This window comes from Methylopila henanensis, assembly GCF_042681025.1.
In the GTDB taxonomy this organism is placed as follows: Bacteria; Pseudomonadota; Alphaproteobacteria; order Rhizobiales; family Methylopilaceae; genus Methylopila; species Methylopila henanensis.
Window position 1 is genome coordinate 286,326 of the sequence record NZ_JBHUER010000001.1, and the last position, 56,348, is coordinate 342,673.

At 70.5% G+C, this 56,348-nt stretch carries 50 protein-coding genes and 1 pseudogene (2 of these 51 cut by a window edge); 28 read left to right on the plus strand and 23 right to left on the minus strand.

Features of this window, described 5'->3' with window-relative positions; all coding sequences use genetic code 11:
* Positions 1-1,139, minus strand: the 5' portion of a protein-coding gene (gene gltX, locus ACFSCV_RS01390; RefSeq protein ID WP_378796266.1) for a glutamate--tRNA ligase. The gene continues 289 nt to the left of window position 1, outside the view; 1,139 of the gene's 1,428 nt are visible here — the first part of the coding sequence; the start codon lies at positions 1,137-1,139; its stop codon lies beyond the left edge, outside the window.
* A gap of 109 nt (positions 1,140-1,248) precedes the next feature.
* On the opposite strand from gltX, the gene ACFSCV_RS01395 reads away from it, so the two are divergent.
* Positions 1,249-3,579 (plus strand): ComEC/Rec2 family competence protein, encoded by a 2,331-nt coding sequence (locus tag ACFSCV_RS01395; protein ID WP_378796268.1) that lies wholly within the window; start codon positions 1,249-1,251, stop codon positions 3,577-3,579.
* Here the strand turns inward: ACFSCV_RS01395 and lexA are convergent.
* The 4 genes from lexA to ACFSCV_RS01415 all read right to left on the minus strand — a co-directional run bounded on the left by lexA (position 3,573) and on the right by ACFSCV_RS01415 (position 5,566).
* Positions 3,573-4,286: a transcriptional repressor LexA gene (gene lexA / locus ACFSCV_RS01400; protein ID WP_378796270.1), complete on the minus strand. Its 714-nt coding sequence runs from the start codon at positions 4,284-4,286 to the stop codon at positions 3,573-3,575. The genes ACFSCV_RS01395 and lexA overlap by 7 nt on opposite strands.
* A gap of 132 nt (positions 4,287-4,418) precedes the next feature.
* Entirely contained in the window at positions 4,419-4,943 is a 525-nt protein-coding gene (msrA, locus tag ACFSCV_RS01405) for a peptide-methionine (S)-S-oxide reductase MsrA (RefSeq protein ID WP_378796272.1), read from the minus strand.
* A 225-nt stretch (positions 4,944-5,168) separates the two neighbouring features.
* On the minus strand, positions 5,169-5,405 hold the full coding sequence (locus tag ACFSCV_RS01410; protein WP_378796274.1) for a hypothetical protein: 237 nt from the start codon (positions 5,403-5,405) through the stop codon (positions 5,169-5,171).
* On the minus strand, positions 5,402-5,566 hold the full coding sequence (locus ACFSCV_RS01415; RefSeq protein ID WP_378796276.1) for a hypothetical protein: 165 nt from the start codon (positions 5,564-5,566) through the stop codon (positions 5,402-5,404). Before ACFSCV_RS01415 ends, ACFSCV_RS01410 begins: the two co-directional genes overlap by 4 nt.
* Before the next feature lie 271 nt (positions 5,567-5,837).
* Between ACFSCV_RS01415 and ACFSCV_RS01420 the strand changes: the two genes are divergently transcribed.
* The 7 genes from ACFSCV_RS01420 (at position 5,838) to ACFSCV_RS01450 (ending at position 13,490) form a co-directional block, all read left to right on the plus strand.
* Complete coding sequence (locus tag ACFSCV_RS01420) at positions 5,838-6,440, plus strand: class I SAM-dependent methyltransferase (protein ID WP_378796278.1); 603 nt, start codon at positions 5,838-5,840, stop codon at positions 6,438-6,440.
* A 4-nt stretch (positions 6,441-6,444) separates the two neighbouring features.
* Positions 6,445-6,933, plus strand: coding sequence for a (2Fe-2S)-binding protein (locus ACFSCV_RS01425; RefSeq protein WP_378796280.1), 489 nt, complete (start codon positions 6,445-6,447; stop codon positions 6,931-6,933).
* Entirely contained in the window at positions 6,930-9,125 is a 2,196-nt protein-coding gene (locus ACFSCV_RS01430) for a xanthine dehydrogenase family protein molybdopterin-binding subunit (RefSeq protein ID WP_378796282.1), read from the plus strand. Before ACFSCV_RS01425 ends, ACFSCV_RS01430 begins: the two co-directional genes overlap by 4 nt.
* 17 nt (positions 9,126-9,142) lie before the next feature.
* The gene (locus ACFSCV_RS01435; RefSeq protein WP_378796284.1) at positions 9,143-10,057 is read left to right on the plus strand and encodes an oxidoreductase; all 915 of its coding nucleotides are present in this window, start codon (positions 9,143-9,145) and stop codon (positions 10,055-10,057) included.
* 128 nt (positions 10,058-10,185) lie between these two features.
* The gene (locus ACFSCV_RS01440; protein WP_378796286.1) at positions 10,186-10,935 is read left to right on the plus strand and encodes a response regulator; all 750 of its coding nucleotides are present in this window, start codon (positions 10,186-10,188) and stop codon (positions 10,933-10,935) included.
* Positions 10,932-12,353: a sensor histidine kinase gene (locus tag ACFSCV_RS01445; protein ID WP_378796288.1), complete on the plus strand. Its 1,422-nt coding sequence runs from the start codon at positions 10,932-10,934 to the stop codon at positions 12,351-12,353. The genes ACFSCV_RS01440 and ACFSCV_RS01445 overlap by 4 nt, the downstream gene beginning before the upstream one ends.
* A 54-nt stretch (positions 12,354-12,407) precedes the next feature.
* Complete coding sequence (locus ACFSCV_RS01450; protein ID WP_378796290.1) at positions 12,408-13,490, plus strand: NAD(P)H-dependent flavin oxidoreductase; 1,083 nt, start codon at positions 12,408-12,410, stop codon at positions 13,488-13,490.
* A gap of 367 nt (positions 13,491-13,857) precedes the next feature.
* Here ACFSCV_RS01450 and ACFSCV_RS01455 read toward each other — a convergent pair whose 3' ends face one another.
* Entirely contained in the window at positions 13,858-17,571 is a 3,714-nt protein-coding gene (locus tag ACFSCV_RS01455; RefSeq protein ID WP_378796292.1) for a vitamin B12-dependent ribonucleotide reductase, read from the minus strand.
* Positions 17,572-18,302: 731 nt separating this feature from the next.
* Here ACFSCV_RS01455 and ACFSCV_RS01460 point away from each other — a divergent pair.
* The 3 genes and pseudogenes from ACFSCV_RS01460 to ACFSCV_RS01470 form a co-directional block, all read left to right on the plus strand.
* On the plus strand, positions 18,303-19,145 hold the full coding sequence (locus ACFSCV_RS01460; protein WP_378796736.1) for an alpha/beta fold hydrolase: 843 nt from the start codon (positions 18,303-18,305) through the stop codon (positions 19,143-19,145).
* Between the two features lie 124 nt (positions 19,146-19,269).
* A complete protein-coding gene (locus ACFSCV_RS01465; protein WP_378796738.1) occupies positions 19,270-19,683 on the plus strand; it encodes an NADH:ubiquinone oxidoreductase subunit NDUFA12 in 414 nt (137 codons plus the stop codon).
* 232 nt (positions 19,684-19,915) lie between these two features.
* Positions 19,916-20,239: pseudogene (locus ACFSCV_RS01470) on the plus strand (DUF2155 domain-containing protein); the annotation flags it as partial.
* 150 nt (positions 20,240-20,389) lie between these two features.
* On the opposite strand, the gene ACFSCV_RS01475 reads toward ACFSCV_RS01470, so the two are convergent.
* The 8 genes from ACFSCV_RS01475 to ACFSCV_RS01510 form a co-directional block, all read right to left on the minus strand.
* The gene (locus ACFSCV_RS01475) at positions 20,390-21,148 is read right to left on the minus strand and encodes a proteasome-type protease (protein ID WP_378796294.1); all 759 of its coding nucleotides are present in this window, start codon (positions 21,146-21,148) and stop codon (positions 20,390-20,392) included.
* 127 nt (positions 21,149-21,275) lie between these two features.
* Positions 21,276-22,565, minus strand: a complete 1,290-nt coding sequence (locus tag ACFSCV_RS01480) for a hypothetical protein (RefSeq protein WP_378796296.1) — start codon at positions 22,563-22,565, stop codon at positions 21,276-21,278.
* The gene (locus ACFSCV_RS01485) at positions 22,559-23,395 is read right to left on the minus strand and encodes a tetratricopeptide repeat protein (protein ID WP_378796298.1); all 837 of its coding nucleotides are present in this window, start codon (positions 23,393-23,395) and stop codon (positions 22,559-22,561) included. The genes ACFSCV_RS01480 and ACFSCV_RS01485 overlap by 7 nt, the downstream gene beginning before the upstream one ends.
* Positions 23,392-24,321, minus strand: coding sequence for a VWA domain-containing protein (locus ACFSCV_RS01490; RefSeq protein ID WP_378796300.1), 930 nt, complete (start codon positions 24,319-24,321; stop codon positions 23,392-23,394). Before ACFSCV_RS01490 ends, ACFSCV_RS01485 begins: the two co-directional genes overlap by 4 nt.
* Entirely contained in the window at positions 24,318-25,277 is a 960-nt protein-coding gene (locus ACFSCV_RS01495; RefSeq protein WP_378796301.1) for a VWA domain-containing protein, read from the minus strand. Before ACFSCV_RS01495 ends, ACFSCV_RS01490 begins: the two co-directional genes overlap by 4 nt.
* 5 nt (positions 25,278-25,282) lie before the next feature.
* A complete protein-coding gene (locus tag ACFSCV_RS01500; RefSeq protein WP_378796303.1) occupies positions 25,283-25,735 on the minus strand; it encodes a DUF4381 family protein in 453 nt (150 codons plus the stop codon).
* The gene (locus tag ACFSCV_RS01505) at positions 25,722-26,621 is read right to left on the minus strand and encodes a DUF58 domain-containing protein (protein ID WP_378796305.1); all 900 of its coding nucleotides are present in this window, start codon (positions 26,619-26,621) and stop codon (positions 25,722-25,724) included. The genes ACFSCV_RS01500 and ACFSCV_RS01505 overlap by 14 nt, the downstream gene beginning before the upstream one ends.
* A gap of 11 nt (positions 26,622-26,632) precedes the next feature.
* Positions 26,633-27,631: an AAA family ATPase gene (locus ACFSCV_RS01510; protein ID WP_378796307.1), complete on the minus strand. Its 999-nt coding sequence runs from the start codon at positions 27,629-27,631 to the stop codon at positions 26,633-26,635.
* A gap of 242 nt (positions 27,632-27,873) precedes the next feature.
* Between ACFSCV_RS01510 and gnd the strand changes: the two genes are divergently transcribed.
* The gene (gene gnd / locus ACFSCV_RS01515; RefSeq protein WP_378796309.1) at positions 27,874-28,881 is read left to right on the plus strand and encodes a phosphogluconate dehydrogenase (NAD(+)-dependent, decarboxylating); all 1,008 of its coding nucleotides are present in this window, start codon (positions 27,874-27,876) and stop codon (positions 28,879-28,881) included.
* Positions 28,882-28,989: 108 nt separating this feature from the next.
* On the opposite strand, the gene ACFSCV_RS01520 is transcribed toward gnd, so the two are convergent.
* From ACFSCV_RS01520 to ACFSCV_RS01560, 9 genes are all read right to left on the minus strand, one after another.
* On the minus strand, positions 28,990-32,067 hold the full coding sequence (locus ACFSCV_RS01520; RefSeq protein WP_378796311.1) for an efflux RND transporter permease subunit: 3,078 nt from the start codon (positions 32,065-32,067) through the stop codon (positions 28,990-28,992).
* Positions 32,068-32,112: 45 nt separating this feature from the next.
* Positions 32,113-32,712 carry a hypothetical protein gene (locus ACFSCV_RS01525; RefSeq protein WP_378796313.1) on the minus strand — a complete coding sequence of 200 codons (600 nt, stop codon included), beginning with the start codon at positions 32,710-32,712 and terminating at the stop codon, positions 32,113-32,115.
* Positions 32,709-35,816, minus strand: coding sequence for an efflux RND transporter permease subunit (locus ACFSCV_RS01530; protein WP_378796315.1), 3,108 nt, complete (start codon positions 35,814-35,816; stop codon positions 32,709-32,711). The genes ACFSCV_RS01525 and ACFSCV_RS01530 overlap by 4 nt, the downstream gene beginning before the upstream one ends.
* A gap of 40 nt (positions 35,817-35,856) precedes the next feature.
* Complete coding sequence (locus ACFSCV_RS01535) at positions 35,857-37,101, minus strand: efflux RND transporter periplasmic adaptor subunit (protein ID WP_378796317.1); 1,245 nt, start codon at positions 37,099-37,101, stop codon at positions 35,857-35,859.
* Complete coding sequence (locus tag ACFSCV_RS01540) at positions 37,098-38,540, minus strand: efflux transporter outer membrane subunit (RefSeq protein WP_378796318.1); 1,443 nt, start codon at positions 38,538-38,540, stop codon at positions 37,098-37,100. Before ACFSCV_RS01540 ends, ACFSCV_RS01535 begins: the two co-directional genes overlap by 4 nt.
* A 166-nt stretch (positions 38,541-38,706) precedes the next feature.
* Positions 38,707-39,456, minus strand: a complete 750-nt coding sequence (locus ACFSCV_RS01545) for an HAD-IA family hydrolase (protein ID WP_378796320.1) — start codon at positions 39,454-39,456, stop codon at positions 38,707-38,709.
* Position 39,457: 1 nt separating this feature from the next.
* Entirely contained in the window at positions 39,458-40,126 is a 669-nt protein-coding gene (rpe, locus tag ACFSCV_RS01550) for a ribulose-phosphate 3-epimerase (RefSeq protein ID WP_378796322.1), read from the minus strand.
* An 86-nt stretch (positions 40,127-40,212) separates the two neighbouring features.
* A complete protein-coding gene (locus ACFSCV_RS01555) occupies positions 40,213-41,097 on the minus strand; it encodes a phosphoribulokinase (RefSeq protein WP_378796324.1) in 885 nt (294 codons plus the stop codon).
* Positions 41,098-41,117: 20 nt separating this feature from the next.
* A complete protein-coding gene (locus ACFSCV_RS01560) occupies positions 41,118-42,140 on the minus strand; it encodes a class 1 fructose-bisphosphatase (protein WP_378796326.1) in 1,023 nt (340 codons plus the stop codon).
* 150 nt (positions 42,141-42,290) lie between these two features.
* Here ACFSCV_RS01560 and ACFSCV_RS01565 point away from each other — a divergent pair, with 150 nt between their 5' ends.
* The 16 genes from ACFSCV_RS01565 to ACFSCV_RS01640 all read left to right on the plus strand — a co-directional run.
* Entirely contained in the window at positions 42,291-43,220 is a 930-nt protein-coding gene (locus tag ACFSCV_RS01565; protein ID WP_378796328.1) for a LysR family transcriptional regulator, read from the plus strand.
* Between the two features lie 74 nt (positions 43,221-43,294).
* The gene (locus tag ACFSCV_RS01570) at positions 43,295-43,651 is read left to right on the plus strand and encodes a response regulator (RefSeq protein WP_378796330.1); all 357 of its coding nucleotides are present in this window, start codon (positions 43,295-43,297) and stop codon (positions 43,649-43,651) included.
* Positions 43,652-43,815: 164 nt separating this feature from the next.
* Positions 43,816-45,648 (plus strand): potassium/proton antiporter, encoded by a 1,833-nt coding sequence (locus ACFSCV_RS01575; RefSeq protein WP_378796331.1) that lies wholly within the window; start codon positions 43,816-43,818, stop codon positions 45,646-45,648.
* Between the two features lie 36 nt (positions 45,649-45,684).
* Positions 45,685-45,996, plus strand: a complete 312-nt coding sequence (locus ACFSCV_RS01580) for an FtsB family cell division protein (RefSeq protein WP_271201431.1) — start codon at positions 45,685-45,687, stop codon at positions 45,994-45,996.
* A gap of 187 nt (positions 45,997-46,183) precedes the next feature.
* Positions 46,184-47,293: a pyruvate dehydrogenase (acetyl-transferring) E1 component subunit alpha gene (gene pdhA, locus ACFSCV_RS01585; RefSeq protein ID WP_378796334.1), complete on the plus strand. Its 1,110-nt coding sequence runs from the start codon at positions 46,184-46,186 to the stop codon at positions 47,291-47,293.
* Between the two features lie 65 nt (positions 47,294-47,358).
* The gene (locus ACFSCV_RS01590) at positions 47,359-48,804 is read left to right on the plus strand and encodes a pyruvate dehydrogenase complex E1 component subunit beta (RefSeq protein WP_378796336.1); all 1,446 of its coding nucleotides are present in this window, start codon (positions 47,359-47,361) and stop codon (positions 48,802-48,804) included.
* Positions 48,805-48,816: 12 nt separating this feature from the next.
* The gene (locus ACFSCV_RS01595) at positions 48,817-48,984 is read left to right on the plus strand and encodes a hypothetical protein (RefSeq protein ID WP_378796337.1); all 168 of its coding nucleotides are present in this window, start codon (positions 48,817-48,819) and stop codon (positions 48,982-48,984) included.
* A gap of 4 nt (positions 48,985-48,988) precedes the next feature.
* The gene (locus ACFSCV_RS01600; protein ID WP_378796339.1) at positions 48,989-49,195 is read left to right on the plus strand and encodes a hypothetical protein; all 207 of its coding nucleotides are present in this window, start codon (positions 48,989-48,991) and stop codon (positions 49,193-49,195) included.
* A gap of 4 nt (positions 49,196-49,199) precedes the next feature.
* Positions 49,200-50,537 carry a pyruvate dehydrogenase complex dihydrolipoamide acetyltransferase gene (locus tag ACFSCV_RS01605; RefSeq protein WP_378796341.1) on the plus strand — a complete coding sequence of 446 codons (1,338 nt, stop codon included), beginning with the start codon at positions 49,200-49,202 and terminating at the stop codon, positions 50,535-50,537.
* 2 nt (positions 50,538-50,539) lie between these two features.
* Entirely contained in the window at positions 50,540-50,920 is a 381-nt protein-coding gene (locus ACFSCV_RS01610) for a tautomerase family protein (RefSeq protein WP_378796343.1), read from the plus strand.
* A 17-nt stretch (positions 50,921-50,937) separates the two neighbouring features.
* On the plus strand, positions 50,938-52,377 hold the full coding sequence (gene lpdA, locus ACFSCV_RS01615) for a dihydrolipoyl dehydrogenase (protein WP_378796345.1): 1,440 nt from the start codon (positions 50,938-50,940) through the stop codon (positions 52,375-52,377).
* 84 nt (positions 52,378-52,461) lie between these two features.
* On the plus strand, positions 52,462-52,722 hold the full coding sequence (locus ACFSCV_RS01620; RefSeq protein ID WP_378796347.1) for a GlsB/YeaQ/YmgE family stress response membrane protein: 261 nt from the start codon (positions 52,462-52,464) through the stop codon (positions 52,720-52,722).
* Positions 52,723-52,886: 164 nt separating this feature from the next.
* The gene (lipA, locus tag ACFSCV_RS01625; RefSeq protein WP_378796349.1) at positions 52,887-53,873 is read left to right on the plus strand and encodes a lipoyl synthase; all 987 of its coding nucleotides are present in this window, start codon (positions 52,887-52,889) and stop codon (positions 53,871-53,873) included.
* 79 nt (positions 53,874-53,952) lie between these two features.
* Positions 53,953-54,924, plus strand: a complete 972-nt coding sequence (locus tag ACFSCV_RS01630) for an NAD(P)H-dependent flavin oxidoreductase (RefSeq protein WP_378796351.1) — start codon at positions 53,953-53,955, stop codon at positions 54,922-54,924.
* Between the two features lie 154 nt (positions 54,925-55,078).
* Complete coding sequence (locus ACFSCV_RS01635) at positions 55,079-55,714, plus strand: outer membrane protein (protein ID WP_378796353.1); 636 nt, start codon at positions 55,079-55,081, stop codon at positions 55,712-55,714.
* A 162-nt stretch (positions 55,715-55,876) separates the two neighbouring features.
* Positions 55,877-56,348, plus strand: the 5' portion of a protein-coding gene (locus ACFSCV_RS01640; RefSeq protein ID WP_378796355.1) for a class I SAM-dependent methyltransferase. The gene runs 203 nt beyond the window's last position; only the first 472 of its 675 coding nucleotides appear in the window; the start codon lies at positions 55,877-55,879; the stop codon falls past the right edge of the window.

Sequence of the window (56,348 nt, forward strand, 5' to 3'; positions counted from 1 at the left end):
CGCGAGTCGATCAGGAACCGGGCGCCGTCGATAAGCTCGACAAGGGTCTTCGCGCGCTCCTTCAGACCGGGGAGGGCGGTCGCGAGCGCCGGCCAGCGCCCGGTCTCGTCCAGCCGCCGCGCCGCTTCCGGGCCGCCCGGCAGATAGGGCAGCGAGGCCTTCAGGGTCGCCAGCAGCTCGTCGTCCGGCGTCGAACGCATGTAATGCCCGTTGAGGTTCGACAGCTTCGCCATGTCGAACCTCGCGGCCGACCGCCCGACGTCCCTGATGTCGAACCACTCGATCGCCTGCTCCGTCGAGAAGATCTCGTCGTCGCCGTGGCTCCAGCCGAGCCGGGCGAGGTAGTTCCGCAGCGCCGAGGGCAGGAAGCCGAGTTCGCGGTAGGCTTCGGCGCCGAGCGCGCCATGGCGCTTCGACAGCTTCGCGCCGTCGGGGCCATGAATCAGCGGGATGTGCGCCATCTTCGGCACGGCCCAGCCGAGCGCCTCGTAAATCTGGGTCTGCCGGGCGGCGTTGGTGAGGTGGTCGACGCCCCGGATCACATGGGTGACGCCCATGTCGTGGTCGTCGACGACGACCGCGAGCATGTAGGTCGGCGTTCCGTCCGAGCGCAGCAGCACGAGGTCGTCGAGGTCCTTGTTGGGGATGACGACGCGGCCCTGCACCAGATCGTCCACCACGGTCTCGCCTTCGGTCGGCGCCCTGAGGCGGATGGCGGAGGGACGGCCCGCGGGCGCGTCGCTCTCCGGCCGGTCGCGCCAGCGCCCGTCATAGCGGGGCGGGCGGCCTTCCGCCTGGGCGAGGCTGCGCATCTCCTCGAGCTCCTGCGCCGTGGCGTAGCAGCGGTAGGCGCGGCCCGCCGCCAGCATCTGCTCCACGGCCTCGCGGTGACGGGCGGCGCGGGCGAACTGGAAGATCGGCTCGCCGTCCCAGTCGAGGCCGAGCCAGGTCAGGCCGTCGAGGATTGCCGCGATCGCTTCCTCGGTGGAGCGCGCCCGGTCCGTGTCCTCGATGCGCAGCAGCATTTTGCCGCCGAGCGATTTCGCGAACAGCCAGTTGAACAGCGCGGTGCGGGCGCCGCCGATGTGCAGGAAGCCGGTGGGCGAGGGCGCGAAACGGGTGACGACGGTCTCGGTCACGGGCGGTCTCAAAACTGCTCAGGGGTGAAAAGCCTGCTTGCGACAAAGCCGCTTCGCGCGAAGGCGCGCCCGTGTAGCATGGGCCGCAAGCAGGGGAAACAGCGCGGCCATGGGCGGGCAGCCGGGCTACGACGGGCGGAAGCGGGGCGCGCGGGCGATCGCGCTGCCGGGCGCGCGCTCCGTCGGCGACAGCGGCACGCTTGGCCTCCTCCGGGCCGCCCGTGGCTGGTTCGCGGCCCATTTCGCCGAAGAGATCGAGCTCGGGCGGCCGGCGCTCTGGTTTCCGGTCGCCTTCGGCGTCGGCGTGATCGTCTATTTCGCCGCGGCGGAAGAGCCGCAGCTTTGGGCCGCGAGCCTGCTCGCAGGAGCGGCCGTCATGGGCGTGATCGCGGCGCGGCGGCGTTTCATCGCGCTCGGCGTCACGCTCGGGCTGGCGGCGGGCGCGCTCGGTTTTCTCGCCGCGAAGATCGCAGCCGTGCGGGCGGAGGCGCCGCAGCTCGCCCGCGCCCAGCGCGCCGAAGTCGTCGGCCGCGTCGTCCTGATCGAGCCCCGCGACCGCGGCATGCGGCGCGTGACCGTCGCGGTCGAGCGGCTCGGCGACCTCAAGGCCTCCGGGACGCCACGACGGGTGCGCGTGACGATCGGGCGGGAACCTTCGCTCGACGCCGGCGACCGCGTGTCGCTGACCGCGTTCTGGCGCGCCCCGCAGGGCCCGGTGCGGCCCGGAGGCTACGACTTCGCGCGCGTCGCGTTCTTCCAGGGCGTGGGCGCGACCGGCGCACAGCCGAAGGACGTCCGGCGCCTCGCTCCGGCGGTGGAGGAGACGGCGCTGGAGCGGGTCTCCGCCGCGGTCGAGCGCCTGCGCGCCCGCCTGACCGAACGGGTGGTCCAGGCCATCGGGGGCGGTCCCGAGGCCGCTGTCGCGGCGGCGCTGGTGACGGGCGTGCGCGGCCCCATCCAGCAGGACGTCGACGACGATCTACGCGCCGCCGGCCTCAGCCATATCCTCTCGATCTCGGGCCTTCACATGGCTCTGGTCGCGGGCGTGCTGTTCTGGCTGCTGCGCGCGGCGCTCGCGCTGTCGCAGACCGTCGCGCTCGGCTGGCCGGTGAAGCAGATCGCAGCCGTCGCGGCGCTCGGCGGGGCCGCGTTCTATCTCGCGCTCTCCGGCGCGGAGGTCGCGACCCAGCGCGCTTTCCTCATGGCGGCCGTCGTGTTCGCGGCCATCCTGATCGGCCGGCCGGCGCTGACGCCGCGGAACCTCGCGCTCGCGGCGCTCGCGGTGACGGCGCTGACGCCCGACGCGCTGCTCGGGCCGAGCTTCCAGATGTCGTTCGCCGCGGTCGCCGCGCTGATCGCGACCTTCGAGGCCTGGCCGCGCCGCCGCGAACGTCCCGAATCCACGACGCGGCTCGGCGCGGCGATCCGCTGGCTCGGGACGGCGGCGGCGGTCGCGCTTGTCACCACCCTCGTCGCGGGGCTCGCGACAGCGCCCTTCGCCGCCTACCACTTCCACCGCGTGACGCCCTATGCGCTCGCCGGCAACGCGCTCGCGACGCCGCTGATCAGCCTGATCGTGATGCCGAGCGTCGTCGGCGGGCTGCTGTTCGCGCCGCTCGGCCTCGACGGGCCGTGGTGGCGGCTGATGGGCCTCGGCCTCGACGGCGTGCTCGCGATCGCCCGCGCCGTCGCGTCCTGGCCCGGCGCGGAGCGCGCGACCGGCGCCTTCGGCGAGGCCTCGCTTCTCCTGTTCGCGCTCGGGATCTGCTGGCTCTGCCTGTGGCGGACGCCGCTGCGCTTTCTCGCCGTCGCGCCTATTCTCGCCGCGTTCGCGCTCGCGGCCTGGCCGACGCGGCCCGACGTGGTGATCGATCCGGCCGGGCGCTCCATGGCGGTGCGCGGGCCGGACGGAAAGCTCGCGCTCGTCGGCGCCGGGCGCAGCGGATTCGCCGCCAAGGTCTGGCTCGCGGCCGACGGCGAAGGGCCGCCAAGCCCGCCCTCAGGCGCCCGCCGGACCGCAGGAGCAGGCCGCTGCGACGCCTATGGCTGCGTCGCGCCGCTTGCGGACGGAGGCGTCGCCGCGCTGGTCTGGGACCCGCGCGCATTCGAGGAGGACTGCCGGCGCGCCACGCTGGTTGTGACGCGACTCGAGGCGCCGCCCGCCTGCTTCGACCGCGCCGCGGTCGTCGACCGCCGCGCGCTCGCCGCGACCGGCGCGCTCGAACTCAAGCGCGACGGCCCTCGCTTCCTAGGAACAGCCGCACGAACGCCCGGAGGCGACAGGCCGTGGTCGCCGGCCGGCTTCGAGCCCCCTCCCGACGTCGCTCTCCGACTGCAGTTCGCGCCGCGCCGCGCGCCGACCTCCGCTGAGTCAGACGCCGTCGATCCCACCGAAGTCCCGGAGGAGCCCGACGAGCAGGGGGCCGCAGACGATCAGTAGCGGCGGATCAGCCCAACAAGCCGGCCCTGGATCGCGACCCGGTCGGGACCGAAGATGCGCGTCTCGTAGGCCGGGTTCGCCGCTTCCAGAGCGATCGAAGCGCCGCGCTTGCGCAGTCGTTTCAGCGTCGCCTCCTCGTCGTCCACCAGCGCCACCACGATGTCGCCGGTGTCGGCCACGGTCTGCTTGCGGATGAGCACGAGGTCGCCGTCGAGAATGCCGGCCTCGATCATCGAATCGCCGCGCACTTCGAGGGCGAAATGCTCGCCGGCCGAAAGCATGTCGGGCGACACCGCGATGGTGTGGCTCTTCGCCTGGATGGCCTCGATCGGCACGCCCGCGGCGATCCGGCCCATGACCGGGATCGCCACCATGCGCTCGTCCTCGTCTTCCTCCGCTGCCGGAGGACGGGCCGGGCGGACCTTGCCGAGATTGCCCTCGATGACGCTGGGGGTGAAGCGGCCGGCGGGGCGCGACACCGGCGGCGCCGCGGCCTCGGGAAGCTTCAGCACCTCGAGGGCGCGCGCGCGGTTCGGCAGACGGCGGATGAAGCCGCGCTCCTCCAGCGCCATGATCAGGCGGTGGATGCCGGACTTGGACTTGAGGTCCAGCGCGTCCTTCATCTCGTCGAACGAGGGGGGAACGCCGGTCTCCTTCAGCCGCTCATGGATGAAGCGCAGCAACTCGTACTGCTTGCGGGTCAACATGTCCGGCTCCGCGACGTCAAAAACAAATCATGAACAGATATCTACCTGTTCTAGATGTGTTCCGCAAGGGTTAACGTCGCGTTTACGGCGACGGCGCTTCCGCGCCGCCGCGTCCCGCGCGGATGCGGCCGCTCAGCCGGCGCGGCGGACCTCCTCGCGCGCGGGCAGCCGCCAGTTCGGCCGGATGAAGTGGCAGGTGTAGCCGTTGGGATAGCGCTCGAGATAGTCCTGATGCTCGGGCTCCGCTTCCCAGAACGGGCCGGCCGGCGCGATCTCGGTCGCCACCTTGCCCGGCCACAGCCCCGAGGCGTTCACGTCGGCGATGGTCTCCTCGGCGATCCGCTTCTGGTCGTCGTCCAGGACGAAGATCGCGGAGCGATAGCTCAGGCCGACGTCGTTGCCCTGCCGGTTCAGGGTGGTCGGGTCGTGGATCTGGAAGAAGAACTCCAGCATGCGCCGGAAGCTCGTCACGGCCGGGTCGTAGACGATCTCGATCGCCTCGGCGTGGGTTCCATGATTGCGGTAGGTGGCGTTGGGGACGTCGCCGCCCGTGTAGCCGACGCGGGTCGAAACCACGCCCGGCTGCCTGCGGATCAGGTCCTGCATGCCCCAGAAGCATCCGCCCGCCAGAACCGCACGCTCGGTCGCAGTGGTCATCGCCGTCTCCTCAGGGTTCGATCGTGGCCCTGATATCGGGATGCGGCGCCGGATTTTCAAAAGCGGGAAAGCGGGGCCGCGTGAGCGCGACCGCGCCGCAAGGCGTGCGGCCACCGAAGGCGCCCGTGCTCCTGGTCGCCTTCGGTGGCCTTAGCGGTCGTCGGTGGGGACATGCCGCCGACCGCCAATCAGATCAGTGAATGGGGCTCCCTGATCCGATCTCGTCTATCTCCGGCCGGCGCAGACGCTCCCGGCGCGGCCCCGAGGGTCAGGCGCGCAGAACGTCTGCGCGCCATCCGCTTCGGCGGCCATGGGAAGGCGGTCGCCCTTGGCGGCGCTGTTGGAGATCTTGGTCATCGTGGCGATCGGGTCGCGGCTCTCGGCGTAGCCGATCATTGCGGGCAAGGGGAGCAGCAGAAGCGCCAGCCAGCGCAGGCCTCTCCACGTCGGCCAGCGGATCATGACTCGCCTCCGCAGGCCGGCCCGGCGGCCGCGCAGGCCTCGGCCACGACTGTCTCGCCTGAAACCACGACGGCTCCCATCGCCTCCGAGGTGAGCATCAGCGACGCTCCGAGGCAGCCGGTCCGGACCAGCCGGGCGACGATTGCTTTCGAAAGGCTCATGCGGCGCTCCCGGTTTCGTTTCGGCGACGTCCCGGTGGCCCTCGAGCCGCCGCGTCGTTCGCCGTCTGACCGAAACCATGCGCCGCGGCGCGGTTGCGTTGGATTGAGAGATGTTAAGAAATATTCGGAGGACGTCAGGGTCCTCGCTTCCAGCCGGAAACATCTCTTAACAACACGCAATCCAAAGCAACCTTTCGGCGCCTCACGGTTCTGTCTCCCAAGCGGCTGAAGCGGCTCCCCCGTCCGCTCCGCGACCGACAGGAACCAGTCCATGAACGTCACGACGACCTTCGACGGCCTCACCTTCATCAGGGAATGGCTGACCGCTCCTCTGCGCGTGGGAGCGATCCTTCCGTCCGGCGCGACCCTCGCGAGGGTGATGACCGCGGAGATCGACCGGAACGTCGGCGCCGTGATCGAGCTCGGGCCCGGCACCGGCGTCTTCACCCAGGCGCTGCTCGAACGCGGCGTCCCGGAGCATCGGCTGGCGCTGATCGAGACAGGCTCCGAGTTCGCGACGCTGCTGCAGCTTCGCTTCCCCGAGGCGCGCACGCTCTGGATGGACGCCTCCGCGCTGCGCCACGTCGCGCTGTTCGACGGCGAAAAGGCCGGCGCCGTGGTGAGCGGGCTGCCGCTGCTCTCGATGAAGCCCCGCAAGGTGATCATGATTCTGGACGGCGCTTTCAGCCATCTGAAGCCGGGCGGCGCGTTCTACCAGTTCACCTATGGGCCGAACTGTCCGGTTCCCCGGCCGATCCTCGATCGGCTCGGCCTGAAGGCCAGCCGCGTCGGCCGCGCGCTCGCGAACATGCCGCCGGCCACGGTGTACCGGATTCAGCGCCGCGCCCCGCGGCGGCCCGGCGGGGAGGGCTGATCCCATGGCGCATTCCCTCACGATCAACGGCGAGATTCATCGGGTCGAGGCGGACGGCCGCACGCCCCTGCTCTGGGTTCTCCGCGACACGCTGAAGCTCACGGGTTCGAAATACGGCTGCGGCGCCGGCCTGTGCGGCGCCTGCACGGTGCATGTCGACGGTCAGCCCGCGCGATCCTGCTCGCTCACGCTGGCCGATCTCGCCACCTCACGGATCACGACGATCGAAGCGATCGCCGGCGCGGAGGCCGAAGCCGTCCGCGACGCCTGGGTGCGGCGCGACGTGCCGCAATGCGGCTTCTGCCAGTCCGGCCAGGTCATGAGCGCGATCGCTCTGCTTCGCGAGACGCCGTCGCCGACCGACGAAGACATCGACGCCGCGATGAGCGGGAACCTCTGCCGCTGCGCCACCTACAACCGCATCCGCGCCGCGATCCACGACGCCGCGGGGCAGCTCCGTCGGCAGGCCGACGGCGAAGGAGGCCGGACATGAGCCCCGCCGTTACCGAAGCGCCGGCCTCCCGGGGCGGCTTCCGGATGTCGCGCCGCAGGCTGATCCTCGGCGGGACGCTCGTGGGCGGCGCGCTGATCGTCGGCTACGCCGCGACCCGCCCCGTCGAGACCATCGGCGCCATCCTGCAGGCCGGCGGAGGAGACCCGGAACCGAGCGTGTTCGGTCCGTTCATCCGCATCTCCGCGGACGGCTGGGTCACCATCGTCAACAAGCACCAGGAGATGGGGCAGGGCGTCCACGCCGGGCTCGCCGCGATGGTGGCGGAGGAGCTCGACGCGGACTGGGACCGCGTCCGCGTCGTCGACGCGCATGGCAACTTCCGCGCCTACGGGCCTCAGCTCACCGCCGGATCGGGGTCGATCGCCGGCGCCTGGGACACGTTGCGCAACGCGGGCGCCGCCGCACGGGCGATGTTCGTCGCGGCCGCCGCCCAGCGCTGGGACGCGCCCGAAGAATCGCTCGTGGTGCTCGACAGCGTCGTGTCGGACCTGAACTCCGGCATGTCGGCGAGCTTCGCCGAGCTGCTGGAGGAGGCCTCGCGGCAGACCCCGCCCGACGCCCCGGAGCTGAAGCGGCCCGAAGCCTACCAGCTGATCGGAACCGACCGGGTCCGCCGCAAGGACAGCCTCCCGAAGAGCTCCGGTCGGCAGGTCTACACGCAGGACGTCCATCTGCCGAGCATGCTGACCGCGATGGTGGCGCGCAGCCCGCGCTTCGGCGGCGCGCTGGTGAGGTTCGACGCGGCCGAGGCGCTCAAGATCGCGGGCGTGGTCGACGTCTTCGCGATCGAGAGCGGCGTGGCGGTCGCCGCCGAGAACACCTTCGCGGCGAAGCTGGGGCGTGACGCTCTCAAGGTCGAATGGGACGACAGCGGGGCCGAGAAGCGCTCCTCGGCGGAGCTCGTCCGCGAGCACCGCGAGATCGCGGACGGCCGCTCGGACATCAAACCGGCCGCCTTCCAGACCGTCGGCGATCCCGAGACCGCGTTCGGCCAAGGCGCCGTGGAGTTCGCGTTCGACTTTCCCTATCTCGCCCACGCGCCCATGGAGACCCCCGATTGCGTCGCCCGCATCGACGGCTGGAGCGTCGAGATCATCTCGGGATCGCAGATGCCGACGATCGATCAGGTCCAGGCCGCGCGCGTCGCGCTCACGCTTCCGGGAAAGGTCGACATCAAGGTGCTGCCGGCCGGCGGCTCCTTCGGCCGCCGCGGGGTCCTGTCGGCGGATTATCTCATCGAATGCCTGCGGATCGCCAAGCGCACGAACGGGCGTCCGGTGAAGCTGATCTGGACCCGCGAGGACGACATCACCGGCGGCTATTACCGGCCGATGGCGCACCATCGCGCATGGGTGGAGATCGGCGCGGACGGTTTTCCCGCCCGATGGCGCCATCATGTGGTCGCCCAGCCGCTGTTTTTCATCGGAAACGACTTCACCGTCGAGGGCGTGAGGGACTCTCCGTACTTCTCGACCGCCTCGGTCGTGGACGGAAAGATCTTCGAGCCGAGCGCCCCGACGCCGGTCTGGTTCTGGCGGTCCGTCGGGCATTCGCACACCGCCATGGTGATGGAGCACATCGTCGACCAGCTGGCGCGGCGGGCCGGCCGCGATCCCGCCGAGTACCGGCGCGCGCTCTATGAAAAGGCGAACGCGAGCCGGCGGCTCGTCGTGCTGGACGAACTCCGCCGCAGGGCGGGCTGGGGCGAACGGCTCGAGCCCGGCTGGGCGCGCGGCATGGCGGTCCACGAAAGCTTCGGAACCGTCGTGGGCCAGGTCGCGGAGGTCCGGCTCGAGGGCGGCCGTCCCGCGGTCCGCAGGGTCGTCGCGGTGGTCGACTGCGGGATCGCGATCTCGCCCGATCAGATCGCGGCGCAGATGGAGGGCGGGGTCGGCTACGGCCTCTCCGCGGCGCTCCACGGGGCGATCACGCTGAAGGACGGCCTCGTTCAGGAGACCAATTTCGACGGCTACCCGCTCCTGCGCATGAACGAGATGCCGGCCGTCGAAACGCACATCATCCGCTCGACCGCCCGGCCGACCGGCATGGGCGAGCCGGGCGTGCCTCCGATCGCGCCGGCGGTCGCCAACGCCCTCCTGGCGCTGACCGGCGAGGCGACGGCCGCTCTTCCGTTCCGGCGCCGGGACCAGCCCGCGACAGCGGGCCTCTGAAGGACAACGAACACGTCATGGCGAAGTGGTCTCTAGCCGACATGCCGTCCCAGAAGGGCCGGTCCGCCGTCGTCACCGGCGCCGGCGGGCTCGGCTATGAAACCGCGCTCGCCCTGGCCCGCGCCGGCGGCGCGGTCGTCGTCGCCGGGCGGGACGTCAGGAAGGGCGAGGCGGCGGTCGCGCGCATCCGTCGCGAGGCGCCGTCGTCGGACGTCCGGTTCGAACTGCTCGACCTCGCCGACCTGAGGTCGGTGTTCGCCTTTGGCGAACGGATGCGGGCCCGGACGGACAGTCTCGATCTTCTGGTCAACAACGCCGGCGTGATGACCCCGCCGCGTCGCATGGAGACCGTGGACAGGCTGGAGCTGCAGCTCGGCACGAACTATCTCGGCCACTTCGCGCTGACCGGGCGTCTTGCCCCTCTCCTGCAGAAGGGCCGAAAGCCGCGCGTGGTGACGCTGTCGAGCGTCGCGGCGCGCAACGGAGCGATCGACTTCGGCGACCTCAACGCCGAGAAAGGCTATCAGCCGATGACGGCCTACAGCCAGTCGAAGCTCGCCTGCCTGATGTTCGCCTTCGAGCTGCAGCGCCGCAGCGAGGCCGCCGGAATGGGAATCGCCAGCATCGCCGCCCATCCCGGCATCTCGCGCACGGATCTGCTGCACAACGCGCCCGGCCGCCTCAGCGTCGCGGGCGTCCTCCGCTCCGCGCTCTGGTTCCTGTTCCAGCCGCCGGCGCAGGGCGCGCTGCCGACGCTTTTCGCCGCCACGGCGCCGGAGGCGAAGCCCGGCGGGTACTACGGGCCCGACAGGCTCGGCGAGACGCGCGGACATCCGGCGCCGGCGCGGATCCCGCCGCAGGCGCTGGACTTGGACGCCGCGACCCGGCTCTGGCGCTACTCGAAAGCGCTCACCGGCGTGGATTTCGGATAGCGGCGGCTCGCCGTCATCGGGCGTCGGCCCGTGTTTCGTCCACCTTCACAAAACAAAACATCTCGTTTGGTGACAGCGGGGGCGGTTACGTGGGACCTTGGGCCGCTAAAGTCGCGGAACCGCGTTTGATGAATATGCAGCTTCAGTCCTTCCAGAACTGCGCGCCTGAGCCGCCGGCGACGATCCTCCTCGTGGAGGACGACCGCGACATCGCCGATATGCTGGCCGAGACGCTGACGCAGAACGGTTATGTCGCCGTCGCCGCGCAGTCCGGCGCCGAGATGGACCGGCTGTTGCGCCGGCAGTCGTTCGACCTGATCGTGCTCGACGTCATGCTGCCGGGAGAGGACGGCTTCAGCATCTGCCGGCGGCTGCGGGCGGAGGCGCGGACGCCGATCGTCATGCTCACCGCCGTAGCGACCGACGTCGATCGCATCGTCGGCCTCGAGTTCGGCGCCGACGACTACGTCACCAAGCCGTTCAACACCCGCGAGCTGCTCGCCCGGATCAAGGGCCTGCTCCGCCGCGCCTCCTACGGCTCGGAGCGCCCCGGCCGGAAGAGCGCGATGACCTTCGCGGGCTGGACGATCGATCCGGTCGCGCGGACGCTGGTGGACTGCGCCGGCGCGCAGGTGTTCATGACCACCGCCGAGTTCGATCTGCTCGTCGCGCTGTGCCAGAACGCCGGCCAGGTCCTGACCCGCGAGCAGCTTCTGTCCCTGACCCATGCGGGCGTCGCGGGCCCGGTCGAGCGCAGCGTCGACGTCCACGTCAGCCGCATCCGTCAGAAGATCGAGCCGAACCCGAAGGACCCGAGCTTCATCAAGACGGTGCGGCTTGGCGGCTACCTGTTCACGCCCGTGGTCGAAGCGTCATGAGCCGCTGGCGCAGCCTGTTCCTGTGCGGGTCGATCCGCCGCCAGATCCTCTTCCTGGCGATCACGCCCGTGCTGGTCATGGTGCTGGTGGTGAGCCTGCTGCACAGCGCGGAAAACAAGGCGCCCTATGCGAGCAAGGTCGCGATCCGGATCCAGACGGTTGTCTCCCAGCTCGACGCCGCGGGGAGCCCGCAGGCGGCCGAGGCGATCATGGCGGCGACGAGCGCGACCGGGCTGAAGGTCGAGCGGATGTCCGCGCAGGCCGCGCGGAGCGAACTCGCGCCGCCGACGAGCGGCGACTGCGATCTCGCCGACATCCACAAGGCGTTCGGCGCGTCGCTCGACGCGGAGGTCCGGCGCCGGACGTCGGCGGGCTCGGAAGGCGATGTCATCGCCGTGCGCCTTCCCGACGGCGCGGCGCTCGCCTTCGCGCCGACCCCGCGTCCGCCGCTGCCGCTGCTGCACCCGGAACGCCTGTTCTTCGCGATGAAGATCCTGATCATCGTGGTCCCGATGCTGCTGCTGTCGATCTACGCCGGCGCGGTCATCATGGCGCCGCTGACGAGTTTCGCCCGCGCAGCGCAGGACCTGAGCCCCGACGAAGGCCCGGACCGGCCGTTCGACGAGCGCGGCCCGCGGGAGATCAGCGCGCTCGCGCGGGCTCTCAACGACATGCGCGCCCGCATCCGGGACATGATCGACGGCCGCACCCGCATGGTGCGCGCCATCAGCCACGACCTGCGCACGCCCCTGACGCGGCTGCGCATGCGGGCCGAGCGCTCGACCGATCCGGCGCTCCGCGACGCCATGCTGACCGACATCAGCCGCATCGACGCGATGATCCAGGAGACGCTGACCTATCTTCGGCGGGAGGTCGCGACCGAGACGACGCAGCGCGTCGACCTGCCGAGCCTGCTCCAGACGGTCTGCCACGACTTCGCGAACATGGATATGCCGGCCTCCTACGAGGGGCCGGACCGGCTGACCTTCGCCTGCAAGCCGCAATCGCTGGCGCGGGCGGTCACCAATCTCGTCGACAACGGACTGAAGTTCGCCGGCGTCGTCATGGTGCGGCTCGAGCCGCTGCCGGGCGGCGGCGTGCGTATCGAGGTCGTCGACGACGGCGCCGGCGTTCCCGAGGCGATGCGCGCCAAGGTGATCGAGCCCTTCTTCAAGGGCGACGCCAGCCGCAGCTCCAGCGCGCCGGGCGGGTTCGGCCTCGGCCTGTCGATCGTCCATGAGGTCGTCGGCGGTCATGGCGGGACGATGGAGCTGCGCGACGGCGAGCCCCACGGCCTCGTGGTCCGGCTCGACCTGCCGGACGCCTCCGCCGCCGCGGCCTCCGCGGCCCGGCGCGTGGCGGAGCCGCGGCGGCCGGAGCCGGCGCGAGAGCCTGCGACCTCGAACGCCGCGGGTTGAGCTTTCGGCCCGAAGCCTCCAGATCGGGGGCTCCGGGACCGCAGGAGCGCCGCGATGGCACTGGCCGCAACGACCTCGACCGACCGCTTCCTCGCCCTCGTCGGAGCGGCGGCCCCGATCGTCCAGGCGCCGATGGCGGGCGTCTCCACCCCTCAGCTCGCCGCGGCCGTCTCCGACGCCGGCGGTCTCGGGTCGATCGCGATCGGCGCGAGCGGGGGTAAGGCGGCGCGGGACATGATCGCCGCGACGAAGGCGCTGACGGCGAAGCCCTTCAACGTCAACGTGTTCTGCCATCCGCCGGCGGTTCGCGACGCCGACCGCGAGGCCGCCTGGCTGCGCTGGCTGGCGCCGCTGTTCGCGGCGTTCGGGGCGGAGCCTCCCGCGGCGCTGGCTGAGATCTACAAGAGCTATCTGCAGGACGACGAGGCCTTCCGGTTGCTGCTGGAGGCGCGGCCGAAGGTCGTCAGCTTCCATTTCGGGCTGCCGCCGCGGACCCATGTGGAAGCGTTCCGCGCCGCGGGCGTCGTGACCATGGCGACCGCCACCAATCCGGACGAGGCGGAGCTGATCGAGGCCGCCGGGATCGACGTGATCGTGGCGCAGGGCGTCGAGGCTGGCGGCCACCGCGGCATGTTCGAGGTCGAGGCGCCCGACGCCGCCTTGAGCGCGAGCGTGCTCGTCAGCCTGATCGCGCGGCGGGCGCGCATCCCGGTGCTTGCGGCCGGCGGGATCATGGACGGGCGCGGCGTGCGGGCGGCGCTCGCGCTCGGGGCCGCCGGCGCGCAGCTCGGCACCGCCTTCGCGCTCTGTCCCGAGAGCGCCGCCGGCCCGGCCTACCGCGCGGCGCAGAAGAGCCCGCGCGCCTTCGACACGCGGCTGACCTCGGCGATCTCCGGCCGCCCCGCGCGCGGGCTTACGAACCGCCTGATGCGCGAGGCCGCCGCCCCCGGCGCGCCGCCCGCGCCCGCCTATCCCGTCGCCTACGACGCCGGCAAGGCGCTCCACGCCGCGGCCTCCGCCCGGGGAAGCGACGACGCCGCGGCGTTCTGGGCCGGGCAGGGCGCCCCGCTCGCGCGCGAGCTGCCGGCCGCCGAACTGATGCGGCGGCTCGTCGAGGAGATGGGCGAGGAGCGCTGACCGCCCGGCCGCGCGCGTCCGGCCGCCATGGGCGGGCGCGTCAGGCCGGCGATGTCAGACGGCAGAATGGATTAATGGTCCGGTCGGCCGAACCATGACAGGGGCGTTTCGAAGGGAGCAGCAGGTCCGTCCTGGCTGGGCTGCAATATCCGGACAGGGCCTCGGCCGTCATGCCCGGGCTTGACCCGGCTATCCATCTGTCGCCGGCGCGTCCGCGCCGGGTGGATCCTGAGGGCCCAAGCCCAAGGAGACGGGCGCGGTTACAGCGCCGGAGCGTCACGACGCGATCTCCTCCCAGAGATCGCGCCGGAGCTATCCATCAAGGATGACTGAATTTCGCCGAGAAGGCCCATCGCGAGAACTTTCTTCAGCTACACCCGCTTGTCGAGCCGCACGTGTCGCACTTCAGGCAGGTTCCGTTGCGGACCATGGTGAAGTTGCCGCACTCCGAGCAGTTTTCGCCTTCGTAGCCCTTGAGCCGCGCTTCGGCCCGGCGGGCGTCGGCGGTCTTGGGCGCAGAGGCGACCTCCTTCGGGGCCTCCCAGGCGAGGTGGCCGAGCGCCTCTTCCGTGGCCGGGGCGGCTTGCGGCTCGCGCTTCAGCGCGGTCGCGCCCTGGACGGCGAGGCCGGCCGTCGTCGCGGGGCGGGAGCCGCCGATGGCGGTGACGTTGGACGAGCCCTTGGGCTCCGGCGTGCCGCCGACGCCCGGCACGGCCGAAAGCTGCCGCCCGCGCAGAAGACCCTTGGACACCGGAACCACGGGCGCCTTGCCCTGCTCGACGCCGCCGCCGATCGCGTCCGGCGAGATGTCGGACGGGTCCACATGGGCGAGGTCGTAGCGGGAGAGGTAGGAGATCGCGAGCTCGCGGAACACGTAGTCGAGGATCGAGGTCGCGTTCTTGATGGTGTCGTTGCCCTGCACGAAGCCGGCCGGCTCGAAGCGGGTGAAGGTGAAGGCCTCCACATACTCCTCGAGCGGCACGCCGTACTGCAGGCCGAGCGAGACCGCGATGGCGAAGTTGTTCATAACCGAGCGGAAGGCCGCGCCTTCCTTGTGCATGTCGATGAAGATCTCGCCGATGCGGCCGTCGTCGTATTCGCCGGTGCGGAGATACACCTTGTGGCCGCCGACGATGGCCTTCTGGGTGTAGCCCTTGCGGCGGCCCGGCAGCTTCTCGCGCTCGCGGACCACCTGAAGCTGCACGCGCTCGACGATCTTCTCGATCACCTGCGCGGTGCGGGCGGCGGACGGCTGCGCGACCAGCGCCTCGACGGCGTCGTCCTCGTCGTCCTCGTCCGCGATCAGCTGGGCCGAGAGCGGCTGCGAGAGCTTGGAGCCGTCGCGGTAGAGCGCGTTCGCCTTCAGCGCGAGCTTCCACGACAGCATGTAGGCCGCGGAGCAGTCCTCCACCGTCGCGTCGTTCGGCATGTTGATGGTCTTGGAGATCGCGCCCGAGATGAAGGGCTGCGCCGCCGCCATCATGCGGATGTGGCTCTCGACCGAGAGGAAGCGCTTGCCGGTGCGCCCGCAGGGGTTGGCGCAGTCGAACACGGGGTAGTGCTCGACCTTCAGGTGCGGGGCGCCCTCGACCGTCATCGCGCCGCAGACATGGGTGTTCGCGGCCTCGACGTCGGCCTTCGAGAAGCCGAGGTGGCTGAGCAGGTCGAAGGACGGGTCCTCGAGCTTCTCCGCCGGAACCTTCAAGCCTTGCGTAAGGAAGGCCTCGCCGAGCGTCCATTTGTTGAAGATGAACTTGACGTCGAAGGCGGACTTCGCCGCGGCCTCGAGCGCCTGGATCGCCTCGTCCGGGAAACCCTTGGCGCGGAGCGAGCCGGGGTTGATGGCGGGCGCCTGGGCGAGCGAGCCGTGGCCCACGGCGTAGGCCTCGATCTCGGCGATCTGGTGCTCGGCGTAGCCGAGCGCGCGCAGAGCTTCCGGCACCGCGCGGTTGATGATCTTGAAGTAGCCGCCGCCGGCGAGCTTCTTGAACTTCACCAGCGCGAAGTCGGGCTCGATGCCGGTGGTGTCGCAGTCCATCACGAGGCCGATCGTGCCAGTCGGCGCGATGACGGAGACCTGCGCGTTGCGGAAGCCGTTCTGTTCGCCGAGCGACAGCGCGCGGTCCCAGGCCGCGCGGGCGGCCGAGACGATCGACTGGTCGGGGCAGGAGCCGGCGTCGAGCGGGACGGGCAGGGTGGCAAGGCTCTCGTAGCCGGTCGACTCGCTGCGGGCGGCGCGGGCGTGGTTGCGGATGACGCGGAGCATGTGCTCGCGGTTTTCCGGGTAGCCCTCGAACGCGCCGAGCTCGCCGGCCATCTCGGCGGAGGTGGCGTAGGCCGTGCCGGTCATCAGCGCGGAGAGCGCGCCGCAGATCGCGCGGGCTTCCGCGCTGTCATAGGCGACGCCGGAGGACATCAGCAGGCCGCCGATGTTCGCGTAGCCGATGCCGAGCGTGCGGTAGCGCCAGGAGAGCGCCGCGATCTGGCGCGACGGGAACTGCGCCATCAGCACCGAGATCTCGAGCACGATCGTCCACAGCCGGCAGGCGTGGGCGTAGGACTCGACGTCGAACGACTTATCCGCGCGGCGGAACTGCAGCAGGTTCAGCGAGGCGAGATTGCAGGCCGTGTCGTCGAGGAACATGTACTCCGAGCACGGGTTCGAGGCGCGGATCGGGCCTGAAGCCGGGCAGGTGTGCCAGTCGTTGACGGTGGTGTGGAACTGGATGCCGGGGTCGGCGCAGGCCCAGGCGGCGTAGGACACCTGATCCCACAGCCCGCGGGCCTTCAGCGTCTTGGTGACCTTGCCGGTGGTGCGGCCGATGAGATTCCAGTCGCCGTCGGTCTCGACCGCGCGCAGGAAGTCGTCGGTGACGCGCACCGAGTTGTTGGAGTTCTGGCCCGCGACGGTGAGATAGGCCTCGCCGTCCCAGTCCGTGGTGTAGGTGTCGAAGTCGACGTCGGTCACGCCCTGCGCCGCCTGCTGCAGCACGCGCTTGATCAGGCTGTCCGGCACCATGGCCTTGCGGGCGAGCTTCACCTCGCGCTTGAGCGCGGGGTTCTTCTCCGGGTTGGAGCAGTCGCCGTCCGGGCCGTCGCAGTTGACGCAGGCTTTCACGATCGCCTTGAGGTGCTTGCGGACGACCTTGGAGCCGGTGACGAGCGCCGCGACCTTCTGCTCCTCCTTCACCTTCCAGGAGACGTAGTTCTCGATGTCCGGGTGGTCGGCGTCGACCACGACCATCTTAGCCGCGCGGCGCGTGGTGCCGCCCGACTTGATGGCGCCGGCGGCGCGGTCGCCGATCTTGAGGAACGACATCAGGCCCGACGACTTGCCGCCGCCCGAGAGCCGCTCGCCTTCGCCGCGGAGCTGGGAGAAGTTGGAACCGGTGCCGGAGCCGTACTTGAACAGGCGCGCCTCGCGCACCCACAGGTCCATGATGCCGCCGTCGTTCACGAGGTCGTCGGAGACGCCCTGGATGAAGCAGGCGTGCGGCTGCGGCCGCTCATAGGCGCTCTCGGAGGCGCGCACCTCGCCGGTCCGGTGGTCGGCGTAGAAATGGCCCTGGGACGGGCCGTCGATGCCGTAGGCCCAGTGCAGGCCTGTGTTGAACCACTGCGGCGAGTTCGGCGCGGCCTTCTGGGTCGCGAGCATGTAGGCGAGCTCGTCGAAGAAGGCGCGCGCGTCTTCCTCCTGGTCGAAGTAGCGGTGGGTCCAGCCCCAGTAGGTCCAGGCGCCGGCGAGGCGGTCGAACACCTGACGGGCGTCGCGCTCCCCGGAGAAGCGCTCGGCCTCGGGCAGGGCGGCGAGCGCGTCCTGGTCGGCGACCGAGCGCCAGAGCCAGGAGGGAACCGTGTTCTCCTCGACCGGCTTCAGCTTCGCGGGCACCCCGGCCTTGCGGAAGTACTTCTGCGCCAGGATGTCGACCGCGACCTGGCTCCAGGCCTCCGGCACGTCGATGTCGGCGGCGCGGAACACGGTCGAGCCGTCCGGATTGCGGATCTCGCTGGTCGCCTTGCGAAACGCGATCGTCGCGTAGGGCGACTGGCCGGCTGTGGTGTAGCGACGTTCGATGCGCATGGATCCGAAGCTCCAGAACGTGGTCTGCGCGACGTCCCCCCGAGGGTAACGCGCAAAGGGGCGTTTCCGCGCAACGAGGCTGCGCGGATGCGAAGCGGAGGGCAGGCGGGCCATCCGGTCGTGACGTGAAGCGGGCCGCCGGCGACGCCTGCTGGCGATCACCCGACGAGGACCCGGAGGCTAACGCGAGTCGCGCCGGGCCGTCGAGGCGGTAGTGGGGTTAATGGCCTCTTATCCACGCTATCTATGGCGCGCCTGCCACGCTCAACACACAACATATGGTGTCGGCGAGTCGTGAATCAAAGGTGAAAAACGGACAGGTCGAGGCTTCGGAATCCCCGCGCCTGCAACGCTTTCGCGGGCGCGCGAGCGGCCGGCCCGCCTATGTGGAAAACTGCGGGGAGGGCAGGGCCGGGCTCTGCGCCATGTTTCCTTTCGAAGACATGGCTATTGTCGTTTTCGGCCCGGTTTATGTCGAAACCGCCAATCCTGCGAAGGTCCGGGCGCGCTCATATTGGCTTCACGAAACGCCGCGAAGACGTCGCGGCGGACGCCACGAGCCGAGAGCGCAGGAGACGACGATGGACCAAGACCCGACGAGCTTTCGCGGCGCCCTGACCCGGCGCGCGGTGATGGCTTCGGCCGCAGGCGCGGCGCTGCTCACCACGCTTCCCGCGCGCGGCGCGGAACCCAAGGGCCAATCCCGGCCCGCACACCACGGAGACGACATCATGGCCGGCAATTTCGTCACGACGTCCGACGGCGTCGAGATTTTCTACAAGGACTGGGGTCCGAAGGAGGCGCAGCCGATCGTGTTCCATCACGGCTGGCCGCTGTCCTCCGACGACTGGGACGCGCAGCTGCTGTTCTTCCTGTCGAAGGGCTACCGCGTCGTCGCCCACGACCGCCGCGGCCACGGCCGCTCGGCGCAGGTCTGGGACGGCCACGACATGGACCACTACGCCGCCGACGCCGCCGCCGTCGTCCAGCATCTCGACCTGAGGAACACCGTCCACATCGGCCATTCCACCGGCGGCGGCGAGGTCGCCCGCTACGTCGCGAAGCACGGCGAGCCTCAGGGCCGCGTCGCCAAGGCGGTGCTCGTCAGCGCGGTGCCGCCGCTGATGCTCAAGACCGAGGCCAATCCCGGCGGCCTGCCGATCGAGGTGTTCGACGGTTTCCGCCAGGCGACCGCGGGCAACCGCGCCCAGTTCTTCCTCGACGTGCCGAGCGGGCCCTTCTACGGCTTCAACCGGCCGGGCGCGAAGGTCGACCAGGGCGTGATCAACAACTGGTGGCGGCAGGGCATGATGGGCTCGGCCAAGGCGCATTACGACGGCATCAAGGCGTTCTCGGAGACCGACCAGACCGAGGACCTGAAGGCGATCAGCGTGCCGACGCTGGTGCTGCACGGCGAGGACGACCAGATCGTCCCGATCGACGCCAGCGCGCGGCTTTCGGCTCCGCTGCTGAAGAACGGGACGCTCAAGACCTATACCGGCTTCGGCCACGGCATGCTGACCGTCAACGCCGACGTCCTCAACGCCGACCTCCTCGCCTTCGTGAAGAGCTGAAACGTAAGAAGCGGGCGGCCCCGGCGCCGCCCGCTTCTCGCTCGCGGGACTGGACAAGTCCGGTCCCGCGCAGCATACCGGGCGCACGGCGTTCAACCGGCGAGGCCTCGCCCACATGTCCCTTATGAGCGTGCTCACGGATATCTTCACCTGGTGGAACGGCGCCACCGTCGGCACGCGCTTCGCGCTGTCGCGGGGCGGCGAGTTCGTCGGCGAGGACGAGTTCGGCAACCGCTACTACCGGCTGAAGAACGACCCCGAAAAGAACGCCGCCTTCGGGCCCGAGCGCCGCTGGGTGGTCTATTCCGGCTACGCCGAAGCCTCGGCCATCCCGACCGGCTGGCACGGCTGGATGCACCACACCGTCGCGACGCCGCCGACCGCCGAGACCTACGCCGCCCGGGAGTGGGAGAAGCCGCACCGCTCCAACAAGACCGGCACGCGCGAGGCCTACCGCCCGAAGGGCTCGACGCTCTCGGCGGAGCGTCGCCGGCCCGCCGCCACTGGCGACTACGAGGCCTGGACGCCAGGGTCCTGAGCCTCCGGACCACGAGCGCGCCCGGTCGACGGCCCCACGCCGCGACAGGGCCGCAATCGCCGTGCTTTCTCGGCGGCCGCATCGCCTCACCATTCCCCGGGATTCGCCTGTGACGCCGACTCGCCTGCTGATCGCCGCCGCGCTGTCCGCCGCGGCGCTCGCGCCCCATCAGGCGCAGGCCCAGAATCCGGGAACAGCGACGACGCCGGAGCCGAAGCGCGGCCGCCCCGAGGTGATCGCGCCGACGCCGCGCATCGAGAACCCCGTCGCGGTGTTCAACGGCCTCGACAAGATCACCGGCCGCATCACCGAGTTCGACGTCGCGATCGACCGCACCGTCGCCTTCGGCGCGCTGCAGGTGACGCCGCGCATCTGCTACACGCGCCCGCCGACCGAGCAGCCGAACACCACCTCCTATGTCGAGGTGGTCGAGACCACGCTCGGCAACGAGCAGAAGAAGATCTTTTCGGGCTGGATGTTCGCCGCGAGCCCCGGCCTGTCGAGCGTCGAGCACCCGATCTACGACGTTTGGCTCGTCGACTGCAAAGGCGGCGCGCGGCCGGAAGCGCCGCAGGGCCCCACGCTCGGCGAGTGAACGCGGGCAGCCCCACGCTCATCCACGCGGGCCGTCATGCCCTGCGGAGCCAGGCATCCATGACCGCCTACAATCGTAGACCTCGGCGCAAAAGTCGCGGACGCCCGCGACTCAGATGTCGCCGGGCACGTTCGAACCGTAGGGCGGGCGCGGGATTTCCATGTGGGCCGAGCGCAGCGCCTTGGACCAGCGCTCCCGGAGATCGAGGAAGTAGGGCTCGGACGGCTCGATGCGGTAGTCGAGCTCCGGCTCCAGCGCGTCCTTGCGCAGCACCAGCACGTCGATGGGCGGGCCGACGCCGAGATTCGAGCGCATGGTCGAGTCCATCGAGATCAGACCGATCTTGAGCGCGTCGTAAAGGTCGGTCTCGTAGGTCACGGCGCGGTCGAGAATCGGCTTGCCGTACTTGTGCTCGCCGATCTGGAAATAGGGCGTGTCCGGCGTCACCTCGATGAAGTTGCCGGCGGCGTAGATCATGAACAGCCGCAGCCGCCCGCCCGCGACCTGCCCCCCGAACAGAAGCTGCACGTCGAACCGGGCGGTCATCTGCTCGAGTCCCGGCCCGTCGACGCGCCAGACCTCGCGCACGGCGCGGCCGACGAGCTGCGCCGCCTTGAACATGGTCGGCTGGCTGTCGAGCGTCTCGAGCTCGCCCGTTTCGGGATTCTCCACGCCCTCGGCCAGCAGGCTGAGCACCGACTGGCTGACCGACAGATTGCCCGACGTCGCGATGGCGAGCACGCGGCGGCCCTTCTCCGAGACGATCTTGAGCTTGCGGAACACGGCGATGTTGTCGATGCCCGCGTTGGTGCGGGTGTCGGCGATCATGACGAGGCCGTCGCGGACGAGCAGGCCGACGCAATAGGTCATTGCGGATGTGGATCCCGGATGCGGAAGACGGGCGACGCTAGCAAGAGACTCCCCGCCGCGCCAACGAGGAACGGGCATGGGGCGCCCTCCGAATCGGCAGGCGTGACATTTGTGCTGCCATGCCCGCTCAAGGGGTCGGCCGCGCTCCGTCGAGCGGCGCCAGCGCTGATCGCGGCGCGACCCGAAGGCCAGAGGGGCCGCGGCGGGCCTTGGCGACGGCGGCGGCGAGCTTCCGGAGATCGGGAGTCTCCTCGGGCGGAGCGTCCGCGAACAGCCGGCGGTCGAGCGCCGCCACGCCGGCCTGCGCCGCCGGATCGGCCCTGAGGCGCGCGGCGGTCTCGGGCTCCGCCCGGGCGAGGTCGGTCAGCGCCGCCCGGAAGGCGGAGGCGTCGCCGCGCCGGGCCGCGCGACGCATCGCCCGCAGCGCCGCCGCCGCGCGCTTCGGCAGCCTCAGCCCGTCGGCCCCGCCGGCGACCAGCAGGACGCCGACGCCGGCGAGCAGCGCCGCGACGCCCGCCCCGAGCACCGCGAGCAGCGGCGGCCGTTTGGACTTCGGCGGAGGCGGCTCGCCGGTCTCGTCGGCGGCGGCGGCCCAGGCCATGCGGCGGGCCGGGATCACCGCCTCGCGCATCTTGCGGGCGCCCGTGTCGAACCACGGAATGCGGATTTCCTGCACGGTCGCCGGGAACGCGGTGGTGGGACGGATTTCCCAGCTGTAGGTCGCGCGGGAGATCGGCCCGCGCGCGGCGATCTTGGTCTCGCGGTCGCTCGGCCCCTTGAAGCTGATGACGCCCGGCGAGCGCAGCACCGGCGTCGCCGGCAGCATGTCGGCGGGCACGCCGTCGGCGAGGATCGTCACCGTCCGGCGCAGCGTCTCGCCGCGCGGCACGTGGTCCGGATCGCCCGACCACTCGTCCGTCACCTCGACCGAGCGCGCCGGCAGCCACCAGGCGTTGGCGTCGTCGGGGCCCCCGGGACCCTTCCATTCCGCGACGTCGAGCGTGACGGGCGCGGAGCGCACCTCGATGTCGCGGCCGCGCGCGCCGTCGACGACGGATAGCTTGTGCGTGAACGGCGCGATCCGGAGCTTGCCGGAGCGGTTGGGATAGACCGCGATGATCCGGGTGAAGCGACGCTTGGCGAAACCGTCGTCCTCCACGGTCTCCAGCGTGTCCTTGCCGAGCTCCGCCCAGGCGAAGTCGACCAGCTCCGGCTGCACCAGCTTCTCGCGGTTGATCAGCGGGCGGTAGACGCCCTCGATCTGCAGCAGAACGAGCTCGTGCGGGTAGGGCGGCTCCTTCACGAGAGGCGTCACCGTCAGCCGCACGTCCTCGAGCTCGGACGGCTCCGCGACGGCGCCGCCCGCGGCCAGCAAGGCAAAGGCGAGGGTCAGGGCGCGGAGGAGGCGGGTCACCATTGCTCGGTCCCCGTCGGAGCGGCGACGCCGCGCTCCACGCGCCGGGCGCGCTCGGCCGCGAGCTTCAGCTTGAGGTATTTTCCGGGATCGTCCGGCAGGGTGGCGAGCCATTGCGGCGAGGCGCTCACCGCCTGCTGCTGGTGGCTCTTCGCGAGCCGCAGCGACGGCTGCTCCATCTGCTTCGCGACGCTCGCCTGCTCCGTCCCGGTCCGGCCAGCGCCTTCCGCCGCGCCGATCGAGCCGCGGGCGGCGGCGCGTTCGTCGGACGCCTTGCTCTGTTCGGCGCGGCCGGCGCGGGCGACCTGGCTGCCGCCAGGGGACTGCGCCTCGCGTCCGCTGTCGCGGTCGCCGGCCATGCCCTCGCCGGTCGAGTTGACGTCGTTCTCGGCGTCGGAGGGCGCCTCGCCGCCGCGCTTCTGCTTGGCCGCGCGCGCGTTGGCGGGGTTGTTGGCGTCGCGCTCGATGGCTTCGCGCTTCGCTCTGAGCGCCTCAACCAGCGCGAGGTTGTGGCGGGCGTCGTCGTCGTTGGGGTCGAGGAACAGCGCCTCGTTCAGGGCCTTCTCCGCCTCGGCGAGACGGCCGGCGCGGGCGTGCGCGGTGCCGAGGTCATAGGTCGCGCCCGCGAAGCGCCGCCCCTGGAACAGCTCGGCGGCCTCGTCGTAGCGCCCTTGCGCGTAGAGCACGGCGGCGCGCCAGTCCGGGCCCTCCAGCAGCGCGCCGGCGAGGCCGGGCAGGCCGGCGTGATAGAGCGCGCGGCCGAGCGGCTCACGCGGGTCGGCGACGACGAGGGCGGCGACGGCGGCCGCGAGCACAAGCCCGGCGCGGATCATGCGCTCCTCCGGAACAGCAGCAGGGCGGGCGCGCAGGCGAGCAGCAGCAGCGCGCGGCCGAGATCGAACCAGACGATCGAGGCGAACGGGCCGGGGCCGAGCCGCTCCGCCGCCGAGCGCGACAGCGTGGAGACGACCGCCTCCGGCCGCTCGATGTCGGCGGCCTCGCCGCCGCCGAGGCTCGCGATCAGGCCGAGCTCGGCGCGGCCGGGCGACTCCGGCTTCGACGGCGCGAGCGGGGTCGGCGGCACATAGAGCGTGCTGACCGCATGTCCCTCGGCGGCGAGCGCGCGCGCCTCGGCCTCGGCGCCCTGGTTGAGCCCGCCGCCGTCCGAGACCAGCACCACGTCGCCGCCCACCACGCCGGCCTTCCGCAGGGTTTCGCGCGCGAGCGCCAGCGCGGTGGTCGGCGCGCTGCCGACGTCCGGCACGGTCTCGCCGTCGAGCGAGAAGATCATGGTCTCGATCGCCTTGTGATCGGTCGTCGGCGGGTTCGCGAGATAGGCGTCGCCGGCGTAGACGATGATCGCGATCTGGCGGGAGCCCGCGGCTTCGGCGGCGGCGTAGGCCGCGATCTTGGCGTCGCGGAAGCGGGGGCTGTCCGCGACCGAACGCGACAGGTCCATGGCGATGACCACGGCGTCGAGGTTGCGGAAGGCGCCGGCGCCGGCGCGCTCGACGGCGGGGCCCGTCAGCGCCAGCGCGATCGCGCCCGCGGCGAGCGCCGCGAGCAGGCCACTGCGCCCGCGGCCGGTGACGAGCGCGCCGCGCCGGGCGAGGGCGGCGAACAGATGCGGATCGACTGCGCGTCGCCACTCGCCGGCCTCCCCGGCGCGCCGGACCGCGACGAAGGCGAGCGCGATCGCGAAGGGGAGCGCGAGCAGCCACCACGGCCGCAGCAGGGCGAAGGCGCCGAAGTCGATCATCGCCGCCGCCCCGGCCAGAGCGCGCCCGCGACCGTCGCGAAGAAGGCGAGCCCGGCCGGCCAGGGCCAGAGCTCGCGCCAGATCGGCGCCGCGGGGGCGAGCGTCCGCGTCGGCTCGATCTCGTCGATCGCGTCGATCGCCTTCTGCAAATCCTCGGTCGCGCGGACGCGGAAGAACGATCCGCCGCTGACCTCGGCGATGTTCCGAAGCGTCGCGGCGTCGACCACGTCCGGGTCGTAGCCCGTGACCTCGGTCGTCTCCTTCGGGCCCATCGCGATGGTGTGGACGCGGACGCCGAGCGTCTTCGCGAGCTGGGCCACGTCGCGCGGCAGCGCCGTGCCGGCGTTGTTGGAGCCGTCCGACAGCAGCACGACCACGCGGGCCTTGCCCGGCGCGTCGGCGAGCCGTCGGAGCGCGAGGCCGAGCCCTTCGCCGATGGCGGTCGAGCGGCCCACGAGGCCGATCGCGGCGGCGTCGAAGGCGCTCGCGACCGCGTCGACGTCGTAGCTCGGCTCGGCCGCGACGAAGGCGCGGTCGGCGAAGGCGACGAGCCCGACGCGGTCTCCGGCGCGGCCTCGGACGAAGTCGGAGCCGAGCCTGCGCACTACGTCGAGCCGGCGGGCGGTCGCGCCGTCGAGCGCGAAATCGCGCCGCTCCATGCTGCCGGACAGGTCGAGCGCGATCATCAGGTCGCGGCCGGTCGTGGGCAGCGCCGACGCCGGCAGCACCACGCGCGGGCCGGCGAGGGCGGCGACGAGCGCGATCCAGGCGATCCAGGCCGCGATCTTGGCGTCGCGCGCCGGCGCCCGGACCGAGCCTGCGTCCGCAAAGTCTCCGACTACGGTGTCGGGCGCCTTCAGCGCGCCGCCGACGCGCGCGTCCGGCGCGGCGAACCAGGCGATCAGCGGCGGCAGCGCCAGCAGCACGAACACGTAAGGGGTCGCGAACTCCCACATCGCCTTCAGCGCTCCAGCCGGCGCATCAGCGCGCCGAGTTCGTCGTCGAGCGCCGCGGTGTCGCCGGCCTCGCGGACGTAGAGGCCGTCCGCGAAGACGCGGCCGCCGCGCGCGGTGAAGAGGTCGGAGCCGAACACGCGGTCGAGGGTCTTGGCCCATTCGCCGCCGACGCGGCGGGCGTCCTCCTCGCCCGCGATTGTGCGCACGATGCGGCGGAGCAGGGCGGCTTGCGCCACGCGCTTCTCGTCCTCGGGTAGAGCGAGGGTGTCCTTGAACGCCGTGACGGCGCTTGCGCGCAGCGACAGGCGCGGGCGCGCCAAAAGTTGGAACAGCAGGGCCGCGCAGAGCGCCAGCACGAGGCCCAGCGCGACGGCGAGGCCGATGTCGGTCCAGTAGGAGCCTGCCGCCGGCGGCAGGTGTAGGCCGCGCAGGCCCTGAAGCTCGTCAGCGGGCGGCATCGACGCGCTCCAGCGCGGCGGCCGCGCGTTCGGGCCCGAGGCCAGCGTCGATCTGCAGCACGGCGAGGCCGAGCGCCTCGAGCCGGGCGACGCGCGGGTCCGGTCCGCCCGGGCGGGCGTTCCGGTCCGAGAACCATCCGCTGCGGCCGTCGCGGGTCAGGAAGGCGAAAGCGCCCTTCGGCGGCGAGATTTCGAGCGCGTCGGCGACCAGCAGCACGGTGATCGAGACGCGCGCGGTCGCGGCCTTCGCGATCTCGTCGAAGCGCGCGCCGGGCGCGTCGAGCCCGGTCGCCAGAACCAGATGGCCGCCGCGCGGCAGGGCGCCGACGGCCGTGTCGAGCGCGGCGTCGAGCGGGGGATCGTCCTGGTCCGGCTCGGCGAGGGCGCGGGCGTGCGCGCCCGCCATGACGCCGACGACGGTCGTCATGGCGCGCTCGCCGCCCTTCGGCCGCGCGAAGGCGGGCTCGCCGGTTCCGGCGCAGAGCGCGCCGATGCGACCGCCCTCGGCCACGGCGCGCCAGCCGACGATCGCGAGCGCCTCGGCGGCCGCGACCGAGCGGAACGCGCGCCGCGTGCCGAACAGCATCGCCGGCCGGAAATCCGCCATCAGCAGCACGGCGCGCTCGCGCTCGTCGCGGAAGGTGCGCACATGCGGCTGGCCGGAGCGGGCGGTGGTGTTCTTGTCGATGTGGCGGATGTCGTCGCCGTCGGCCCACAGCCGCACGTCGTCGATCTCGCTGCCGCGGCCGCGCCGGCGCGTGACGATCCCGCCCGGCCGCGCGGCGAGCCGGCGCGGCGTGACCGGCGGCGAGCGCCGGGTCAGATGCCGCAGGCCCATCAGCGCGGAGGCGTCGAGATCGACGCCGGGAACGCCGGCCGCGTCCATGGCTGCCGCGCTCAGAGCGGACGGACGGCGTCGAGCAGCGGCGCGACCAGGTCGCGCGCCGTTCGGCCGTCCGCGGCCGCCCGCCACGTCAGCACCAAGCGGTGCGCCAGCGTGTCGGCGGCGAGCTCGGCGACGTCGTCGGGCGTGGCGTGGTCGCGGCCCTCGAGATAGGCGCGCGCCTTGGCGGCGGCGGCGAGCGAGAGCGTGCCACGCGGCGAGACCGGATACTCGATCGCCCGGCGAACCTCCGGGGCGACGTCCGCCTCGCGCGTCGCGGAGACGATGCGCACGATGTAGTCCTTCAGCGCCGGGGCGAGGTGCACGTTCGCGACGTCGCGGCGGGCGCGGCGGACCTCGTCGGCGGAGAGCTTCAGCGGCATGGCGTCCTCGCCGCCGACCGTCTCGCGCTCGACGAGGTCGAGAATCCTGCGCTCCGACGCGGCGTCGGGCAGCCCGACGACCACATGAAGCAGGAAACGGTCGAGCTGCGCTTCCGGCAGCGGGAAGGTGCCTTCGTGCTCGATCGGGTTCTGGGTCGCCACCACCATGAACGGATCGGGGAGCGGATAGGTAGCCGAACCCGCCGTGACCTGCCGCTCGGCCATGGCCTCGAGCAGGGCGGACTGCACCTTCGGGGGGGCGCGGTTGATCTCGTCCACCAGCACCAGCGAATGGAACAGCGGGCCGGCGAGGAACTCGAACCGGCCCTGGTCGGGCCGCCACACCGTCGTGCCGGTCAGGTCCGCCGGCATCAGGTCCGGCGTGCACTGGATGCGCGCGAAGGACGAGTCGAGGCCCGCCGACAGCCGCTTGACGGCGCGGGTCTTCGCGAGGCCGGGCGCGCCCTCGACCAGCACATGGCCGCCGGTGAGCAGGCCGATGAGCAGGCGTTCGATCAGCGCGCCGGATCCGATCAGCCCGGCTTCGAGGCCCCGGCGAAGCTGGCCGACCCGCTCCCGAATCGCGGTGTCGGCGACCGGAGCCGCCGGCGCGGCGTCGTGCGCGTTCATGGCCCTGCGGCCCTGCGGCCGCGCGGCGGTTCGCTCGAGTTCATGGTTCCTCCGGAACGCCCTTATTATTCATGATTATTTTGTCGCCGGGGCGATCTCGCCCATTCTTCCGAGCGGCGTCAATCCTGGCGGATGGTCGATACGTCGCCGAACGCATGCCAGATCTGCGTGAGCGCCCTCGACGCGGCCGCTTGAGGGTTTATCTCCGGTCGCGCCAATGGCGAGCAGAATGAGGAGCAGCCATGAAGATCGGAGTCGTCGGCCTCGGCCGCATGGGCGGCAACATCGCCCGCCGCCTGATGGACAAGGGCCACGACTGCGTCGTGTTCGACGTCTCGGCGGCGGCCGTGGACGCGCTCGCCGCCGACGGGGCCTCGCCGGCGCGTTCGCTCGCCGAGCTCGCGTCGGCGCTGCCGGCGCCGCGCGCGGTGTGGGTGATGCTGCCCGAGGGCAAGATCACCGAGGACGCGGTGTCGGAGCTGCTCGCGGGGCTCGACCCCGACGACGTGGTGATCGACGGCGGCAACACCTTCTACAAGGACGACGTCCGCCGCGCGAAGGCGTTCGCCGACAAGGGCCTGCACTATGTCGACGTCGGCACGTCCGGCGGGGTGTGGGGCCGGGAGCGCGGCTACTGCCTGATGATCGGCGGCGACAAGGCCGCGGTCGACCGGCTCGATCCGATCTTCGCCGCGCTCGCGCCGGGCGCCGGCTCGATCGACCCGACGCCGAAGCGCGAGGGCCGCGATCCGCGCGTGGAGCAGGGCTACATGCATTGCGGGCCGGCGGGCTCGGGCCACTTCGTGAAGATGATCCACAACGGCATCGAATACGGCCTGATGCAGGCCTACGCGGAAGGCTTCGACATCATCCGCGGCAAGGCCTCGACCGAGCTGCCGGAGGACCGCCGCTTCGACATCGACGTGGCCGACGTCGCGGAGCTGTGGCGGCGCGGCAGCGTGGTGTCGTCCTGGCTGCTCGACCTGACCGCGACGGCGCTCGCCGCCGATCCGCATCTCGACGGCTTCGAGGGCCGCGTCGCCGATTCGGGCGAGGGGCGCTGGACCATCGAGGCCGCGATCGAGGAGGCCGTGCCGGCCGACGTGCTGGCGGCGGCGCTGTTCGCCCGGTTCCGCTCGCGCGTCGCGCATCCGTTCTCCGACCGCCTGCTGTCGGCGATGCGGTTCCAGTTCGGCGGCCACAAGGAGCCGCCCGCCAGCGTCGGCGAGGAGACGAAGACGCGGACGTAAGCGGCCGACGTCGTCATCCCGGCCAAGCGGCGGAGGTCGCGCCGAGCCGGGATCGCTCTCCGGGACGGTCCCGGATCGGCCTCGGCCGTCCGGGATGACGCCCTGGCGTCATTCCGCCGGCTGAGGCGCGGCGTCGGGTTTGGCGGGACGGCGCCGGCGCAGCCGGTCGAGCAGCAGGTAGATCGCTGGCGTAGTGTAGAGCGTCAGCGCCTGGCTCACGATCAGCCCGCCGACGATGGTGATCCCGAGCGGCCGGCGCAGCTCCGATCCCGGCCCCTCGCCGAAGGCGAGCGGAAGCGCCCCGAGCAGCGCCGCGAAGGTCGTCATCAGGATCGGCCGGAAGCGCGCCCGCGCCGCCTCGACGATCGCCGCGCGCGGCGTCAGCCCGCGCCCGCGCTCGGCCTCGAGCGCGAAGTCGACCAGCATGATGCCGTTCTTCTTCACCAGACCGATCAGCAGGATGATGCCGATCAGCGCGATCAGGTTGAGGTCGGTGCCGGCGATCTGCAGCGCGATCAGGGCGCCGAGCCCGGCCGGCGGCAGGGTCGACAGGATCGTGATGGGATGGACGTAGCTCTCGTAGAGCACGCCTAGCACGATGTAGATCGCCACCAGCGCGAGCAGGATGGTCACCTGCTGGTCGCGGGCCGCGGCCGCGAGCTCGGCGGCGTTGCCGGCGAACTCGGCGTTGACGCCGTCCGGCAGCCGCATCTCCGCGACCGCGGCGGAGGCCGCCTCGGTCGCGGCGCCGGCCGACGCGTTCGGCGCGACGTCGTAGGTGATGGTGATCGCGGGATACTGGCCCTGGTGGTTGACCTGCAGCGGCGCCGTGCGCCGCGTCATCGAGGCGATTGTCGACAGCGGAACCTGCTGGCCGTCCGCGGTCGGCACGTGCAGCTTGAGCACGTCGCCGGGGTCGCGCGCGGCGTCCCGCGCGACCTCGATCACGACGCGGTACTGGTTGCGGGTCCCGTAGATCACCGAGATCTGGCGCTGCGCGAAGGCGGTGTTCAGCGCCGCGTCGATCGCGCTCATGGTCACCCCGACGCGCGCCGCGGCGTCGCGGTCGATGTCGAGCCTGAGCTCGATGCCGTTGGCCTCGCGGTCGGTCGCGACGTCTCGGAGCCCTGGAAGCTGCGACAGCCGCTGCACCACCCGCGGCGCGGTCTGCTGCAGCAGCTCGATGTCGGAGGACCACAGCGTGAACTGGTACTGGGAGCGGCCCTCGCGGGCGCCGGCGCGGATCTCCTGCTGGGCGTTCAGGAACACCCTCAGGCCCGGAATCTCCGACAGCGGCTTGCGCAGGCGCTCGATGACCGCGCGCGCTGGCGGCCGTTCGTCGAGCGGCTTCAGCACCACCTGGATGCGGCCCTGATTGGTGGAGTTGCGGCCGCCGCCGACCGAGGGCGCGACCGACTCGACGGCGGGGTCGGCCGCAATCAGCTCCGCCGCCTTGAGCTGGAGCGCCGACATGGCCTCGAACGACACATCCGGCGCGGCCTGGGTGAAGGCCTGCAGCATGCCGGTGTCGTCCTGGGGGAAGAAGCCCTTGGGCGTGACGATGTAGAGATGGACCGACCAGACCACGGCCGCGACCACCAGCGCCGCCATCAGCCACGGAACCCGCATCGCGAGGTCGAGCGAGCGGGCGTAGGCGTCGGCGACGCGCGCGACGACGCCGCGCCGGCCTTCCAGCGGCGGCGGCTCGGCCTTCAGCAGGCGGCTGCAGATCATCGGGACGACGGTGAGCGACACGAGCGTCGAGACCGCGATCGCGAAGACCAGCGTGAGCGAGAACTCGTAGAACATCCGCCCCGCGAGCCCCTGCAGGAACAGCAGCGGCGTGAAGGCCGCGGCGAGCGAGACCGAGATCGCGATCACGGTAAAGGCGATCTCGCGGGCGCCCGCCAGGGCGGCCTCCATCGGCGACAGGCCGCGCTCCAGGTTGCGGTAGGCGTTCTCGATCATGACGATGGCGTCGTCGACCACGAAGCCCACGGCGACCGCCAGCGCCATCAGCGACAGGTTGTCGATCGAGAAGCCGCAGACCCACATGCCGGCGAAGGCGCCGGCGAGCGAGAGCGGCACCGTGACCGCCGCGGCGAAGGTCGGCGCGGCGCGCTTCAGGAAGGCGAACACCACCAGCATCACCAGCGCGATCGACAGCAGCAGCGTGAGCCGCATGTCGGCGACGCTCGCGCGGATCGTGGTGGTGCGGTCGGCGAGCACGGTGACGTCGATCGCGGCGGGTATCCAGCGCGACAGTTCCGGCAGGATCGCCTTCACGCCGTCGACCGTCTCGAGCACGTTGGCGTCGGGCTGTTTGGTGATCGAGACCAGCACGGCGGGCTTGCCGTTGTACCAGCCGGCGGACAAAGAGTTGCGGGTGCCCTCCGCGACCTCCGCCACGTCGCCGAGCCGGACCGCGGCGCCGTTCGCCATCCGCACCACGATGTCGCGGTAGCGCGCGGGCGAGCCGCCGAGCTCGCCGTCGAAGGCGATCGCCATCGAACGCTCGTCGCTGTCGATCGAGCCCACCGGCGACAGCACGTTGGCGCTCGCGATCGCCGAGCGGACGTCGTCGACCGAGAGCCCCATGGCGGCGAGCCGAACCGGATCGAGCCGCACGCGCGCCGCCGGCTGCTCGGCGCCGGCGGCGCTCGCCTCGCCGACGCCCGCGACCTGGCTGAGCCGCTGCACCAGCACGGTATCGGCGGCGTCGTAGATGCGGCTCGCCGGCAGTGTGTCGGAGGTGAGGGCGAGCACCATCACCGGCGAGGCGGCCGGATTGATCTTCCGGAAGGTCGGTTCGCTCGGCATGTCGGACGGCAAGTCGACCGCCGCCGCGCTCAGCGCGGCCTGCACGTCGCGGGCGGCGTCGTCGATGTTGCGGCCGAGGTCGAACTGCACGGCGATGCGCGTGGACCCCAGCGACGACACCGAAGTCAGCTCCGTCACGCCGGCGATGGCGCCGAGCGAGCGTTCGAGCGGGGCGGCGACCGTCGCCGCCATGATCGAGGGATCGGCGCCCGGCCGGCTCGCCTGCACGAAGATGACGGGGAACTCGACGTTCGGCAGGCTCGCGACGGGCAGCCGGACATAGGCCGCGAAGCCGATCAGCAGCAGCGCGAGCGCGAGCAGCGTGGTCCCGACCGGCCGGCGGATGAAGGGGTCGGAGAAGGACATCTCAGGCCTTCAGCCCGGTGATGAGAACACGAAACGAACGAGCGTTCATGACGTCGTCGTCCTGTAGAACTCGAGGAAGTTCTGACAGAACGGTCTGAGATGCTCCCACTCCTCGCCGATCTTAGTCACATACGCGATCGCCTCATTGCGACGACCGAGTTCATCGAGGCAGACAGCGTAGCGTTCTGGATATCCACCAAGCATGTCGACCCGCTCATACAGAAGCGGGAGGAGCGCTTCGTTCGATGCGATGCTTTGGCTGAATGGAAACCCGACTTCGGCATAAAGCTTCGCTAAACGCGCCGCATCTTCTGAAATGTCGTCGCCATCGAAGAAGTCAAATACCGGCTCGTATGGGGCGATTTCACCCATATGAATGGCGTACGACGCGTTCCGACAGTCGTATTTTAGTTTCTTATCCGCGCAGAATTGCGCGATCCGTCGGTCCAATTTTTGGGCATGTACGCCGACGAAAGGACTGAGCGAGACGCTTCCGGCATAGACACCGGTGTTCAGGCCGACCCAGCAACTGAAATCGTCGTTTATGTATTTGCTGGGCCAGCCTTTTCTGATCTCAACGAATCCATGGCGCTTGAGCGCTTCGATACACGCCGCCCGCACACGATCTCTCAAAGCGGCGCTCATTCCGCCGGCTCCGCCGCAGGTGCCGGGCGGCGGTCGCCGGTCACCGCGGCGCGCAGGCGCTCCATGGCGAGGTAGACCACGGGCGTGGTGTAGAGCGTCAGAAGCTGGCTGAGGATCAGGCCGCCGATGATCGTGACGCCGAGCGGGATGCGCAGCTCCGCGCCCGGTCCCGTCGCAAGCGCGAGCGGCAGGGCGCCGAGCAGCGCGGCGAGCGTCGTCATCATGATCGGCCGGAAGCGCAGCCCGGCCGCCTCGAAGATCGACTCCTCCGGCGACAGGCCGCGGGTGCGCTCGGCCTCCAGCGCGAAGTCGATCATCATGATCGCGTTCTTCTTCACGATGCCCATAAGCAGGATGATGCCGATCAGCGCGATCACCGAGAGGTCGAGCCGGAACAGTTCGAGCGCGATCAGCGCGCCGACGCCGGCGGAGGGCAGGGTGGAGAGGATCGTGAACGGGTGGACGAAGCTCTCATAGAGCACGCCCAGCACGATGTAGATCGCGATGATCGCGGCGAGCACCAGCCAGGGCTGGCCGGCGAGCGATTCCGCGAACTCGGCCGCGTCGCCCGAGAACTTGCCGACGACGGTCTGCGGCATCGCGATGTCGGCCTCGGCCCGCTCGATCGCCGCGACCGCGTCGCTCAGCGAGGCTTCGGGCGCGAGGTCGAAGGAGATCGTGATCGCCGGGAACTGCTCCTCGTTCGCGACCAGCAGGTCGGCGGGCTCGAGCGTCACCCGCGCGACCGCGGAGAGCGGCGCCTGCGCGCCGGAGCTGGTCGCGACGTAGAGACGCCCGATGGCGCCCGGATCTTTCTGTTGCTGTGGCGCGGCCTCCAGAATGACGCGGTACTGGTTCGACTGGCCGTAGATTGTCGAGATCTGGCGCTGGCCGAAGGCGTCGTGCAGCGCGTCCGCGACCGCCTGGGCCGTGACCCCGAGACGGCCGGCGTCAAGCCGGTCGATCGCGACCCGCGCCTGCAGGCCGCCGGGGCGAGCGTCCGAGCCGACGTTGCGCAGGCTCGGCTCCGCCTGCAGCCGCTCGACGAGACGCGCGGCCTGCCGCGCCAGCTCCTTCGCGTCAGAATCGGTCAGCGTGTACTGGTAGCGGGCGCGGCTGGCGCGCGTGCTGATCTGCAGGTCCTGCACCGCCTGAAACACGACGGAGACGCCGGCGATCGGCCGCACGGCCTCCTGCAGCCGCGCGATGATCGCCGTGGCGTCGGCGTCGCGCTGGTCGTGGGGCTGAAGCACGATCGACAGCCGGCCCGCGTTCGGCGTCGGCGTCTGCTCGCCGACCCCGAGCACGGAGACCACCGAGCGCACGGCCGGGTCCTCCCGCACGGCGGCGACCACCGCGCCGTCGAGGCGCTGCAGCTCGACGAAGGAGACGTCCTGGCCCGCCTCCATGGTGGCGGTGATCAGGCCGGCGTCCTGCTCCGGCAGGAAGCCCTTCGGGGCGATCACATAGAGCCAGCCGGTCGCGAGCAGGGTGGCGAGCGTGGCGAGTAGGGTGAGCCCCTGATGGCGCAGCACGACCCGGAGCGAGGCCTTGTAGCGCTCGACGACCCAGGTCGTCGTCCGTTCGGCGGCGCGGCCGAGCCTGGAGCCTTCGCCGCCCGGCGCGTGGGGCTTCAGCAGGCGCGCGCACATCATCGGCGTCAGCGTCAGCGAGATCACCATCGAGACGAGCACCGCGATGGTGAGCGTCGCGGCGAACTCGCGAAAAACCCGGCCGATCAGCCCGCTCATGAACAGCAGCGGGATGAACACCGCGATCAGCGAGGCGGTGAGCGACACGATCGTGAACCCGATCTCGCGCGCGCCGTCATAGGCCGCCTTCATCGGCGAGGCGCCCTCCTCGATGTGGCGGGCGATGTTCTCGATCATGACGATGGCGTCGTCGACCACGAAGCCGGCGCCGACCACGAGCGCCATCAGCGACAGGTTGTCGAGCGAGAAGCCGAACGCCCACATCACCGCGAAGCTCGCGACCAGCGAAAGCGGCAGCGCCACCCCCGCGATCAGCGTGGCGCGGAAGGTGCGCAGGAACACGAGCACCACCAGCACGATCAGCGCGACCGACAGGCCGAGCGTGATCTCGACCTCGTGGATCGAAGCGCGGATCGTGTCCGTGCGGTCGTCGACCACGTCGAGCTGGACGCCCGCTGGCATGGCGCGCTGGAGCTCGGGCAAAGCGCGGCGCAGCGCCTCGACCGTGGCGACCGTGTTGGCGCCGGGCTGGCGCAGCACGTCGATGACGATCGCCGGCCGGCCGTTGAAGCTCGCCGCCACGTTGACGTCCTCGAGCCCGTTCACGACCTCGGCGACGTCGCGCAGCCGGACCGGCGCGCCGTTCGTGGTCGCGATCACGATGTTGCGGTAGGCTTCCGCGGTCTCGATCTGGTCGTTGGCGGAGATGGTGAAGGACTGCCGCACGCCGTCGATCGAGCCCTTCGGCCCGGAGGTGTTGGCGGCGGTGATCGCGGTCCGGATGGTTTCGAGGCTGAGCCCGTAGGCGGCGAGCCGGGGAATGTCCGCCTGCACGCGGATCGCCGGCTTCACGCCGCCGCCGACCGTGACCCGGCCGACGCCGACCACCTCCGCGAGCCGCTGCGCCACCAGCGTGTCCGCGAGGTCGGACACCTCCCGCATCGGAATCGTCGGCGAGGTCAGCGCGATGGTGAGCACCGGCGTGTTGGCGGGGTTCACCTTCGAGAAGGTCGGGGGGTAGGGCAGGTCGCGCGGCAGCGTCGAGTTCGCCGCGTTGATCGCGGCCTGCACGTCCTGCGCCGCGCCGTCGATGTCGCGGTCGAGATCGAAGCGGAGCGTGATCTGGCTGCGCCCGAACGAGCTCGTCGAAGTCATCGCGCTCAGCGACGGAATCTGCCCGAGCTGCCGCTCCAGCGGAGCCGTCACCAGCGCGGCCATGGTCCGCGGGTTCGCGCCGGGCAGCCGGGTCGAAACCTGGATGGTCGGGAAGTCGACCTGCGGCAGGGAGGAGACCGGCAGCTTCCAGTAGCCGAGCAGCCCTGCGAGCAGCACGGCGATCGCGAGCAGCGTCGTCGCGACCGGGCGGGCGATGAAGGGCGCGGAGATGTTCATCGGCGCAGGCGCGCTGGACCCGAGGGGGCAGCCGGCGCGGTCATTGCGGCGCGCCGGCCCCGTCGCCGCGCTGGTCGGCGCGCCGCCGCGGCCTTTCATCGGGCGCTGCGCCGATGGGGGCGCCGTCAGGCGCCGCGACCGCGACCTTCGCGCCGTCGCGCAGGCGCGTGAAGCCGGTCGTCACCACCGTCTCGCCGGCCTTCAGTCCGTCGCCGATGACGGCGATCTCCGCGGTCTGGCGCGCGATCGTCACCGGGCGCTGCGCGACCGTCTGGTCCTCCTGCACCACGAACACGAACGGTCCGTCCGGCCCCTGCTGGACCGCGGCCCCCGGCGTCGTCACCGCGTCCTTCAGCGTGTCGACCGTCAGGCGCACGGTGGTGAACTGGCCCGGCCACAGCGCGAGCTCGGCGTTCGGGAACGTCGCCTTGAGCCGCACCGTGCCGGTGGCCTGGTCGACCTGGTTGTCGATGACGTCGAGCGTCCCCTGGTCAAGCGCCGCGGAGCCGTCGCCGGCGAGCGCGACTACGGGAACGGGCCCGCGCGCGAGCGCCCGCGTCACGGCGGCGATGTTCTGCTGCGGCAGGGTGAAGCTCGCCGAGATCGGCTTGAGCTGCGTGATCGTGACTATGCCGGTCGTCTCGCCGGCGGTGACGTAGTTGCCCTGGTCGACGCCGCGCACGCCGGTGCGGCCGGCGATCGGCGCGCGCACCACGGTGCGGTCGAGCGTGGCCTTGGCCTGATCGATGGTCGCCGCGTAGTAGCGCACCTGCGCCTCGAGCTGGGCCACGGTCGCGCGCGCGGTCTCGGCCTGCTGCTGCGAGCCATAGTCGTTCTTCGCGAGCCGCTCGTAGCGATCGAAGTCGCGTCGGGCGTTGGCGAGCTGCGCCTCGAACTGCGCCTTCTGCGCGACCGCCTGATCGTACTGCGCCTGATAGGTGGCGGGATCGATGCGGGCGAGCGTGTCGCCGGCCGCGACGTCCTGGCCCTCGCGAAAATTCACCGAGATCAGGATGCCCTCGACCTGGGGGCGCACCGTGACGGTGTTGAGCGCCTGGAACGTGCCGACGCCTTCGAGCGTGACCGGCACGTCCTCCTGCTTCGCGGCGACCGCAATGACGGGGGTGGGCTGATCGCCGAAACCGCCGCCGCGCCGGCCGCCGCGGCGCACCTCCTGCTGCTGCTCGCCCGTGCCGCCGCCGATCAGCGTCGTGAGCTGGGGCCAGTAGAGCCAGGCCGCGACGCCGAGCGCGGCCGCGAGGAGCGTCAGGAGAAACCGTTTCATTTCGCGGCGTCTCCGACGGACTTGGCGAGGACGAGCGGATCCCCGCCGGCGGGCTTGCCCGAGGCCGCCCAGCCGCCGCCGAGCGCCTCGAACAGCGAGACCGACGCCTGGAACCGCGCCAGCCGCACCGCGACGAGCTGATCCTGCGCGGAGAACAGCGTCTGCTGGACCGCGAGCACGGTGGTGACGTCGACCGCGCCTTCGCGGAGCTGCGCCTGCGCGATGTCGTAGGCCTCGCGGGCGCTCTTCACCGCCGCCTGCTGCAGCCGCTCCTGCTCGGCGGTCTTGCGCACCGCGATCAGGGCGTTCTCCACGTCCACGAAGGACTGCACGGCGGCCTTGCGGTAGGCGAGCAGGTTCTCGCGGTAGCGGCCGGTGGCGAGATCGAGGTTGCCCGGCAGCGAGGCGTCGAGCAGCGGCTGGGTCAGCCCGGCGCCGAGCGAGTAGAACGTCGATTGCGAGCCGAACAGCGAGCGCAGCGCCACGCTCTCGAAGCCGCCCTGCGCGGTGAGGTTGATCGCCGGCAGGAAGGCGGCGCGGGCGGAGGTGACGTCGTTGTCAGTCGCGGCGAGGTTCGCCTCCGCCTCGCGCACGTCGGGACGGCGGGCGAGCACGGCGGCCGGGATGCCCGGCGCGACCTTCGGGGTCCGGAGGCTCGCGAGCCGACCGCCCTTGACGTCCACGCGGACCGGCGGGCGCCCGAGCAGCAGGGCGATCGCGGTCTCGTTGGTGCGGATCTCCTGCTCGATCTCGGGGATCGTCGCCTTCTGCTGGTCGAGCACGCTGCGTTGCTGGGCGCGGTCGAGCGCGTTCGCGGTGCCGACGTCGAGCCGCGCCTGGATGGCGTCGAAGATGGTCTGGGCGCTGCGGACGTTGCTGTGGGCGATGGCGAGACGCTCCTGCGCCGCCATCAGCGCGAAATAGGTGTTGGCAACGCTCGTCACCACGCCGAGCGCCACCACCTCCTCGGCGAAGCGGGCGGAGACGGCGGAGGCCTGCGCCGAGCGCACGGTCGCGCGGTTCCGGCCCCAGAAATCGATCTCGTAGCTGGCGGAGGCCGCGGTCTGGAGGCCGCCGACCACGCGGCTCTGGCCCGCCGACTTCTGGAGCTGCGTGTCGCCGGTGCCCTGCAGGAACGGGATCAGCGACGCGCCGTTGATGCGCACCTGCGCGTCGGCCTGCTCGATCCGCGCTTTCGCGGCGTCGATGTCCTGATTCTCGCGCTCCGCCGTCTGGATCAGCGCGGTCAGCTCGGAGGAGCCGAAGCCGCGCCACCAATCGGCCGCGGGCCAGACGGCTTGAGCGCCGCGATCGTCCTTCCAGCGCGCGGGCGAGTCGATGCCGAGCGCGGGCCGGCTCCAGCCGTCCGCGCAGCCCGAGAGGGCGAGCGTCGCGCCGAGCGCCGCGGCGAGCTTCGTGACGGTTGGGATGCTGCGCAAATGCCGATCTCGTGCTTGGGCGTCGTCACGCCCTTCATGCCACAACCCCGCGCCTCGGTCCGTCGCGCGGAGGCGACAGGCGGGGATGGTCGGCGGGCCTTTCACGACGGCGGACGCGGTTCCCTTCGCGGCCGCCGAAACAAATTCCGGAGCGATCGAGAAGCGTTCAGCCCGGCGCGAGCGATTTTAGCAGATCGACGGTCACGAGCGAGCGGCCGGCGCCCTTGCCGGCGATGTGCCGCGCCGGTGCGTCCGGCTCGCCGAGCGAAGAGAACACCGCGTCGGCCGCGCCGACGTCCTGGCCCTCGCTGTAGAAGCTCGGCGTGACCAGGGTCGCGAGGCCGGCCGCCTTCGCCGCCCTGAGCCCTTCCGCCGTGTCCTCGATCGCGACCGCGCGCGCCGGATCGAGCGCGAGCCGGTCGAGCGCCAGCAGGAAGATGTCGGGGGCCGGTTTCTTCGAGGGCGCCGAGTCGCCGGCCGCGATCGCCTCGAACAGGTCCGGCGCGTCCGGTCCGAGCGTCGAGACCAGCAGCGCCTCGACGTTGGGCAGGCTGGTGGTGGTGGCGATCGCGAGCCTGAGCTTCGCCGCCCGCGCCTCGGCGATCAGCCGCGCCACGCCGGGTCGGAGCCGGACCGAGCCAGCGCGCGCCATGGCGCCGTAGCGGGCGTTCTTGGCGGCGTGGATCTCGTCGAGCCGGGCGAGCGCGGCGTCGGCGCCCTCCGGCCGGTCATGCTCGATGAAGTGGCGAAGCCGCTCCTTGCCGCCCATGACCCGCAGCAGGCGGCGGTAGGTCGGCTGGTCCCAGAACCAGGGCAGTCCGAAGGCTTCGAAGGTCTCGTTCAGCGCCCGGCGGTGCGTCTCCTCCGTCTCGGCCAGCGTGCCGTCGACGTCGAAGATGACCGCCTCGAGCGGCATGTCAGCCGAGCGCCGCGTCGGCCGCCGCGCGTATGGCGGCGATGTTGCCGGCGTAGGCGTTTCGGCCATTCTTGAACACGGCCGAGCCCGCCACCAGCACGTCCGCGCCGGCCGTGACGCAGGCGCCCGCCGTCTCCGGCGTGACGCCGCCGTCGATCTCGATGTGGATGGGCCGGTCGCCGACCATCGCCTTCAGCCGCTCGATCTTCGCGATCATACCGGGGATGAAGGCCTGCCCGCCGAAGCCCGGGTTGACCGTCATCACGCAGATGAGGTCGATCTTGTCGAGCACGTACTCGATGGCGCTTTCCGGCGTTCCAGGGTTGATCGCGACGCCCGCCTTCTTACCGAGCGAGCGGATGAACTGGAGCGAGCGGTCGAGATGCGGTCCCGCCTCGGCGTGCACGGTGATCACGTCGCAGCCGGCCTTGGCGAAGGCTTCGAGATAGGGGTCCGCGGGCGCGATCATCAGGTGGCAGTCGAACGTGGCGTCGGTCCAGGGCCGGAGCCGCTTCACCACGTCGGGGCCGAAGGTGATGTTCGGCACGAAATGGCCGTCCATCACGTCGAGATGCACCCAGTCGGCGCCGGCCTCGATCGCGTCTCGGGTCTCTTCGCCGAGACGGGAGAAGTCGGAGGCGAGAATGGAGGGCGCGATGAGGACGGACATGCTTGGAACCATGCGATTGCTGCGGCGCGGCATTCCTGTAGACCGCAACCGCGCCTGCGTACAGACCGAACGCGCGGGCCGCCGGTTTATCCGCCCGAGAGCGCCCGGCGCCGCTTCTCGACCAGACTGAGGATCATGGGCGTCAGGATGAGCTGCATCGCGAGGTCGAGCTTGCCGCCGGGGATGACGATCGAGTTGGCGCGCGACATGAAGCTGTTCGGCACCATCGACAGCAGATACGGAAAATCGATGCCGTGCGGATCGCGGAAGCGGATCACCACCATGGATTCGTCCGCGGTCGGGATCGCCCGCGCGATGAACGGGTTCGAGGTGTCGACGGTCGGGATGCGCTGGAAGTTGATGTCGGTCGCGGTGAACTGCGGGCAGATGTACTTCACGTAGTCCGGCATGCGCCGCAAGATCGTCTCGGTGACGTCGGCGGCGGAGTAGCCGCGCTCGCTGCGGTCGCGGTGGATCTTCTGGATCCACTCTAGATTGATGACCGGCACCACCCCGATCTTGAGGTCGGCGAAGCGGGCGGTGTCGACGCCGTCGGCGATGACGGCGCCGTGCAGGCCCTCGTAGAACAGCAGGTCGGTCGGGGAGGGGAGGTCCTCCCAGTCCGTGAACGAGCCTACGGGCGCGCCGTAGCGCTCCGCCTCGGCGGCGTCGTGGATGTAGTTGCGGCTGCGGCCCTGGCCAGTGGAGGCGTAGGCGGCGAAGGTCTGCTCGAGGTCCTCGAGCAGGTTCGCCTCATGGCCAAAATGGCTGAAGTGGTGGTCGCCGGCGGCCTCCGCCTCCCGCGCCCGCCGCTTCATCCCGGCGCGGTCGAACTTGTGGAACGCGTCGCCCTGGATGAAGGCGGGCGTGATGTGCTCCCGCCGGAAGATCTGTTCGAACGTCGCGCGCACCGAGGTGGTGCCGGCGCCGGACGATCCGGTGACCGAGATGATCGGGTGGCGGGTCGACATCGCCCCTCAGCCCGCGAGGCTCACGCGAGGAACAGCCCGCGCTTGGCGAACAGCGGCGAGCGGCGCGGCGGGTCGGCGTAGTAGCGGCCGACGCGCTCGATCTCCTCGATCGAGCCGCAGAGCAGCGGCGAGCGCACATGGAGCGAGGTCGGCTCGATCTCGAGGATGCGGCGCTGGCCGTCGGTCGCGGCGCCGCCGGCCTGCTCGCACACGAAGGCGATCGGGTTGCACTCGTAGACCAGGCGTAGCCGGCCCGAGCCGTAGCCCTGGCGCGCGTCGCCCGGATAAAGGTAGACGCCGCCGCGCACGAGGATGCGGAACACGTCAGCGACCAGCGAGCCGACCCAGCGCATGTTGAAGTTCTTCTCGCGCGGCCCTTCTGCGCCGGCGAGGCAGTCCGCGATATAGGCCTGGATCGCGTCGTCCCAGTGGCGCTGGTTCGAGGCGTTGATGGCGTATTCCTTGGTATGAGGCGGGATCTTGATGTCCGCGTGGGTGCGGATGAAGCGGCCCGATGCGCGGTCCAGCATGAAGGCGTGCGCGCCTTCGCCGACGGTGAGAACGAGCGCGGTCGCGGGACCGTAGACGATGAAGCCGGCCGCGAGCTGGCTGGTTCCGGGCTGCGTGAACGAGGCGTCGCCGACGTTCGGCAGGATGCCGAACAGCGTGCCGATCGAGACGTTGGTCTCGATGTTGGAGGAGCCGTCGAGCGGGTCGATCGCGACGACGAGCGGCCGGCTGTCGTCGAGGATCACCTCCGCCTCGGCCTCTTCCGAGCCGATGCGGGCGACGGGCGAGTCCTTCAGGATGTCGACGGTGATGTCGTGGGTGCGGACGTCGAGCGCCTTCTGGGCGTCGCCGCCGGCGTTGGTCGCGTCGGTCTGGGCCGCCATCGCGCCCTCCAGCGCCCCGCGCCCCACGATCTCGGCGATCGCGACGCCGGCTTCCGTCAGCGCGCCGATCGTGCGGGCGACGGCCTCGCGAGTCGGATCGTTCGCGGCCCAGGCGGCGAGATAGGCGTCGAGGGTCGTGTCGTCACTCACTGGCGTCGTTCCCGTTTTGCGTCCGTCGTGCCCGACCATCCTGCACCGGTCCGCACATGTGGCACAGGCCAGAACGGCGCGCTCAAATCAAGCAGATCGTCGTAGCGTGATTGCTCCGACTTATCGAACAACCTAAATGCTCATTTCAGCATGTCTGAAAATCTGCTCCGTTCGTTGACGCTGAAACAGCTCCGCGCTCTGGCGGCGGTGGCCGACACCGGCTCCGTGAGCGCGGCCGCGCGTCGGCTGACCGTCACGCCCCCGGCCGTCACCATGCAGGTCCAGCTTCTGGAGGCGGCGCTCGGCCTGCCGCTGCTCGACCGCAGCGGCGACCGCTTCCGCCCGACAGACGCCGGCCGGGAGGTCGCGGCCGCGGTCGCGACCATCGAGAGCGCGCTTCGCGACTGCGTCGCCGCGCTCGAGGCCATGAAGGGCCTCGACGGCGGACGGGTGGGCGTCGCCGTGGTCTCGACCGCGAAGTATTTCGCGCCCATGGCCCTGGCGGCCTTCGCCCGGACCCATCCCGGCGTCGACGTCAGCCTGTCGGTGGGCAACCGCGCCGAGGTGATCGAGTTGCTGCGCGGCGACGCGGCCGACGTCGCGATCATGGGCCGGCCGCCTGAGGACCTCGACACCGACCAGGTGGTGATCGGCGACCATCCGCACCTGGTCATCGCCCCGCCGGGCCACCCGCTCGCCGCCCGCAAGCGCATGCCCGTGACGGCGCTGACCGGGCACACCTTCCTCATGCGCGAGCAGGGCTCCGGCACCCGCGGCCTGATGGAGCGCCTGTTCGAGCAGGACGGGGTGAAGCCGCGGATCGGCATGGAGATCAACTCCAACGAGACCATCAAGCAGGCGGTGATCGCGGGGCTTGGTCTCGCCTTCATCTCGGCGCACACCGTCGCGGCCGAGATCGCCGACGGGCGGGTCGTCCCGCTCGACGTCATCGGGCTTCCGATCATCCGGCAGTGGTACGTCGTCCGCCGCGCCGGCAAACGGCTGACGCCGCCGGCGACCGCGATGAACGCTTTCCTCTCCGAGCGCGGCGCCGAGTTCCTGCCGCGGCTGGCCGAGTGAGCCGGGAACCTTAGCCCGCTCCAAACGCTTAACCCCGGCGGTCGGCGTATGGACCGCTGGAGTCTCGGCGCGTCATGCGGGTCCTCATCGTGGAAGACGAACCGATCATCGCGATGGAGATCGAGGCCATCGTGCTTCAGAGCCGACCTTCGGCCGAGATCGTCACCGCGATGTCCGTGCGGGAGGCTCTACTCGCGGTCGAAGGCGCGCTCGACCTCGCATTCCTCGACATCGACGTCACGGACGGCAAGACCTACGAGATCGCGCTCGCGCTGCAGACGCGGAAGGTGCCGTTCACCTTCGTGTCCGGCGCCAGCATGGCCGACGCGCCGCCCTGCCTGAAGGGCTCGTCGCTGGTTCCGAAGCCTTTCTCGCCGCTCGAAATCCTTCGCAGCATCGAGGCGGCCGAGGCGGATCGCCACGGAGCCTGACAGCGGGCGTCTCATCGTTTGGCCCGCGGCGACGTTCCGCCTTGATCTCGCGGCAATCGTCGGGGAACGTGTGATCTCCTTCCTCTGCCGCTTCGGCGCCGGGGCCTCGCGGCGGTCTTCCGTCGCGCGGCCGGCACGCTGCGGCTCGCGACGATTCCGCCCGCATGGACAGCATCACGGTCGTCAACGCGATCCTGCTCTTCGGAGCTGCGTTGATGCTCGTGGGAATTTTGTCGTCGCTGGTCGCGTCGCGGTTCGGCGCGCCGCTGCTGCTCGTCTTCCTCGTGATCGGCATGCTGACGGGGCAGGACGGCCCCGGGGGCGTCGCGTTCGACAACTACCGCCTGACCTATCTGATCGGCTCGATCTCGCTCGCCATCATCCTGTTCGACGGCGGTCTCCGGACCCGGATCGCCCATCTCGGCGGCGCGCTGGCGCCGGCGATCACGCTGGCGACGGCCGGCGTCGTGCTGACGAGCGGGCTGATCGGCGCCTTCGCGGCCTGGGTGCTGGACCTGCGCCTGATCGAGGGGCTGCTGATCGGGGCGACGATCGCCTCGACCGACGCCGCGGCGGTGTTCTTCCTGATCCGCGCCAGCGGCCTGCAGCTTCAGCGCCGCGTCGGCGCCGTTCTGGAGGTCGAGTCCAGCACCAACGATCCGATCGCCGTCTTCCTCACCGTCATGCTCGTCGGTCTCGTCACCGCCGGCGCCGGAGAGGGAGGGCTGTCGATCGCCGGGCGGTTCCTGCAGGAAGCGGTGATCGGCGGCGCGGCGGGCGTCGCGGGGGGATTCGCGCTCGCGTTCCTGCTCAACCGCGTCGACCTTCCGTCCGGCCTGCATCCGCTGTTCGTGGTGGCGAGCGTGGTCGCGCTGTTCGCGCTGTCGGCGGTGCTCCACGGCTCCGGCTTCCTCGCCGTCTATCTCGCGGGAATCATCGTCGGCAACCGGCAGGTGCGCGCGCTGCCGGCGATCGTTGCGTTCCACGACACCATCACCTGGCTGTGCCAGATCGTGATGTTCATCGTGCTCGGCCTGCTGGTGACGCCGTCCCAGTTGCTGCCGTCGCTCGGCGCCTCGCTCGCGATCGCGGCGGTGCTGATCTTCGTGGCGCGCCCGGTCGCGGTCGCCCTGTGCCTGCTGCCCTTCGGCTTCTCACGCAAGGAGATCGGCTTCGTCGGCTGGGTCGGCCTGCGCGGCGCGGTGTCGATCTTCCTCGCCGCGATTCCGACGCTCGCCGGCGCGCCCAACGCGCAGATCTATTTCAACGTCGCCTTCGTCGTCGTCATCGTGTCGCTCCTGGTGCAGGGCTGGACGATCACCGAACTCGCCAAGCGGCTCGGCCTCGCCGTGCGCCAGGCGACCCGCTCCGTCCACCGCATCGAGATCGACCTGCCGGGACAGCTCGCCCAGGAGATGGTCGGTTACGCCGTCACGCCGCGCTGCCCGATTCTCGCGCGCGACGCCGTGCCGAAATGGGCGACGCCGGTCTTCGTCGTGCGCGACGACAAGATTCTCGACCCGATCCAGGCGGACGGGCTGAAGCCGGGCGACTACGGCTATTTTCTCGCGCCGCACAATCGCGTCGCCGAACTCGACGGCCTGTTCGCCTCGACCGACGCCGGCCGCGCCCGTCCGGCGCTCGGCGAGTTCGCGCTTCGCGGCGACACGGCGCTGTCCGAGATCGCGGACCTCTACGGCCTGCAGGTCGAGCCGGGGGATTCGCATCTGACCGTCGCCGAGGCGTTCGACCGGCGGTTCGAGCACGAGCCCGCGGTCGGCGACGTCGCGGAGTTCGGCCCGGCGACCCTCGTCGTGCGAGGCATCGACGACGGCCGCGTCACGCGCGCGACCCTGCGCATCGAGGACGAGGGCGAGGACGACGAGGCTCCCGGGCCCGTCTCGCTGTCCGTCATCGAAGGCGGGCGGGGGCGGCGGCCCGGCCCGATCGAGCGCATGCGCGAACTGGTCCGCGCGCGGCTGAAGCGCAGCGCGTAAACGCTCTGGAAACCATGAACGGGGCATGCTCGCGGCATGATCATTCGCACGCGCTGGCGCTCGGCCGCCGCTCAGCTCACCCTCTGGCTCATCGCCGCGGGCTCGGTCCTCTATTTCAGTCAGCAGGCCTATGTGGGCGCGCACGGGCTGGTGGCGAGCCGCGAGTTCGAGGCCGAGATCGCTACGCTCTCCGCGAAGCTCGCCGAGCTCAAGGCCGTGCGCGAGGGGTTCGAACACAGGATCGACCTGCTGAGCTCGGACAGGCTCGATCCCGACCTGCTCGACGAGCAGGCGCGCGCCGACCTCGGCCTGCTGCACCCAAACGACCGGGTCATCCAGGTCCGGTAAGTCCTTCGCGGACGCAGCATTTTGGCTGATCCGTCCTCGCTATCGCACAATCAAAATAGTCGATCACCCCTCTTGCTACTTTAGTAGAGGGCGGGCACATACGTACCCCAAGCGGCCAAGGCGATCGCTCTCGATTTGCCTGCAGGACGCGTTAAGTCTCTCTTAGGGAGACAGGTTGGGGAACGTCATGGCCGCATCCGCCGCAAAAGCCGCGCCGAAAGGCGAGACCGCCCGCACCGCCAAGGCCGCCGCGCCCAAGCCGCAGCGCGCCGCGAAGACCGCAGGCAAGAACGCTGCAAGCAAGGACAAGGCCCCGGCGGCGACATCCGGAGGGCTGTCCTTCTCCAAGGAGCAGGAGCTTCACGCCCACCGCGAGATGCTGCTGATCCGCCGGTTCGAGGAGAAGGCCGGCCAGCTCTACGGCATGGGCCTCATCGGCGGCTTCTGCCACCTCTACATCGGCCAGGAAGCCGTCGTCATCGGCATGCAGATGGCGGTGGAGCAGGGCGATCAGGTCATCACCGGCTACCGCGACCACGGCCACATGCTGGCCTGCGAGATGGACCCGAAGGGCGTGATGGCCGAGCTCACGGGGCGCCGCGGCGGCTACTCCAAGGGCAAGGGCGGCTCCATGCACATGTTCAGCGTGGAGAAGCAGTTCTACGGCGGCCACGGCATCGTCGGCGCCCAGGTCTCGCTCGGCACCGGCCTCGCCTTCGCCAACAAGTACAAGAAGAACGGCAAGGTATCTCTGGTCTATTTCGGCGACGGCGCCTCGAACCAGGGGCAGGTCTACGAGAGCTTCAACATGGCGAAGCTCTGGAAGCTGCCGGTCGTCTACGTCATCGAGAACAACAAGTACGGCATGGGCACCTCGGTCGAGCGCGCCTCGTCGAACACCAACCTCAGCCAGCGCGGCGCGAGCTTCGACATCCCGGGCGAGCAGGTCGACGGCATGGACGTGCGCGCGGTGAAGGCGGCCGGCGACCGGGCGATCGCCCACGCCCGCGAGGGCAAGGGCCCCTACATCCTCGAGATGGTCACCTACCGCTACCGCGGCCACTCGATGTCGGATCCCGCGAAGTACCGCTCCAAGGACGAAGTCCAGAAGATGCGCGAGACGCACGACCCGATCGAGCAGGTGCGCGCGCGTCTCCTCAAGGACGGGCATGCGAGCGAGGAAGAGCTGAAGGCGGTCGACAAGGAGGTGCGCGACATCGTCAACGCCGCCGCCGAGTTCGCGACCAACGACGCCGAGCCCGATCCGTCCGAGCTCTGGACCGACATTCTGCGCTGACCGGCGAACCCGCCGGCAAGCTCCGCCGCCGGCCAAGAAGCCTTGAAGGAAGAGGGACGCTCCCGATGCCGATCGAAGTCCTCATGCCGGCGCTGTCGCCGACCATGGAGGCGGGCAAGCTCGCCAAGTGGTTGAAGAAGGAAGGCGACGCCGTGAAGTCCGGCGACGTCATCGCCGAAATCGAAACCGACAAGGCGACCATGGAGGTCGAGGCGGTCGACGAGGGCGTGCTCGGCAAGATCCTTATCGAGGACGGCTCCGAGGACGTGAAGGTCAACACCCCGATCGCGCTGATCCTCGCGGACGGCGAGGACGAGAGCGCGCTGAAGAACGGCGCTTCGGCCCCGGCCGGCGACGAGCCGAAGACCGGCGGCGAGGCGGCCGCCAAGCGCGCCGACGAAGGCGCGGCGAAGGACGCGAGCGGCGGCAAGCAGCCGGCGAGCGAGGCCAAGGCCACGGGGTCGGCCGCCGCCAACCCGCCCGCGCCCGAGGCGCTGCCCGAGCCCGACGTTCCGGAAGGCACGGAGATGGTGATGACCACCGTGCGCGACGCCTTGCGCGACGCCATGCAGGAGGAGATGCGCCGGGACGACCGCGTGTTCCTGATGGGCGAGGAAGTGGCCGAGTACCAGGGCGCCTACAAGGTCAGCCAGGGCCTGCTGGACGAGTTCGGCAAGGAGCGCGTCATCGACACGCCGATCACCGAGCACGGCTTCGCCGGCGTCGGCGTCGGCGCGGCGCTCGCGGGCCTGAAGCCGATCGTCGAGTTCATGACCTTCAACTTCGCCATGCAGGCGATCGACCAGATCATCAATTCGGCCGCCAAGACGCTCTATATGTCGGGCGGCCAGATGGGTTGCTCGATCGTGTTCCGCGGACCGAACGGCGCCGCCGCGCGCGTCGCCGCGCAGCACAGCCAGGACTACGCCGCGTGGTACTCGAACGTGCCCGGCCTCACCGTGATCGCGCCCTACACGGCCGCCGACGCCAAGGGTCTGCTGAAGGCCGCGATCCGCGACGAGAACACGGTCATCTTCCTCGAGAACGAGATTCTTTACGGCCAGCAGTTTCCGGTGCCGAAGCTCGACGACTACGTCGTGCCGATCGGCAAGGCCAAGATCGCCCGGCCGGGCAAGGACGTCACCATCGTCGCCTGGTCGATCGGCATGACCTACGCGCTCAAGGCGGCGGAGGAGCTGGCCAAGGACGGGATCGAGGCCGAGGTGATCGACCTGCGCACCATCCGGCCCATGGACACCGACACCATCATCGAGTCGGTCAAGAAGACCGGCCGCCTCGTGACGGTGGAGGAGGGCTGGGCCCAGTCCGGCGTCGGCGCCGAGATTTCGGCCCGCGTCACCGAACGCGCCTTCGACTGGCTCGACGCGCCTGTCATCCGCGTCTCCGGCAAGGACGTGCCGATGCCCTACGCCGCGAACCTCGAGAAGCTCGCTCTGCCGAGCGTCGCCGAGGTCGTCGAGGCGGCGAAGGCGGTGTGCTACCGCGATTGAGGAGACAGGCGGATGCTCGGACGTATCCTGAAGACGGTCGCGAACGAGTTCCTGCGCAACCGCGCCCGGCGCACAGGCTCCGGCCCGCGCCGGCTCCCGCCGACCTCGATGCGCGAAGTGCAGACCCGCACCATCAACCATGTGATCCGCACGGTGCTGAACCGGTTCATGAGACGCTGACGCCGTGACCGCCGATCCCGCCCTCGCCAAGGCGACCTACGCCGATCTCGAAGCGGTCCCGCCGCATCGGGCGGCGCAGATCATCGACGGCCGGCGGGAGACGCGCCCGCGGTCCGGGCCGAGATATGGCGGAGCCGCCAGCTTTCCGTTCGACGCGCTGTTCCCGTTTGACGCGCCCGCTCCCGATACGAAGCCTTCCGAAGAGGCCTGATCTCATGCCGACCAACATCCTGATGCCCGCGCTCTCGCCGACGATGGAGAAGGGCAACCTCGCCAAGTGGCTGGTGAAGGAGGGCGACGCGGTCAAGTCCGGCGACGTCATCGCTGAGATCGAGACCGACAAGGCCACGATGGAGGTCGAGGCCGTCGACGAGGGCGTGATCGGCAAGATCGTGGTGCCGGAAGGCTCCTCCGACGTGCCTGTCAACGAGCTGATCGCCATCCTGCTGGAGGAGGGCGAAGACGCCGGCGCCATCGACGCCGCCCCCAAGCCGCAGTCGAAGGCCGCTCCGGAGCCGGCCAAATCCGAAGCTCCGAAGTCCGAGAGCAAGGCGGAGGCGCCGAAGCCCGCCGCGAACGGCCACGACAAGGGCGAGCGCGTGTTCGCCTCGCCGCTCGCGCGCCGGCTCGCCAAGGAGGCCGGGATCGACCTGAAGGCGATCTCGGGCTCCGGGCCCCACGGCCGCGTGGTGAAGGCGGACGTCGAGGACGCGAAGGCCTCCGGCGGCGCCAAGGCTCAGGACGGCAAGTCCGCCCCTGCGACGGCGAAGGCTCCTGAGCCTGCGGCTCCCGCCGTCAAGGCGCCTGCGCCCGCCACCGACGACGCCATCCGGAAGCTGTTCGCGGAAGGCTCCTACGAGGAGATCCCGCACGACGGCATGCGCAAGACCATCGCGCGCCGCATGACGGAAGCGCGGCAGACGGTGCCGACCTTCTACCTGACGGTCGACTGCGAGATCGACGCGCTGCTGGGCCTTCGCGAACAGATCAACGCCTCCGCGCCGGAGAAGGACGGCAAGGCCGCCTGGAAGGTCTCGGTCAACGACATGGTGATCAAGGCGCTCGGCCTCGCGCTGGCGCAGGTGCCGGACGCCAATGTGAGCTGGACCGAGAGCGCCATGCTGAAACACAAGCACGCCGACGTCGGCGTCGCGGTGGCGCTGCCGAACAACGGCCTCATCACCCCGATCATCCGCGCGGTCGAGACCAAGACGCTGTCGGTGATCGCGAAGGAGATGAAGGACTTCGCCCAGCGGGCCAAGGACCGCAAGCTGAAGCCCGAGGAGTACCAGGGCGGCACCACGGCGGTCTCGAACCTCGGCATGTTCGGGATCAAGGACTTCACCGCGGTGATCAACCCGCCGCACTCGACCATCCTCGCGGTCGGCGGCGGCGAGAAGCGCGCGGTGGTGAAGGGCGGCGAGATCAAGATCGCGACGGTGATGAGCCTCACGCTCTCCTGCGACCACCGCTCGGTCGACGGCGCGCTCGGCGCGACGCTTATCTCCGCCATCAAGCGGCTGATCGAGAAGCCGATGGGGCTGCTGGTCTAACCATGCCGCTGGTTCGCGTTTCCCTCCTGAAGGGCCGCAGCGCGGACGCCAAGCAGGCGATCGCGAATGGGGTCTATGACGCCCTGCGCGAGGTGTTCTCGGTCCCGGAAGACGACAAGTTCGTCGTGTTCCACGAGCACGACGCCGACGGGTTCATCTTCGAGCCGAGCTATCTCGGCGTCGCGCATGACGACGGCCTCGTGATCCTTCAGATCGCGATCAGCGACGGCCGCACGGTCGAGCTCAAGCAGGCGTTCTATCGCAGCGTCGTCGAACGGCTTCAGGCGAATCCGGGCGTCGAGCCGCGCAACGTCTTCATCAACCTGATCGAGGTCAGGAAAGAAAACTGGTCGTTCGGCGACGGCGTCGCTCAGTACGTCTGACCACCAAGGGGAACCCCATGGCCGACACCTACGACATCATCGTCATCGGCGGCGGGCCGGGCGGCTACGTCACGGCGATCCGCGCCGCGCAGCTTGGCTTCAAGACGGCGGTGGTGGAGCGCGAGCACCTCGGCGGCATCTGCCTCAACTGGGGCTGCATCCCGACCAAGGCGCTGCTGCGCTCGGCCGAGATCTACCACTACTTCCAGCACGCCAAGGATTATGGCCTTTCCGCCGAGAAGGTGTCGTTCGATCCGGCGGCGGTGGTGAAGCGCTCGCGCGGGGTGTCCGCCCAGCTCAACGGCGGCGTCGGCTTCCTGCTGAAGAAGAACAAGGTGGATGTGATCTGGGGCGAGGCGACGCTGACCAAGCCCGGCGAACTCAAGGTCGTCGCGCCGAAAAAGTCCGTGCAGGGTCCGCCCGCGCCGGCGCCCAAGGGCGCGAAAGGCGAGGGGACCTACGCCGCCAAGCACGTCATCGTCGCCACCGGGGCGCGGCCGCGCGTGCTGCCGGGACTGGAGCCCGACAAGAAGCTGGTCTGGACCTATTTCGAAGCCATGGTCCCGGAAACCTTCCCGAAGTCGCTTCTGGTCGTCGGCTCCGGCGCGATCGGCGTCGAGTTCGCGAGCTTCTACCGCACCATGGGCGCCGAGGTGACCATCGTGGAGGTCCTGCCGCAGATCCTTCCCGTCGAGGACGAGGAGATCGCCGCCCACGCCCGCAAGCGGTTCGAGAAGCAGGGCGTCCGCATCCTCACCGGCGCCAAGGTGACCAAGCTCGACAAGGGTTCGAACGACGTCACCGCGACCGTCGAGCTCGAGGGCGGCAAGACCGAATCCATCAAGGTCGACCGCGTGATCTCGGCGGTGGGCGTCGTCGGCAACATCGAGAATCTCGGGCTCGAGGCGCTCGGCGTGAAGACCGAGCGCGGCTGCGTCGTCACCGACGGGCTGGGCCGCACCAACGTGAAGGGCGTCTACGCCATCGGCGATGTCGCCGGTCCGCCCATGCTGGCTCACAAGGCCGAGCATGAGGGCGTGATCTGCGTCGAGGCCATCAAGGGGCTCGACGTGCATCCCATGGACAAGGCCAAGATACCCGGCTGCACCTACTGCCACCCGCAGGTGGCCTCGGTCGGCCTGACCGAGAAGAAGGCCAAGGAGCAGGGCCGCAAGGTCAAGGTCGGGCGCTTCCCCTTCAACGGCAACGGCAAGGCCATCGCGCTCGGCGAGCCGGAAGGTCTGGTGAAGACCATCTTCGACGCCGAGACCGGCGAGCTGATCGGCGCGCACATGGTGGGCGCGGAGGTGACCGAGCTGATCCAGGGCTTCGTGGTGGCGATGAACCTCGAGACCACGGAGGAGGAGCTGATGCATGCGGTGTTCCCGCATCCGACGCTCTCCGAAATGATGCACGAGAGCGTGCTCGACGCCTACGGCCGCGCAATCCACATCTGAGCGGCGACTTTTATTCCTGTCGGCGGGAACAACAGACGGACTTCGGTGTTTTGTGCATGTCGGGACACAAAGGGAGTTCAGTCCATGGAAGGCGTCGGCTGGTTTATGGCGATCATCCTCGGCGCGATCGCCGGGTGGATCGCCGAGCAGATCATGAAATCGGACATGGGTCTGATCATGAACATCGTCCTCGGCATCGTCGGGGCGCTGGTGATGAACGCGATTCTGAAGGCCGTCGGCGTCATTCCGCCGGGCGGCTGGATCTGGCAGTGCATCGTGGCGGTCGGCGGCGCGTGCCTGCTGATCTTCCTGTGGCGCCTCATCCGCGGCCGCAGCGTGGCCTAGCCCTGCGCGCGGCGCTGCTCCGCCATGCGGGGCGGGGTGGGCGCATCGACGGCGAAGGCGTCTTCGCCTAAAGTTCAGGAGGGCGGACCCACGGTCCGCTCTCCTTTTTGTTGCGCAGGCCGCGGCGCTTGTCCGCGGCCGGAACGGAAAGACGACAGCTCGCCATGGTCACGGTGCTCGACCGCACGAACGGCACGGCCCGCCCCCGCCACCCCGAAAAGGCGCGGCGGCCCGAGACCGAACAGCTCCGCAAGCCGGACTGGATCCGCGTGCGCGCGCCCGGCTCCCCGGTCTGGCGCGAGACGCAGGAGATCGTGCGCTCCAACAAGCTCGTCACCGTCTGCGAGGAGGCGGGCTGCCCCAACATCGGCGAGTGCTGGTCGAAGAAGCACGCCACCTTCATGATCCTCGGCGACACCTGCACCCGCGCCTGCGCCTTCTGCAACGTGCGCACCGGTCTGCCCGAGGCGGTCGACGCCGGCGAGCCGCAGCGGGTCGCGGATGCCGTCGCCAAGCTCGGCCTCAACCACGTCGTCATCACCTCGGTCGACCGCGACGACCTCGCCGACGGCGGCGCGCGGCATTTCGCCGACGTCATCCGCGCGATCCGGCGCATGAGCCCGGAGACGACGATCGAGATCCTGACGCCGGACTTCCTGCGCAAGCCCGGCGCGCTCGAGACCGTCGTCGAGGCGCGGCCCGACGTGTTCAACCACAACCTCGAATGCGTGCCGTCGCTCTACCTGACCGTCCGGCCCGGCGCCCGCTACTTCCACTCCATCCGCCTGCTGCAGCGGGTGAAGGAGCTCGACCCCTCGATGTTCACCAAGTCGGGCATCATGGTGGGGCTCGGCGAGCAGCGGAACGAGGTGCTGCAGCTCATGGACGATCTGCGCACCGCGGACGTCGACTTCCTGACCATCGGCCAGTACCTGCAGCCGACCAAGCGCCACCACGCCATCGCCCGCTTCGTGACGCCCGACGAGTTCGCCTCCTACGAGACCATCGCCTACGCCAAGGGCTTCCTGATGGTGTCGTCGAGCCCGCTGACGCGCTCCTCGCACCATGCGGGCGACGATTTCGCGAAGCTCGTCGCCGCGCGTTCGGCCAAGCTCGGCGCAACCCCGACCGCCCCGCTCGCGGCCGAATAGCGAAGGCCCGCGGGCTGGCGAAGGCCGATCGGCCGCGGCTAGAGTGCAATCGCACACCCTAGCCGATCAGAGGCCGATCATGCCGTTGCCGCCCGTGCTCCAGGGACGTCTCGCGCTTCCCGTCGTCGCCGCGCCGATGTTCATCGTGTCGGGGCCGGACCTCGTCATCGCGCAGTGCAAGGCGGGCGTGGTCGGCTCGTTCCCGGCGCTGAACGCGCGGCCGCAGGCCGAGCTCGACGTCTGGCTGACGCGGATCACGGCCGAACTCGCCGCCCACGCCACCGCGAACCCGGAAGCGCCGGTCGCGCCGTTCGCGGTCAACCAGATCGTCCACGCCTCGAACGCGCGGCTGCGCGAGGACATGGCGACCTGCGCCCGCCATCGCGTGCCGATCATCATCACCTCGCTGCGGGCGCCGAACGAGGTCGTCTCGGCGGTGCACGGGTGGGGCGGCGTCGTGTTCCACGACGTCATCTCGGTGCGCCACGCGAAGAAGGCGCTGGAGGCCGGCGTGGACGGGCTGATCCTCGTCTGCGCCGGGGCGGGCGGCCACGCTGGCGCGCTCAGCCCGTTCGCGCTCGTCCAGGAGATCCGCGCCTTCTACGACGGCCCGCTGCTGCTTTCGGGCGCGATCGCCACCGGGCGCGCGGTGTTCGCGGCCCAGGCGATCGGCGCCGACCTCGCCTATGTCGGCACCCGCTTCATCGCGAGCGCAGAGGCCAACGCCGCGCCCGACTACAAGCGCATGCTGATCGAAGGCGCGGCGAGCGACATCGTCTACTCCTCGCTGTTCACCGGCGTGCTCGGCAACTACCTGAAACCCTCGATCGCGGCGGCGGGGCTCGATCCGGACGCGCTGCCGGCCGCCGACAAGTCGGCGATGGACTTCGCCAAGGCGGACGTCCGCTCCGACGCGAAGGCGTGGCGCGACGTCTGGGGCGCGGGGCAGGGGCTCGGCGCGATCTCGGACTCACCCCCCGTCGCCGAAATCGTGCTCAGGATGAGGCGGGAGTACGCCGAGGCCCGGGCGGAACTGTGCAAAAACGCCTGATCCCGAATGCGCCCATGCGGAATTCGTTGCACGAAAGCCTCACCCTTTCTCGGATGGTTTTTGCGGCGTCGACATGCCGGCCGAACAGGGCCAAGTAGTCGTCACCGCGCGGCTCCCCCGGGTCGTGCGTCGTAAACGTGACAGGTTGAGTCCCATGACCCGCAAGATCCTGCTCGGCGCCGCCGCGGCGGTCGCCCTCTCCGCCACCGGCGCCTTCGCCGCCGACCTCCCGGCCTACGAGCCGGCTCCGGCCATCGCGGCCCCGGTTCCGTCCTTCACCTGGAGCGGCCCGTACATCGGCGTTCAGGCCGGCTACGCCTTCGGCGATACCAACATCAGCGGCATCAAGCCGGAAGGCTTCATCGTCGGCGGCTACGCCGGCTACAATGTCCAGCTCGACAACTCGCCGGTCGTGTTCGGCATCGAGACCGACTTCAACTACTCGGACGTCGACGACAAGCGCGGCGGCGTGCGCGCCCAGGGCGACTGGACCGGCGCGACCCGCGCCCGCGTCGGCTACGCCTTCGATCGCTTCCTGGCCTACGCCGCGGGCGGCGTGGCCTACGCTGATCGTGAAGTCCGCGTGCGCGGCATCGGCAGCGACAGCAAGACCGCGGTCGGCTGGACCGTCGGCGGCGGCGTCGAGTACGCTGCGACCGACAACGTCGCCGTGCGCGCCGAGTACCGCTACACCGACTTCGGCAAGGACCGTCTCCTCGGCCGCAGCGTGGACGGCGACGAGCACCGCGTGATGGGCGGCGTCGCCTACAAGTTCGACCTCGGCTTCTGATCCAAGCCGAACGGTCGCCGGCTTTGGCCGGAACGATGAAGGGGCTCCGCGGCGCAGGCCGCGGGGCCCCTTTCATTTGATTGTGACGACGGGCGCGGCTTGCCCGCCATCAGGCTGCATGCGACAAATTATCCCGCTATCGCACGATCAGCGGGGACAGGCATGGCCGTCGCATTGAACGTCGACCTGCGCGCCATCGAGCACGCCGTCTGCGCGCACAACATGCGCAACAAGTTCGCCGGCCTCTACAAAGCCAGGAAATGCGTCGACCGCGCCGAGTTCTGGGGCGACATCGTCACGACCATCGGCGCGGACAAGCAGGTCAACATCCTCGAGTTCGGCGTCCGGCAGGGGCGCAGCATGCGGTACTGGTCGGAGCGCTTCACGAATCCGGACACGCGGCTGGTCGGCTTCGACAGCTTCGTCGGGCTGCCCGAAGACTGGACCGACAATCTCAAGACCGGCAGCTTCTCGACCCGCGGCAAGGCGCCGGACATCGACGATCCGCGCATCTCCTACGAGATCGGGTGGTTCCAGAACATGCTGCCCGGCGCGATCGCGCGGCGTCAGCAGCAGCTCGCCGGGTCGCCGCTGTTCGTCCACCTCGACGCCGACCTCTACTCCGCGACGCTCT

Bases quoted from the DNA above. Each gene is read 5' to 3' on its own strand.
- ACFSCV_RS01555 (WP_378796324.1), bottom strand. From the start codon at position 41,097: ATGTCGACCCGCCACCCGATCATCTCGGTCACCGGATCGTCCGGCGCC.
- ACFSCV_RS01580 (WP_271201431.1), top strand. From the start codon at position 45,685: ATGATCATTCGCACGCGCTGGCGCTCGGCCGCCGCTCAGCTCACCCTC.
- ACFSCV_RS01430 (WP_378796282.1), top strand. From the start codon at position 6,930: ATGAGCCCCGCCGTTACCGAAGCGCCGGCCTCCCGGGGCGGCTTCCGG.
- ACFSCV_RS01445 (WP_378796288.1), top strand. From the start codon at position 10,932: ATGAGCCGCTGGCGCAGCCTGTTCCTGTGCGGGTCGATCCGCCGCCAG.
- ACFSCV_RS01635 (WP_378796353.1), top strand. From the start codon at position 55,079: ATGACCCGCAAGATCCTGCTCGGCGCCGCCGCGGCGGTCGCCCTCTCC.
- ACFSCV_RS01510 (WP_378796307.1), bottom strand. From the start codon at position 27,631: ATGAACGCGCACGACGCCGCGCCGGCGGCTCCGGTCGCCGACACCGCG.
- gnd (WP_378796309.1), top strand. From the start codon at position 27,874: ATGAAGATCGGAGTCGTCGGCCTCGGCCGCATGGGCGGCAACATCGCC.
- ACFSCV_RS01440 (WP_378796286.1), top strand. From the start codon at position 10,186: ATGAATATGCAGCTTCAGTCCTTCCAGAACTGCGCGCCTGAGCCGCCG.
- ACFSCV_RS01525 (WP_378796313.1), bottom strand. From the start codon at position 32,712: ATGAGCGCCGCTTTGAGAGATCGTGTGCGGGCGGCGTGTATCGAAGCG.
- rpe (WP_378796322.1), bottom strand. From the start codon at position 40,126: ATGTCCGTCCTCATCGCGCCCTCCATTCTCGCCTCCGACTTCTCCCGT.
- ACFSCV_RS01530 (WP_378796315.1), bottom strand. From the start codon at position 35,816: ATGAACATCTCCGCGCCCTTCATCGCCCGCCCGGTCGCGACGACGCTG.
- ACFSCV_RS01520 (WP_378796311.1), bottom strand. From the start codon at position 32,067: ATGTCCTTCTCCGACCCCTTCATCCGCCGGCCGGTCGGGACCACGCTG.
- ACFSCV_RS01450 (WP_378796290.1), top strand. From the start codon at position 12,408: ATGGCACTGGCCGCAACGACCTCGACCGACCGCTTCCTCGCCCTCGTC.
- ACFSCV_RS01395 (WP_378796268.1), top strand. From the start codon at position 1,249: ATGGGCGGGCAGCCGGGCTACGACGGGCGGAAGCGGGGCGCGCGGGCG.
- ACFSCV_RS01605 (WP_378796341.1), top strand. From the start codon at position 49,200: ATGCCGACCAACATCCTGATGCCCGCGCTCTCGCCGACGATGGAGAAG.
- ACFSCV_RS01475 (WP_378796294.1), bottom strand. From the start codon at position 21,148: ATGACCTATTGCGTCGGCCTGCTCGTCCGCGACGGCCTCGTCATGATC.
- lpdA (WP_378796345.1), top strand. From the start codon at position 50,938: ATGGCCGACACCTACGACATCATCGTCATCGGCGGCGGGCCGGGCGGC.
- ACFSCV_RS01545 (WP_378796320.1), bottom strand. From the start codon at position 39,456: ATGCCGCTCGAGGCGGTCATCTTCGACGTCGACGGCACGCTGGCCGAG.
- ACFSCV_RS01595 (WP_378796337.1), top strand. From the start codon at position 48,817: ATGCTCGGACGTATCCTGAAGACGGTCGCGAACGAGTTCCTGCGCAAC.
- lipA (WP_378796349.1), top strand. From the start codon at position 52,887: ATGGTCACGGTGCTCGACCGCACGAACGGCACGGCCCGCCCCCGCCAC.
- ACFSCV_RS01460 (WP_378796736.1), top strand. From the start codon at position 18,303: ATGGCCGGCAATTTCGTCACGACGTCCGACGGCGTCGAGATTTTCTAC.
- lexA (WP_378796270.1), bottom strand. From the start codon at position 4,286: ATGTTGACCCGCAAGCAGTACGAGTTGCTGCGCTTCATCCATGAGCGG.
- ACFSCV_RS01565 (WP_378796328.1), top strand. From the start codon at position 42,291: ATGTCTGAAAATCTGCTCCGTTCGTTGACGCTGAAACAGCTCCGCGCT.
- ACFSCV_RS01495 (WP_378796301.1), bottom strand. From the start codon at position 25,277: ATGTGGGAGTTCGCGACCCCTTACGTGTTCGTGCTGCTGGCGCTGCCG.
- ACFSCV_RS01485 (WP_378796298.1), bottom strand. From the start codon at position 23,395: ATGATCCGCGCCGGGCTTGTGCTCGCGGCCGCCGTCGCCGCCCTCGTC.
- ACFSCV_RS01505 (WP_378796305.1), bottom strand. From the start codon at position 26,621: ATGGACGCGGCCGGCGTTCCCGGCGTCGATCTCGACGCCTCCGCGCTG.
- ACFSCV_RS01490 (WP_378796300.1), bottom strand. From the start codon at position 24,321: ATGATCGACTTCGGCGCCTTCGCCCTGCTGCGGCCGTGGTGGCTGCTC.
- ACFSCV_RS01415 (WP_378796276.1), bottom strand. From the start codon at position 5,566: ATGAGCCTTTCGAAAGCAATCGTCGCCCGGCTGGTCCGGACCGGCTGC.
- ACFSCV_RS01570 (WP_378796330.1), top strand. From the start codon at position 43,295: ATGCGGGTCCTCATCGTGGAAGACGAACCGATCATCGCGATGGAGATC.
- ACFSCV_RS01500 (WP_378796303.1), bottom strand. From the start codon at position 25,735: ATGCCGCCCGCTGACGAGCTTCAGGGCCTGCGCGGCCTACACCTGCCG.
- pdhA (WP_378796334.1), top strand. From the start codon at position 46,184: ATGGCCGCATCCGCCGCAAAAGCCGCGCCGAAAGGCGAGACCGCCCGC.
- ACFSCV_RS01630 (WP_378796351.1), top strand. From the start codon at position 53,953: ATGCCGTTGCCGCCCGTGCTCCAGGGACGTCTCGCGCTTCCCGTCGTC.
- ACFSCV_RS01425 (WP_378796280.1), top strand. From the start codon at position 6,445: ATGGCGCATTCCCTCACGATCAACGGCGAGATTCATCGGGTCGAGGCG.
- ACFSCV_RS01610 (WP_378796343.1), top strand. From the start codon at position 50,540: ATGCCGCTGGTTCGCGTTTCCCTCCTGAAGGGCCGCAGCGCGGACGCC.
- ACFSCV_RS01435 (WP_378796284.1), top strand. From the start codon at position 9,143: ATGGCGAAGTGGTCTCTAGCCGACATGCCGTCCCAGAAGGGCCGGTCC.
- ACFSCV_RS01420 (WP_378796278.1), top strand. From the start codon at position 5,838: ATGAACGTCACGACGACCTTCGACGGCCTCACCTTCATCAGGGAATGG.
- ACFSCV_RS01480 (WP_378796296.1), bottom strand. From the start codon at position 22,565: ATGGTGACCCGCCTCCTCCGCGCCCTGACCCTCGCCTTTGCCTTGCTG.
- ACFSCV_RS01455 (WP_378796292.1), bottom strand. From the start codon at position 17,571: ATGCGCATCGAACGTCGCTACACCACAGCCGGCCAGTCGCCCTACGCG.
- ACFSCV_RS01535 (WP_378796317.1), bottom strand. From the start codon at position 37,101: ATGAAACGGTTTCTCCTGACGCTCCTCGCGGCCGCGCTCGGCGTCGCG.
- ACFSCV_RS01620 (WP_378796347.1), top strand. From the start codon at position 52,462: ATGGAAGGCGTCGGCTGGTTTATGGCGATCATCCTCGGCGCGATCGCC.
- ACFSCV_RS01590 (WP_378796336.1), top strand. From the start codon at position 47,359: ATGCCGATCGAAGTCCTCATGCCGGCGCTGTCGCCGACCATGGAGGCG.
- ACFSCV_RS01575 (WP_378796331.1), top strand. From the start codon at position 43,816: ATGGACAGCATCACGGTCGTCAACGCGATCCTGCTCTTCGGAGCTGCG.
- msrA (WP_378796272.1), bottom strand. From the start codon at position 4,943: ATGACCACTGCGACCGAGCGTGCGGTTCTGGCGGGCGGATGCTTCTGG.
- ACFSCV_RS01410 (WP_378796274.1), bottom strand. From the start codon at position 5,405: ATGATCCGCTGGCCGACGTGGAGAGGCCTGCGCTGGCTGGCGCTTCTG.
- ACFSCV_RS01465 (WP_378796738.1), top strand. From the start codon at position 19,270: ATGAGCGTGCTCACGGATATCTTCACCTGGTGGAACGGCGCCACCGTC.